We start from the raw sequence: 57,332 nt of genomic DNA on the forward strand, positions 1-57,332 counted from the left end.
ACTAATTTTTAATCGGCGCTTACGAATAAAACACATTCAACCTATAATAAGTTTTATTGAAAGCGCGGAGCATCGATAGAGGGTTTGTTCATGCAACGTAAACCATTGGATATCTGGGTCGGTTTTTTTGTTTTGCTGGGAGCGGCAGCCTTGATGTTTCTTGCCCTGAAAGCAGGTAACATGAGCTCGCTTTCCTTTGACAAAACGTACACTGTCTCTTCCCGATTCGATAACATCGGCGGACTGAAGCCACGCGCGCCAGTCAAAAGCGCCGGTGTTGTTGTCGGCCGGGTCGGCGATATCTCGTTTGACGATCAGGATTATCGTGCACTCGTGACACTTCAATTGCAGGAAAAATACAAATTTCCGAAAGACAGCAGTGCAAAAATTTTGACATCCGGCCTGTTGGGTGAGCAATACATCGGCATTGAACCCGGCGGTGATGAAACATATCTTGCATCAGGCGATCAAATCCAGATGACGCAATCCGCGATCGTTCTGGAAAACCTGATCAGCCAGTTTATTTACAGTAAGGCTACAGAATAAGGGTAACCTAAATGAGTTATTTGAAACGACTTGCCAAGCCCGCAGTTGCCATTATGGCTTCTGTCTGCATCATGACGGGTTGTGCCACCAAAAACCCGAACGACCCGTTTGAAAACTACAACCGGGTCATGTTCAACGTCAATGAAGCTTTCGACCATACGGCGTTCAAGCCTTTGGCCATGCTTTACGACACTGTCATGCCCGACTTTGCCCAGACAATAGTGACCAATTTCTTCGGCAACATCAACGACGTCTGGTATGCATTCAACAATCTGCTGCAGGGTCAGGGTGAAAAAGGGATGACCGATGTCGCCCGTGTGATGGTTAACTCCGTTTTCGGACTCGGCGGCGTCATTGACGTCGCATCGAATCTCAATATGCCGAAATATCGTGCCGATTTCGGCCAGACTCTCGGTGTATGGGGTATGGAAGCAGGTCCTTACGTTGTTTTGCCTCTCATTGGACCATCTACCTTGCGTGACACAATTGCACTCCCTGCCGAATGGTATGGCGATGCATGGAGCTATGTCGACAATGTCCGGCTTCGTAATGCCGGTCTTATCGTGAGAGCCGTCAATTACCGTGCCGCCTTGCTGGATGCGTCTTCTCTTGTCGACGATGCCGCTCTCGACAAATATGAATTCATGCGCGACGCATATCTCCAGCGTCGTTACAAGCAGGTTCATGGTGAAGCGGCCGATACCAGCGATGAATGGGTTGAATTGACTTCCGCCGATCCGGCTCTGAAATCCGATACTGACGCTGAACAAACCGAAGCGATTGTCAAACCGGTCGTAACGGAAAACAAGGCTGATTCTGCTATCGTCAAACCGCTTATATCCGAAAACATGACTGACTCTGCCATCGTCAAGCCAGTGGTGTCAGAAAACAAGGCTGAACAGGTCATTGTCAAACCGGTCATCAGCAAAAACGAAACGCTTATCGATGTATCACAGAATGAATCCGGCAAAACGGATTCAGTTATTTAAGTATTGTATTCATTATTATTTTTTATAACCCAAAATGAAAATCCTGAAAAACTGGTTTGTCCTCCTGATGGCTGTTTGCGTATTGGGCTTTTCCGCATCCGCCCATGCGATGGAAGCTCCTGATGCACTGATCAAACGTATCAGCAAGGAAGTCATCGATACGGCAAAAACCAATAAAGAACTCAAAAAAGGCAATCAAAAACAGATTTACGCTTTTGTTCAAAAGAAAATTTTCCCGTACGTCGATTTTCAACGTATGACCGCTCTGGCTGCAGGCCGGTACTGGCGTCAGGCTACTCCTGCCCAGAAAACCCAGCTGACCAATGAATTCCGCGATCTGCTGGTTCATACCTATTCGAATGCCATTACCAAAGTCGACAACCAGAGAGTTGAATTCAAACCTGTACGTATGGCACCTAACGCTACTGAAGTTGTCGTACAAACCCGTATCATCCAGCCTCGTGGTGGCGAACCTATTGAATTGAGCTATCGTTTGTCCAAAACGGCAAACGGCTGGAAAATCTATGACATCAACGTTCTGGGTGCATGGCTTGTCGAAACGTACAAGGGCACCTTCGCCAGCGAAATCAGCCGTAGCGGTATTGATGGCCTGATTCGTACCCTGGCCCAGAAAAACAAACAGCTTGCCGCTGGCAAAGCCGCTAATTGATACTAACTTTGTCTGGTCGTATTCATGTCTTTTACCGTTTCAACATTGAACTTTCTCAATGCCAAACAAATCCTTGAAGAAGGATTGAAAGCCATTGCGAATGGTGAACATGAATGCGACCTTTCAAAACTCGAACAGGTCGATTCTGCAAGCGTTGCGGTATTACTGGCCTGGCAAAAGACGGCAAGACAAAACAAGCTGCACCTCCGATTCATAAATACTCCTGAAAGCCTGATCAGTCTGGCATCCCTTTACGGAGTATCCGAGCTGTTGGCCCTGTCATAATCCCGGCGTCATTCAAGACTGCCTTTCGGTCAATCCTGAATATGTTTTTCAGACAGATACGTTCTTTCTCTTTTGATGTTTCCGTATGAGCGCTATCGATATCCGCCACATCAGTAAATGTTATCGTTCCTTGCAGGCATTGAAGGACGTTACATTTTCTATTGAAGAAGGAGAGTTCTTCGGTCTGCTCGGCCCGAACGGCGCCGGAAAAACAACCCTGATTTCCATCATGGCCGGTCTGGTGAAAGCCGACACGGGAAATGTCACCATATTGGGTCATGACGTGGTCATGGATTATCAGGCAGCACGAAAAAGCCTCGGAGTCGTCCCGCAGGAACTGGTTTTCGACCCGTTTTTTACCGTCAGGGAAACCTTGCGGCTGCAATCCGGTTATTTCGGGCTGAAAAACAATGACGACTGGATCGATGAAGTCATTTCCAATCTGGATTTGAGTGACAAGGCAGACACGAACATGAGGGCCCTGTCGGGGGGGATGAAACGTCGTGTTCTGGTAGCACAGGCGCTGGTACACAAACCACCGGTCATTGTTCTGGATGAACCGACGGCCGGAGTCGATGTCGAATTGCGCCAGACGCTGTGGCAATTCATAGGGCGTCTGAATCGTGAAGGGCATACCATTGTCCTGACGACACATTATCTTGAAGAAGCCCAGACATGGTGCGACAGGATCGCGATGATGAAAAGCGGCAAAGTGGTGGCTCTGGATACTACAGAAGCACTGCTGCATCGCATTTCAGAATCAAAACTGATATTCAAGCTGGATGATCATGAATTGCCGGACAGTCTGAAGACTTTTGTTTCGCAGTGCGATATATCGCCGGGCTCGAAAACGTGGACTTTGCGTATCAATCACTATTCAGACATTGAAGAAATTCTGTCCGAGCTCAGAAAACACGACATTGTCATTTCCGATCTGCAATTCAGGCAGGCTGATCTGGAAGACGTATTTTTGCAATTGATGGATACATCGGGAAACTGACGTGCTGGCTACCACTTTTCGAACCCTGTTTTACAAGGAAATTTTGCGTTTCTGGAAAGTCGCGACCCAGACCATTACTGCGCCTGTCCTGACCGCATTACTGTATCTGCTGATTTTCGGACATGCTCTTGAAGACTATGTGCAGGTTTATCCTGGAGTCGGTTATACGGCTTTTCTGGTTCCCGGTCTGGTCATGATGAGCCTGCTCCAGAATTCCTTTGCGAATTCGTCGTCTTCCCTGATCCAGTCGAAAATCAACGGCAGTCTGGTCTTCATACTGCTTTCGCCCATCTCGCACTGGGAACTGTATCTCGCCTATATGCTTGCCTCTATCGTGAGAGGACTTGTGGTCGGAATCGGCGTATTCGTGGTAACCATCTGGTTTGCACAACCCTCCTTTTATTCACCGCTCTGGATTGTCCTTTTCGCCCTTTTGGGCTCGGCCATATTGGGAACGATGGGTATTATTGCCGGTATCTGGGCGGACAAATATGAACAGCTGGCCACTTTCCAGAATTTCCTGATTATGCCTGCGACATTTCTTTCAGGTGTATTCTATTCCATTCACACGCTGCCCCCGGTCTGGCAAAGGATTTCCGAATTCAACCCGTTCTTTTATATGGTTGACGGTTTCAGATACGGCTTTTTCGGGCATTCGGACATCAATCCGCTGACAAGCCTGATCATTGTGAGTATATTTTTTGTATTTTTAGCGTTTTTAGCCGTGCATTTATTGCAAAAAGGATATAAATTGCGCTTTTAGCGTTTTTTGAATTGTATATCGGGTGTAACTGGTGTTATTCCACGCCGGAATGGACATCGAAAATCAAGAATCATTTAAATGGACAAATTAATCATTAACGGCGGCTATCGCCTCGAAGGCGAGATCGCGATCTCGGGCGCAAAAAACGCTGCCTTGCCTATTCTCTGCACCAGTCTTCTTACTTCTGACGATATCGAACTCACGAATGTCCCTGAGCTGAAAGACGTTCAGACCATGCTGAATCTTCTTGAACAGATGGGTGTCAGGATTCGAAAGGAAGACGACAAACTGATTCTGAACGGCAGTGCCGTCAACAATTTCTATGCGCCGTACGAAATGGTCAAGACCATGAGGGCGGCCATTCTGGTCTTATGTCCGCTGGTTGCCCGTTTCGGCGAAGCCAAGGTTTCGCTGCCCGGCGGTTGCGCCATCGGTTCCCGTCCGGTTGAACAGCACATCAAAGGTTTGCGCGCTCTGGGTGCGGAAGTGCAAATCGAGGGTGGTTATATTCTGGCCAGGGCGAAAAAGCTGAAAGGCACCCGTATCGTCACCGATATGATTACCGTGACCGGCACGGAAAACCTTCTGATGGCAGCCACTCTTGCCGAAGGCGAAACCATCATCAAGAATGCTGCACGCGAACCGGAAGTGACCGATCTGGCCCTTTTGCTGATCAAGATGGGCGCGAAAATCGAAGGCATCGGTACGGATCGCCTTGTCATTCATGGCGTCGACCGTTTGCACGGTGCAAAACATGAAGTCATTCCGGACAGGATCGAGACCGGAACCTTCCTTTGCGCCGTTGCCGCAACAGGCGGCGATGTCACATTGACGAAAACGCGCGATAATATACTCGAATCCGCTTTGAACAAGATTCGTGAAATGGGTGCAGAGATTGCGTCCGGCACCGACTGGATACATATTAAAATGAACCAGCGCCCCAAAGGCGTCAATTTCAGAACGACTGAATACCCGGGATTCCCGACGGATATGCAGGCCCAGTTCATGGCCGTCAACTGTCTTGCCGAGGATGCAAGCCATGTGATTGAAACGATTTTCGAAAACCGTTTCATGCACGTTCAGGAGTTGAACCGTCTCGGCGCGAGAATCAAGACGGAAGGCAATACCGCGTTCATCACCGGCGTGGGCAAGCTGGTCGGTGCACCGGTCATGGCAACGGATTTAAGGGCATCCGCCTCGCTCGTCATCGCCGGCTTAGCAGCACAGGGAGAAACGCACGTCAATCGTATCTATCATCTCGACCGTGGATACGATCAAATGGAAGTCAAGCTGACGGCAGTCGGCGCCAATATTAAAAGAGTCAAAGAATGAACCAGACCGAAGTGAAACCGCAGGAATTGATTCTTGCGTTGTCAAAGGGAAGAATTTTCGAGGAAACGATACCGCTTCTGAAAGAAGCCGGCATCACCGTTCTGGAAGATCCCGAAACGTCCAGAAAACTGATACTGCCGACGAACAAGCCACAGGTTCGCGTGATCATCGTCCGTGCAACCGACGTTCCGACTTATGTCCAGTACGGCGCGGCTGACTTCGGCGTCGCCGGCAAGGACGTATTGCAGGAAAACGGCAATACGGGCCTTTATCAGCCGATTGATTTACAGATCGCCAAATGCCGTCTGTCAGTTGCTGTCCGAAACGGCTTCGATTATGAAAACGCCATCCGGCAGGGCATGCGTTTAAGAGTCGCCAGCAAATATGTTCAGGCTGCAAGGGAACACTTCGCGAAAAAAGGCATCCACGTCGATATCATCAAGCTGTACGGTTCCATGGAACTGGCTCCACTGGTAGGCTTGTCCGACGTTATCGTCGATCTGGTCAGCACGGGCAACACCCTGAAAGCCAACAATTTGGTCGAAGTCGAACAGATTCAGGAAATCACGTCCCGCCTGATCGTCAATCAGGCGTCTCTTAAATTGAAACGTCAGATGTTACAGCCTATACTGGATGCATTCAAGGCTGCCTCAGCCGAACCTGAACCTGACCAACAAACTGTGTGAGTGCCCATATGACTGTTCAAATTCGCAAGTTATCGACTACTGACTCCGATTTCGCCAAACAGCTTTCCGGTGTTCTGGCATTCGAAGCCAGGGAAGACGAATCCATCAATACTGTTGTCGCCAACGTTTTGAATGACGTTAGGGAAAACGGCGACAAGGCTGTTCTGGAATATACGAAACGCTTTGACCGGCTCGCGCTGGGTTCGGGTGCCGAACTGGAAATTTCCAGAGAAGAATGTGAAGCGGCACTGGCTTCGCTGGCACCTGAACGTCGCAAGGCACTGGAAGTGGCTGCGGAACGGGTCCGGATCTATCACGAACACCAGAAGAAATCCTGCGGCAGTGACGGTTATTCGTTTACCGATGAAGACGGCACTTCTCTCGGCCAAAAAGTTACTCCGTTAGACAGCGTCGGCATTTATGTCCCTGGAGGAAAAGCGGCTTATCCTTCATCCGTGCTGATGAACGCCATTCCGGCACAAGTTGCCGGTGTGAAGGAAATCGTTATGGTCGTTCCGACTCCGGACGGCGCCAGAAACGAACTCGTTCTGGCAGCAGCGGCCCTGTCCGGTGTCACCCGGGTTTTCACGATCGGTGGTGCACAGGCTATCGGCGCACTGGCTTATGGAACCGAAACGATTCCATCCGTCGACAAGATCGTCGGGCCGGGCAACGCTTACGTTGCCGCTGCCAAACGCCGTGTTTTCGGGACGGTCGGTATCGACATGATTGCCGGGCCTTCCGAAATTCTGGTCATCTGCGATGGCAAAACGAATCCTGACTGGATAGCGATGGATCTGTTCTCACAGGCCGAGCACGATGAAATGGCGCAATCCATTCTCATTTGTCCTGATGCCGCTTATCTGGATCAGGTTAATGAAAGCATCCAGAAACTCCTGCCGAACATGATCCGCAAGGATATCATCACCACGTCGCTGTCCAAACGCGCTGCGATGATTCATGTCAAGAACATGGAAGAGGCCTGCGAAATCGCCAACAGCATCGCGCCAGAACATCTGGAAATTTCGGCTGAAAATCCCGAGAAGTGGGAAAAACTGATCCGTCATGCCGGTTCCATTTTCCTTGGACGTTTTACATCCGAAGCGCTTGGCGACTATTGTGCCGGGCCGAATCACGTCCTGCCGACTTCACGTACGGCCCGTTTCTCATCCCCATTGGGTGTTTATGATTTCCAGAAGCGTTCCAGCCTGATTTGTGTCAGCGAAAAAGGGGCGCAAACATTGGGTAAAATCGCCGTCGAACTGGCAACCGGCGAAGGACTGGAAGCACATGCAAAGAGTGCCGGATTCAGACTTAAAAATTAACGTCCATAAAGAAATTACCGAAAGCGAACGCTTTGATTATGTCTTTGATTGAAGAAATTATTCGCCCTGACGTCAGGGAAATGTCGGCTTATCCGGTTCCGGATTCAAACGGCTTTTTGAAACTCGACGCAATGGAAAACCCTTTCCCGTTGCCGGACAATCTGAAAGCCAGGCTGGGAAGTGTACTGGCTGAAGTCGCATTGAACCGTTATCCGGTGCCTTCCTATCGGAGCCTCAAGGCCAAAATACGCCAGCACATGGGTATTCCGGAGGGATATGACGTTGTGCTTGGCAATGGTTCCGACGAACTGATTTCGATCATTGCACTGGCTTGTGCACGAAAAGACAAACCGGCCAAAATTCTGGCTCCCGTTCCCAGTTTTGTCATGTATGCCTTGTCCGCCCAGATTGCCGGAATGGAATTCGTTGGGGTTCCGCTGAAAGCCGATCTGACACTGGATCTGGACGCCATGCTTGCCGCCATCAAAAAAGAACGTCCGGCCGTCGTGTATCTTGCCAATCCGCACAATCCGACAGGCACCCTGTTTACGGATGACGAAATCGTCAGCATCATCAGGGCAATGGAAAATATCGGTCTTGTCATCAGCGACGAAGCCTATCAGCCATTCGCCGAAGCCAGTTTCATGAACCGGTTGCCGGAATTCCCCAATCTGCTCGTGATGAGAACCGTATCAAAGCTGGGTCTGGCCGGTATCCGTCTGGGCTATATGTCGGCAAGACCGGAATTGCTGGCCGAATTCGACAAGGTGCGACCACCGTACAACGTCAATGTATTGACGGAAGCCACTGCCGAATTTGCCATGGACCATATCGACGTCTTCAACAAACAGGCGGAAGTCATCCGTTCGGAACGTGAAAAACTGGCACTTGCCCTGAAAAGGCTTCCGGGAATTGAAGTGTTTCCGTCCAGAGCCAACTTTTTAACGATTCGGCTACAAAATGCGGATCAAGTCTTCGAAAAATTGGTCTCACATAAGGTATTAATCAAAAATATCGGTAAAATGCATGCATTGCTTGCGAACTGTCTGCGCATTACCGTCAGTTCTCCAGAGGAGAACAAAGTATTTTTAGACAGGTTTAGTGCCTGTATCCAATAATCAACTGGGCCTCATTATGTCAGCATCCCGAACAGCAGAAATCGTCCGGAATACGAATGAAACGAAAATCAGGGTCGTTATCAATCTGGACGGCTCCGGCCGGCAAAAACTCGCGACCGGCATCCCATTTCTCGATCACATGCTGGACCAGATCGCCAGACATGGTCTGATCGACCTCGAAGTCGAGGCTGATGGCGATTTGCAGATCGACGCCCATCACACGGTTGAGGATATCGGTATCGCCATCGGACAGGCTTTGGCACAGGCCATCGGCAACAAGAGCGGTATCCGCCGTTACGGCCATGCTTACGTTCCGCTTGATGAATCCCTGTCCAGAGTCGTGATCGATTTCTCGGGACGCCCTTATCTGGAATTTCAAGTTCCATTTGTGCGTGCCACGTCCGGCACGTTCGATCTGGATCTGGTTCGTGAATTTTTTCAGGGACTCGTCAATCACGCAAAAATATCGCTGCATATCGACAATCTCCGTGGCGAAAACGCGCATCACCAGTGTGAAACCGTTTTCAAGGCATTCGGTCGCGCATTGCGTATGGCAGCCGAGCAGGACCCGAGAGCGGCCGGTACGATTCCGTCCACAAAAGGAACACTGTAACCGGCCCCCGGAATGTGCTCAACGCTTGAATTCTGATTATTTATCCATATGAAAAAAATAGTTGTTGTCGATTACGGTATGGGTAATCTCCGTTCGGTGGCCCAGGCACTCCGTGCCGTTGCGCCCGAAGCCGAGGTTCTCATATCCGGCGAGATAGCCGACCTGAAACAGGCGGAACGTATCGTGTTGCCCGGTCAGGGCGCGATGCCGGACTGCATGAAGTCACTGGAAGAATCCGGCCTGAAAGATGCGCTGATGGAAAGCGCTCGCAGCAAACCGATATTCGGCGTCTGCGTCGGTGAACAGATGCTTTTTGACTGGAGCGAGGAAGGCGATACCAAAGGACTGGGCCTGTTGCCCGGCAAGGTCATCCGTTTTCAGCTCGACAGCCAGCGTCAGGAAGATGGATCGCGCTACAAGGTACCCCAGATGGGATGGAATCAGGTTCGTCAAAATCAGCCTCACCCCTTATGGAACGGTATTGCCGACAAGAGTTTCTTTTATTTCGTCCACAGTTTTTACGCCGTTCCGGAACATGCCAGACATATGGTCGGCGAAACGGAATATGGCACGCCATTTTGTAGCGCCATCGCATGCGACAATATTTTCGCAACACAATTCCATCCGGAAAAAAGTGCAGATGTCGGTTTGCAACTGTACAAAAATTTCATACACTGGAATCCCTGACAATATTATCAACCCCTAACCTCAATTGATTTTCGTTTAATCATGTTGCTTATTCCCGCTATTGATTTGAAAGATGGTTCCTGCGTCCGCCTGAAACAGGGCGATATGGAACAGGCCACTGTATTTTCGGAAGATCCGGCTGAAATGGCATTGCACTGGCTTGAACAGGGCGCAAGACGGCTTCATTTGGTTGACCTGAACGGCGCTTTCGCAGGCAAGCCTGTCAATGAGTCTGCCGTCAAAAACATTCTTCAGGTAGTGCAGGATTTTGCGGAAGATAACGATCTGGACGAAATCCCCGTGCAGCTGGGTGGTGGCATTCGCGATCTCGACACCATTGAACGTTATCTTGACCACGGTCTGTCTTACATCATCATCGGAACGGCAGCCGTCAAGAATCCGGGGTTTTTGCAGGATGCCTGCAGCGTCTTTCCGGGTCAGATCATCGTCGGGCTGGATGCAAAAGACGGCAAGGTCGCCACGGACGGCTGGAGCAAACTCTCCAGACACGATGTGGTCGAACTGGCCAAAAAATATGAAAGTTTCGGTGTTGAATCCATCATTTATACCGATATCGGACGTGACGGCATGATGGGTGGCGTTAATGTCGAGGCGACCGTCAAACTGGCCCGTGCAGTAAAAGTGCCTGTCATCGCCTCTGGCGGCGTCCACAACATCAAGGACGTCGAAGCCCTTTGTGAAGTTCAGGGCGAAGGCATTGAAGGCGTGATATGCGGACGTTCCATTTACGAAGGCACCCTGAATCTGGAAGAAGCCCAAGCCAGAGCAGACGAATTGTCCGGGGACTGAATCGCCACTAACGGGATTACTGAATTTATGCTTACCAAAAGAATCATCCCCTGCCTCGATGTGACCGCGGGTCGGGTCGTCAAGGGCGTCAACTTTGTCGAACTGAAAGACGCAGGCGATCCCGTTGAAATCGCCCGCCGGTACAACGATCAGGGAGCGGATGAGCTGACCTTTCTGGACATCACCGCTTCAAGCGACCAGAGGGACCTGATTTTAAATATCATCGAAGACGTTTCCTCACAGGTTTTCATCCCGCTGACCGTCGGTGGCGGTGTTCGCACTGTTGAGGATGTGAGAAGATTGTTGAATGCCGGGGCGGACAAGGTCAGCATCAATACGTCGGCCGTAACCAATCCCCAGCTCGTCGCCGATGCCTCTTCACGCTATGGATCGCAATGCATTGTCGTTGCCATCGATGCCAAACAGGTCTCGCCGGGTCGCTGGGAAATCTTCACGCATGGCGGCCGTAACGCAACCGGTCTGGAAGTAATCGAATGGGCGAAAAAAATGGCACAGCTCGGGGCAGGCGAAATCCTGCTGACCAGCATGGACAAGGATGGAACCAAGAGCGGATTCGATCTTGAATTGACCCGGGCCGTTTCGGATGCCGTCAACATCCCCGTTATCGCTTCCGGTGGTGTCGGCAATTTGCAGCATCTGGCTGACGGCGTGCAGGAAGGGCACGCGGATGCCGTGCTGGCTGCCAGTATTTTCCATTATGGCGAATACACGGTTCAGCAAGCCAAAAAATTCATGTCAGAACGAAATATTCCGGTACGCTTATGAAAAACACAGACTGGCTCGATACCATTGAATGGAACGAACAGGGGCTGATTCCCGTCATCACTCAGGAAGCTTCTACGCGTGACGTATTGACGCTCGCCTGGATCAATCGCGAAGCGCTTGCAAAAACCGTCGAGTGTGGAGAGGCGGTGTACTGGAGCCGGTCGCGCCAGAAGCTCTGGCACAAGGGCGAGGAATCCGGACATATCCAGAAAATCGTCGATATCCGTCTCGATTGTGACAACGATGCACTGATTTATCTGGTTGAACAAAAAGGGCTGGCCTGTCATACCGGCAGGCATTCCTGCTTTTACCAGCAGCTGCAAAAATCAGACAAAGTCGAATGGAAAGCTGTCGATCCTGTATTGAAAGACCCATCGGAAATTTATAAATGAACGATATACTTGAACGGCTGACCGCCGTCATCGAATCCCGCAAATTATCCAATGGCGGTGATCCTGAAAAATCCTACGTCAGCAAGCTGTTCGCCAAAGGAGATGATGCCATCCTGAAAAAAGTCGGCGAGGAAGCGACCGAAACGGTTATGGCCGCCAAAGACGTCCGCAACAACATGCCCGCTTCAAAACTGGTTTATGAATGTGCCGACCTGTGGTTTCACAGTATGGTTATGCTGGCTCAATACGGTTTGACTGCCGATGACGTACTGAAGGAACTGGCAAGACGCGAAGGCCTCTCGGGAATTGAGGAAAAAGCGTCCCGCAAGCAATCCTGATACTGAAAACGAAAAACTTTTGAGGGGAAAAAGTCATGGATGACTGTATTTTCTGCAAGATCGTCGCTAACGACATACCATCGACCACTGTTTTTGAAAACGAGCGAATCAAGGTCTTCAAGGATATCCATCCCGCCGCTCCCGTCCATTTGCTGATCATCCCCAAAAAGCACATTCCGACTCTCTCGCATTGCGAGGACAGCGACGCCGCATTGCTTGGTGAAATGATGGCGCTGATTCCGAAACTGGCCAAAGAACAGGGAATTGCCGTGACAGGAGCAGAAGAGGGCTCGCCGGAAGGAGGGTTCCGCGTCGTCGTCAATACCGGCCCGGACGGCAAGCAGGATGTCTACCACATGCACATCCATTTGATGGGTGGTCCCCGTCCCTGGAAAATTCCCCACTAGACATCAAAAAGAAAGGCATCTTCACGATGCCTTTCTTTTATTCATCTTTATTCATCTGTTTCCTGCCGTTTTTTCAGTGGCCGTTTTCCAACTCCCACATTTATCTTGACTTCCTTGTTGTCCCTCAGAACGATCATGTCCGTCTGGCTTCCGGGTTGCAACTGGGCGATCAGGTTAAACATTTCAGCCATATTCGAAATCGGCTTGTCTGCAATCGAAATCAGGATATCGCCTGGTCGGATGCCTGACTTGTCAGCGGGACCGTTCTTCAATACTGCCGCGATAATCACGCCGTCCTTTTTGGGAAGTCCCAGATTGTCAGCCAGTTCAGGCGTGATATCCCGCGGTTCGACCCCGATCCATCCACGGACGACCTGTCCCTTGCTGATAATCGCATCCATGACCATTTTGACGGTTGAGACAGGAATGGCGAAACCAATACCCAGCGAACCACCGCTACGGGAATAAATGGCCGAATTGATACCCAGCAGATTGCCGCTGGTATCGATCAGTGCTCCCCCCGAATTACCGGGATTGATGGCGGCATCGGTCTGGATGAAGTTTTCATAAATGTTGATACCAAGCTGGCTTCGACCAAGGGCTGAAATGATCCCCATCGTCACGGTCTGGCCAACACCGAAAGGATTGCCGATTGCCAGAACCACATCACCCACCTTTGCCTTGTCGACGTCAGCGAAAGCAATGGCAGGCAGGTTGGGCATATCAATCTTGATGACGGCCAGATCCGTGTCCGGATCGGTACCGACCAGCTTGGCAGGCGCCTTTCTGCCATCTTCGAATGCCACCTCGATCTGGTCTGCCGTTTCAACGACGTGATTGTTGGTCATGATATAACCGTCATGGCTCACCACGACACCGGAACCAAGGCTCATCTGTTTTTCCGTATCGCCAAACCGCTCCCCGAAAAAGCGTCTCAGGAAAGGATCGTCCAGAAGCGGGCTCTGGGGTTGCCTGACTTCCTTGGTCGTGTAAATATTGACGACCGCAGGCATCGCGCGCGAAACCGCTTCACGATAGGATGATTGCGCAGGGACGACCTCGGAACTGGCTTTCAGATCAGGAGTCAATGCCTTGCGGTTCAGATCCAGCCAATCGGGTTTCAGTGTCGCCACAATAAACCAGAGGGCGAGACAAACTGTTATAGTTTGGGCAAACAACAGCCAGAGACGTCGCATAATGATGAATGAAAAAAAAGTTCAAAAAACGGTAGACAGAAACGAGGTCCTTAAATTTCTGGCCGATGAATTAAAAATTTCACTTATTCGTGATTATTGTCCAAATGGCATGCAAGTGGAAGGCCAGCCCGACATTTCTTCCATAGTCAGTGGCGTAACTGCAAGTTTGGCCCTGATTGAAGCGGCCATTGACCTGCATGCCGACACGCTTCTGGTGCATCACGGTTACTTCTGGCGAAATGAAAACGAATGTATCGTCGGTCCGAAACAAAAAAGGATCAGGTTGCTTCTGCAAAACAATATCAATTTGATAGCCTACCACCTTCCGCTCGATTGCCACCCCGAATTGGGCAATAATGTTCAACTCGCAAAGGTTCTGGACTTCAGGCCAACCGGACGGTTCGGGGAAAACGATCTCGGATGGCTCGGTCAAATGATGAATCCGGGCATCACCACTGTCGGCGAACTGGCGGACATGATTGAAAAACGCCTGAACAGGAAACCGCTTCTGGTCGGAAATCCGCAACAGAAACTGGAAACGATCGGATGGTGCACCGGCGCGGCACAGGACTTGCTGCCGGATGCCGCCATGAATAATGCGAGCGTATTTTTGAGCGGGGAAGTGTCCGAGAGAACCGTACACGAGGCGCGTGAATATGGCATTGCCTATCTGGCGTGTGGTCACCATGCCACGGAACGTTATGGCATCAATGCACTTGGAACCCTGCTGGCTGAACGCTTTGGCATTCACCATCAATTCGTTGAAATCGACAATCCGGTCTGATTGGGCAGTCAAAAAAACGCCAAGGCTTTAAATGCGTGTTTCACTTCTTTATAATACGCAGTTATTAGTCATTTTTGCGCACTGCCAATTTAGCCCTTTTTATCCGAAGATGTTTCCGGAACTGACGAACTCTTTATCCTAAAGGCTTCATTTGCACCCTTTAATGCATTCATTTACACGTTTTTTCTTCTGATTTAAAGGAACAACAACCATGATGGTTCTCTATTCAGGAACAACTTGTCCTTTCTCGCAACGTTGCCGGTTTGTCCTCTTCGAAAAGGGAATGGATTTTGAGATCAGGGATATCGACCTCTTCAACAAGCCAGAAGAAATATCGGCCATGAATCCATATGGACAAGTCCCCATTCTGGTTGAACGGGAACTCATCCTCTATGAATCCAATATCATCAACGAATATATTGATGAACGCTTTCCTCATCCGCAGCTGATGCCTGCCGACCCATTGATGCGTGCCAGAGCCCGCCTGATGCTTTTCAACTGTGAAAAAGAATTGTTCGTTCACGTCAACACGCTGGAAAACGACAAATCCGACAATGCGGCGGCCAATCATGAAAAAGCCCGTGTCCAGATCAGGGATTATCTGACAGCCCTGTCTCCATTGTTCCAGAAAAGCAAATATGTTCTCGGCGATGAATTTTCGATGCTGGATGTCGCGCTGGCACCCTTGCTCTGGCGTCTGGACTACTACGGCATCGAGTTGTCGAAAACCGCCGCTCCATTGATGAAATACGCTGAACGCGTTTTCTCCCGTCCAGCCTACATTGAAGCGTTGACTCCTCCGGAAAAAGTCATGCGGAGATAAGCTGTTCATACAAAAAAGGAGGGTACCATGGCAGAAATTTCGACCAAGCCATACATGCTTCGGGCAATCCATGAATGGTGCATGGACAGTGGTTTCACACCCTACATTGCGGTGCAGGTTACCCCTTCGGTCAAGGTTCCGATACAGTTTGTCCGTGATGGCCAGATTGTACTGAATGTCAGTTACGAAGCGACGAATGGCCTGAAAATGGATAATACCGCTGTCCAGTTCAGGGCCCGTTTCGGCGGAGTGCCTCAGGATATCTATATCCCTGTCGCCAATGTCATCGCCATTTACGCCAGTGAAAATGGACAGGGAATGGCTTTTGAAATGACACAAACGCAACCGGAATTCGAGACGCCCCCGGAAACGGATAAAGAACCAACAAAAAAACCGAAACAAGCTACCTTAACCAGAATTAAATAATGTAGAATAATCGTTTTTCAAGTGCCGGCTTAGCTCATCTGGTAGAGCACATGATTTGTAATCATGGGGTGGCGGGTTCAAGTCCTGCAGCCGGCACCACTTTTCTGCAGTCCCAGCGGTACCGATTTGATATTGAAACGAGATATTACTTGCTACCAGATCAGCTGTTCTTTTATATTTCCTGAGAAGTATCAGACAACTAGACCAATCATTTGAAGTTATAAGTGCCGTTTTATTTGTTGTGATAAAAAAATCATATTCCTATAGATTTTCTTATTGCTATATTATGTATTTTTAAAATCCGGTGTTATACTTCGGCGATTTCAGCTTCTGGAATTTTCACGTCGCTCATGCGATCAGGTTTGCCAGAAGTTCAGATGCTCGCGTTTACCTGGATTGACTGTTATTGAATTAAGCAAAACCGACGACCTGAACGCCGCCGGTTTTCAAATCGAGGCCACGCCCTGAAATATCAGGGGTTTACAGAGTATTAATCTTATCTGAACAAAGTGCCATGAATACTGATGTTTTGCAAAAACGCATTCGTTTGCCTGAATTAAGAGAAAAGGTGACAAGCCCGGAAGCCGCCGCTGAATATATCAAGGACGGCATGAAGGTGGGTATGAGCGGTTTTACGCTAGCCGGTTCTGTAAAAAGCGTACCCCATGCCATCGTCAAACGAGCTGCGACACATCCTCTAAAAATTTCGGTCGTCACAGGTGCATCACTGGGTAACGATGTTGACAGTGCCATGGCCAATGCCGGCATCATGTCCAAACGCGCACCGTTCCAGACTGATCGTACCTTGCGCAATGCCATCAACCGCGGTGAAGTCATGTATGTCGACAATCACCTGTCGGAAACCGGTGAACAGCTTCGCAAACAACAGGTTAAAAAAGTTGACGTTGCCATTCTCGAAGCCGTTTCCATTACAGAAAACGGCGAAATCATTCCAACTGCTTCCGTAGGCAACAATGAAATCTTTGCGGAAACAGCGGACAAGGTCATTATCGAGCTTAACCTCAGCTATCCTCTGGAAATGGAAGGTGCACACGACATATACTGTGCTACCCATTTTCCGACTGCCGTCCCTATCAATATCATGAAGCCAAGCGATCGGGCAGGCTCAATCGGCATTCGCATTCCACCTGAAAAAATCGCAGCCATCGTCATTACAGACGAAATGGATACACCATCCCAGAACTTGCCACCTGATGCTGAAACAGCGCAGATCGCAGGACATCTGATCGAATTTTTCAAGAATGAAATCAAACAGGGTCGCCTGACGGAAAGCCTGCGTCCATTGCAGGCTGGCATTGGCACTATCGCCAACGCTGTTATGTCCGGTCTGAAAACCGGGCCGTTCAAACATCTGACCATGTATTCGGAAGTCATGCAGGATTCGACTTTCGAGTTGATCGATGCAGGCATGATGGATTTTGCGGCAGCAACCGCCATTACCCTGTCAGACCAGAAAAGCCGGGAAGTATTCGGAAATTTCGCAAAATACAAAGACCATATCCTGCTTCGTCCACAACGGATTTCGAACCACCCCGAAGTCGTTCAGCGTCTTGGCCTGATCACCATCAATACCGCGCTTGAAGTCGACATTTACGGTCACGTCAATTCGACCCATGTCATGGGAACGCACATGATGAACGGTATCGGTGGTTCCGGTGACTTTACCCACAATGCCCATACTGCTATTTTCGTCACCAAATCAGTCGCCAAAGATGGTCTGATTTCCAGTATCGTGCCGATGGTACCGCATGTCGATCATACCGAACACGATGTGGACATTCTGGTTACCGAAGTCGGTCTCGCCGATTTGCGTGGACTGGCTCCACGTGAACGTGCCCAGGCAATTATCAATAATTGCGTACAGGGCGAGTACAAGACCATGCTGCAGGAATATGTAGCAGAAGCCAATCTGCGTGGCGGCCAGACACCCCACGTTCTGGAAAAAGCATTGTCATGGCACCAGCGTCTTTATGAAACCGGTTCCATGAAAGACGAAGTCAAGCTTACTCAAGTTGCCTAAGAGGGTCCGGGGTCATTCAGTTTGAAGAATGGCCCCGTGGCTTTTTTCTCCTGTCGCCTTGTTCGGGCGACTATTTCATTTCAACATTTCCGCTTTTTATGACTTTGCAGGTCTGACAATTCTGTCGGACATGAATGTCTTTTCGAATGTTTTAACGTCAACTGGCCTGGAATAGTAATATCCCTGACCAAAATTACAGTTGAACTCCTTTAGCAGCAGATGCTGCTTTTCCGTTTCGATCCCTTCTGCCAAAGACGCAACTCTATTCATTTCCCTGCAGATATTGATGGAATGTTTCAGTAAAATCCTCGATTTTTCATTATTTTCGATTTCATCGATCAATTGCTTGTCGATCTTGATCATGTCGAAATCGATTAGCGTCAGAATGGCAAAATCCGAATACTGGGAGCCAAAATCATCAAGTGACAAACTAAAACCAGCCGATTTAATCGATTTTGAGAGAGAGATCAATGTAGATGTCTCCATTTTGCTGATACTTTCGGTGACTTCTATGTCGATCAGACTATGAGGAATCTCGTATTTGTCGCAAACATTCACCAATTTTTCAACGATACCGTCTTCCATCAGGGTAATTCGGGAAAGATTGACTGAAATCGGTATGCATTCATATTCCCTGCTTTTCCATTCTGAAAGCAGCTTGCAGACATTTTCAAGGACATACAGGTCAATATGCCGGATAATGCTTTCTTCTTCAAAAAATGGAATGAACCGGGATGGCATAATCAGTTTTCCGGTTGCATCCTGTCTGCGAACCAATGCTTCCGCTGCGCAAACTTCCATTGTTTTCAAATTGACCTTGGGTTGCAGATGAATCAGGTATTCGCCTTCTTTTATGGCTGCCAGCAATTTGACCGTCATATCCGCACGATAGGAAAGGTTCCCATGTTTGGTGGAACTGTAATAGGACTGCTTGTTGATATACATGAGCCTGTCGGCATAGGAAATCAGGTCTCCCACATCGAAATCGTCCGATTTCCAGGTAGAACCGAAAGAAACATTACAGCTCTCTTCATCGTCAAACAGCCGGTGAAGCCTTCCAATGTCCCTGTCGAATGCCTCCCGAGCGATATCGAGTCCGAATGCAATAAATTCATCGCCACCGATCCGGAAAACATTGTCGTTAAAAACGGTATTGAGGATATCGGCCGTTTTCACGATCAACTGGTCGCCATAATCATGTCCGTACTTGTCATTGGCTTCTTTCAGGCCGTTTATATCGAGGAAAACGATGCCGACGGACTTCGGATGGCCCTCTTCCATTTTGTGAAGAAATTGGATGTATTTATTCCTGTTCCCAAGCCCCGTCAGGGCATCCGTATAACTGAGATGCTCAAGACGTTGCAAAATCTTTCTCTTCTTGACGTCGGTCTGGATAAAATACGTAATGGATTCCAGCAATGAAAAATCACTGGTATAGGCTTTTGGATTATCGATCCCCAAAAAGCCGATGATCTTTCCGTCATCGTACAGGGGAGTTGCCATCAGGCTATCGATATTCTGTGCTGCGAGCACGTCGTATTCGGGACCTCTCTTCTTGTCAGTGCCATCCAGAGACGATATATAGAAGTGACCGGTCGATTTGAATTGCCTGATCCAGTGGTCGATCAATTCAATAGGCACATTCTGGAGGTTATCCAACTGCGGCGTCACCGTGGACGAACACCACTCATACGTATTGTTGATGATGGCATTGCTGTAATCGAATTCAAAAATATAGGCCCGATCAGCACGATGAAATTCACCGATCGTTTGCAAAAGCTGATTGACGGCAACATCGATATTGGGTTCTGTCGATAAATCACGTATGCATTGAAGCAGAATTTCTTCAATCTGCAGTTTTCTTTCAATCGTCTTCGTCGCAAGCTGTTTATCCGTTATATCCGTACAAATTTCGATACGAACCGTACGGCCATTCCATAAGAGCAGCTTGTCTTTCAGAAGATAATAACGATCGACGACCGGATTCATGAATTCCCAGATATAAAAGGAATCCATATTCAGACGAGAATTCGTACAGAAGGGACAAGGATCACTCCGGTTCTGGAGAGCTTCGTAACATTTCTTGTTCCTGAAATCCGTGATTCCAAACAGTCGGGACCCCTTTTCATTCATGTAGAGCAAATCATAAGTATTGACATCGGCTACATAAATGAGATCCTCGATCTCATTCATGATCGTCAAGACCAATTCCTGGTTTAGCATAAGATCGAACCTCTCGAATCCGGGGCGTCTCCGACTATGGGGGAAAAAATGAATTTTCCTGCCAGTTTATACAAACAATTCCAATTACCTGAGAGCAACATAGATGATACATGACCCGCTTGTCTTTTTCACAAAACATCCACAAACTTTTTAATTACCATTTCTTGATACTTTCTTGATCCTCCCTCCAGCAGTCTTTTCATTTTCTTGATTCCCCCCCTCGTAGCATATGAACTGAAATCATCGCTTCATATTTTTATTTTTTACGTCGCCAAGGAAAGAAGAGGGATACATGAACGGATTGATTGTTCTTGCGGCCATTCTGGCCGTCCTGTTGTTCATTTACCTGATTGCCGTTCTGCTACGGCCGGAGGACTTTTCATGACATCTCAGGCCTGGATGCTGGTTGCATTCTTTACGCTTGCCCTGTTTGTTCTCGCCTGGCCAGTCGGCAAGGCGATCGATGTCGTCTTGAACGGCCGGTTCAGACTGGGCAATATTGTTGAAAAACCGTTTTACAGACTGATGGGGATTAACCCGCAGACTGAAACGGGTTGGGTTTCATATTGTATCGGGCTCGTGATTTTTAACCTGCTCGGACTTTTGCTGGTATTCGTCATCCAGAAATTCCAGTTTTATCTGCCTTTCAACCCACAGGAATTCTCCGGAGTTTCAACGGATTCATCGCTTAATACGGCCGTCAGTTTCGTCACCAATACCAACTGGCAGGGCTATAGTGGTGAATCGACGATGAGTTACTTCACCCAGATGATGGCTTTAACTGTCCAGAATTTTCTGTCGGCCGCCACCGGTATTGTTGTCGTGATCGTCATGATTCGCGGATTCGTCAGAAAATCTGTCAGAACAATCGGCAACGTCTGGGTTGATTTGACGAGAACGACACTCTGGATTCTGTTACCTCTCTCCATCATTTTTTCCGTTTTGTTTGCCGGACAGGGCGTCATACAAAACTTGTCACCCTACACGACTGTACAGACAGTAGAAACCCAAAACTGGCAGGAACCAGTCAAATCGGCGGATGGAGAAACGGTTCTGGATACAAACGGAGCCCCGAAACTGGAAACTGTTCATTCGCAAACACAGACTCTGCCTATGGGCCCGGCGGCATCGCAGCTTTCCATCAAATTGCTGGGAACCAACGGTGGCGGTTTTTTCAACGCCAATTCCGCACATCCATTCGAGAACCCGACCCCGTTATCAAACTTTTTGCAAATGATCTGCATTTTCCTGATACCGGCTGCCTTATGCCTCACATTCGGACGAATGGCAGGTGACATGCGACAGGGAATTGCCATCATGGTGGCGATGTACCTGATCTTCATAGTATTCGCCATAGCCGCCATTTATTTTGAACAAATGGGCAATCCCGTCCTGTCGCACCTTGGAATCGACCAGATACCGGGCATTGCACAGGCAGGCGGAAACATGGAAGGCAAGGAAATCCGGCTCGGCATTGTCGGAACAGGCCTTTTCACTGCTGTCACGACAGGCGCTTCCTGTGGCGCGATCAACGGCATGATGGATTCCCTGACCCCACTTGGAGGAGCCGTTCCCCTTGTCCTCATGCAACTGGGTGAAGTGGTATTCGGAGGCGTCGGTACCGGACTTTACAACATGCTTGTATTCGCCATTATGGCAGTCTTCATTGCAGGCCTCATGATCGGCAGAACACCGGAATATCTTGGCAAGAAAATCGAGTCATTCGATATGAAAATGGCCTGCATCTCCATTCTGGTTACCCCGCTTGTCGTACTGCTGGGAACGGCGGTGGCAACCATGACAAGTGCCGGAGTAGCGGGCGTCCTTAATCCGGGACCACATGGATTCACTGAAATCCTGTACGCCTTTAGTTCCGCTGCCAATAACAACGGCAGTGCATTTGCAGGTTTGTCTGCCAACGCGCCTTTCTACAATTACATGCTGGCAGCCGCCATGTGGCTGGGCCGGTTCGGTGGAATCATCCCTGTTCTGGCTATCGCAGGCTCCATGGCTGCCAAAAAGAAAGTGGCCGTCACCAGCGGCACGCTTCCGACACATGGCCCGCTGTTCATCACTTTGCTGATCATGACGGTACTGCTGATCGGTTTATTGAATTACGTTCCATCGCTGGCTCTGGGCCCGGTTGTCGAACATCTGATGTTATGGGCTCATTAAGGAGTGAAAATCATGACTCGCAAAACTTTGGCTTTATTTGATTCAGCTCTTTTATGGCCGGCAATTGCCGAGGCTTTCAAAAAACTGGATCCACGCGTCCAGTTACGCAACCCGGTCATGTTCGTCGTTTACATCGGCAGCATTTTCACTGTCGTGCTGACTTGTCTTCAATTCAACTTTTTGACGCTGGGTATTTCCCTGTGGCTATGGTTCACCGTTCTATTTGCCAACTTTGCCGAAGCGCTGGCGGAAGGCCGCAGCAAGGCTCAGGCAGCCAGCTTGCGCAGCCTGAAAAAGACAATCTGGGCAAAACATATACTGGGGATTTTTACACCCGGTGCTGCCTTGAATGCGGTGCCATACCAGCTCGTTGAATCCGGCAATCTGCGAAAAAACGATCTGGTTCTTGTTCCGGCAGGAGATTTCATTCCTGCCGACGGTGAAATCGTGGATGGATCGGCCTCAGTCGATGAAAGTGCCATCACCGGCGAATCGGCTCCTGTCATCCGGGAATCGGGCGGCGACTTTTCAGCTGTGACGGGCGGCACGAAAGTATTGTCCGATTGCATCGTTGTCAGAGTCACGGTCAATCCCGGCGAAACCTTCGTCGACCGGATGATCGCCATGGTCGAAAACGCAAAACGCCAGAAAACGCCGAATGAAATCGCCCTGACGATTCTTCTGGTTGCCCTGACGATTGTGTTTCTGGGCGTTGTCGTCACACTGCTGCCTTTTTCGGAATTTTCCGTGCTTCAATCCGGCATGGGACATCCTGTCAGTCTCATCGTGCTGGTTGCATTGCTGGTCTGCCTGATTCCAACGACAATTGCCGGGCTGCTTTCGGCGATCGGTGTCGCGGGCATGAGCCGCCTGATGCAAGCAAACGTGATTGCCACCTCAGGACGTGCCGTGGAAGCGGCAGGGGATGTCGATGTCCTCTTGCTGGATAAAACCGGGACGATCACTCTCGGCAGTCGACAAGCCAGCTGTTTCATTCCTGCTTCAGGCGTAAGCGAAATCGAACTGGCCGATGCAGCCCGTCTGGCATCGCTTGCCGATGAAACACCGGAAGGCCGAAGCATCGTCGCACTGGCCAAAGAAAAATACCGGTTGATCGATAAAAAGGAAGTGGATCAGGGAACTGAATTCATTCCGTTTTCAGCGCAGACAAGAATGAGCGGCGTCGATCTTGCCGATGGCCGGAAAATCAGAAAAGGGGCCTCTGACGCAATCAAAAAATATACAGAAGCGCTTGGTAACCCGTTTCCCCATTCGCTCCAGTCGATTGTCGATGAAGTCGCCCTTTCAGGGAGCACCCCGCTGGTCGTTACCGAAAACGGCAAGCCTCTGGGTGTCGTCGAGTTGAAAGACGTCGTCAAGACCGGAATCAGGGAAAGGTTTGCCGAATTGCGTCAAATGGGCATCAAAACCGTCATGATCACCGGTGACAACCGCCTGACCGCAGCGGCTATCGCGGCAGAAGCCGGGGTTGACGACTTTCTGGCTGAAGCCACACCTGAAACCAAACTGCAACTGATACGCGATTATCAGGCTGAAGGGCGTCTGGTCGCCATGACAGGCGATGGCACGAATGACGCGCCTGCGCTGGCACAGGCGGATGTGGCCGTTGCCATGAATTCAGGTACTCAGGCCGCCAAGGAAGCGGGCAATATGGTCGATCTGGACAGCAACCCGACCAAACTGATTGAAATTGTCGAAACCGGCAAGCAAATGCTGATTACCCGCGGCTCGCTGACCACATTCAGCATTGCGAACGATATCGCCAAGTATTTCGCCATCGTTCCCGCTGCTTTCGTGGCAACGTACCCCCAGCTGGAAGCCTTGAATCTGATGAGGCTGTCAAGCCCGGCTTCCGCCATTTTGAGCGCCGTCATTTTCAACGCGATCATCATTATCTTTTTGATTCCGCTTGCACTTAAAGGCGTCAAATACCGCCCGGCAGGCGCTGCTGCGCTGTTACGCCGCAATCTGCTGGTTTACGGACTGGGCGGGATCATCACCCCGTTTATCGGCATCAAACTGATCGATTTGTTCCTTTCCTTTGCCCATCTGGTATGAAGACAGGAGATACTATTATGGAAAACATGGCTTTTAAAACATTCTCTTTCTTGATGAAAACGCTTTATCCCGCTGTGATTCTGATCACCATGCTGACCCTTGTAACCGGACTGCTCTATCCTTCCCTGATAACTGGCATCGCCCAATCCGTTTTTCCGGAAAAAGCGAACGGAAGCCTGATCATGAAAAACGGGCAGGCCGTCGGTTCACGTCTGATCGGACAGAACTTTACCGAACCGGAATATTTCTGGGGAAGACCTTCCGCTACGGCAACACATCCATACAATGCCGAGGCGTCCGGCGGTTCCAATCTGGGTCCTGCCAATCCGGAACTCGCGAACAACGTAAAAAAACGCATTGCGAAACTGAAAGCAGCCGATCCAGACAACGGAGATCCGATTCCTGTCGATCTGGTCACCAGTTCCGCCAGTGGGCTCGACCCGCATATCAGCAAGGCAGCAGCCGATTATCAGGTCAAACGGATTGCACGACTCCGCAATATCCCGGAAATAAAAGTCCAGAATCTGGTCGAAAATCATGCAAAAGGAATCCAGATGGGATTTCTGGGTGAACCGATGGTCAATGTGCTTGAATTAAATCTTGCGCTTGACGATATGGATACTGGTAATATTTCCGTAGCGGGCATTCCAGGTAATGGAAAGTGAGAAACGGTGATATTACTTAACAGGGGTATGACTGGCTTATGAGCGATCAACGTCCCGATCCCGACCTGCTTTTGAAGCAGGTCAATGCGGATGAAGCGCAATCGAAAAAAGGGCGCCTGAAAATATTTTTCGGCGCTTCGGCGGGCGTTGGCAAAACCTATGCCATGCTTTCCGCCGCTCATGAGGCATTGAAACAGAATGTGCCGCTTGTCATCGGCATTGTCGAAACACATGGCCGCTCGGAAACGGCCATGTTAACCGAAGGCCTGCCACACCAGCCACTGAAAAAAATCCAGTACCGTGACCGTGAACTGGAAGAATTCGATATCGATCAGGCACTGGAATTCGGTAAAACCCATCCGAACGCCCTTATTCTTCTGGATGAACTGGCGCATACCAATGTACCCGGTTCGCGCCATCCGAAACGCTGGCAGGATGTCGAAGAGCTACTCGTAGCGGGCATTGATGTCTGGACAACGATGAATGTCCAGCATCTCGAAAGCTTAAACGACATCGTCACCCGTATTACCGGCATTCCCATACGTGAAACAGTCCCCGACCGGATTTTCGACCATGCAGAAGAAGTCATCGTCGTCGATCTGCCGCCTGACGAACTGATTCTGAGGCTGAAGCAGGGCAAAATGTATTTGCCTGAACAGGCAAAACTGGCTTCCAGGAATTTTTTCAGAAAAGGCAATCTCCTCGCCCTGCGTGAATTGACCTTGCGACGGACAGCCGACCGCATCGACGGGGAGATGCAGGCATATCGCCTGAAAAACGCGAGCACGACGGTGTGGCCGAACCGTGAATCGCTTCTGGCCTGTGTCAAACCTGACCAGTCCGGCGAGAAAGTCATTCGCAATTGCGCCCGGCTGGCAGCCCAGCTTGGCGTTCCCTGGCATGCCATCTTCGTAGAAGTCCCGTCGGAGTCGAGTGACGACAGCACCCTTTATGATCGGGCAGCGCGTGTTCTCAAACTGGCGGCGAATCTCGGGGCAACGATAGCGACCCAATCGGCAACGGACGTGGCTTCAGCCCTGATCCGATACGCAAGAGACCATAATCTGTCCAGACTCGTTCTGGGACGAAGCAAGAAACGCTGGTTTTTTCCATGGAAAAAAACGATTGCACAGAAAATCGGGCAGACAGCGGACGATCTCGATATCCTGCAGGTTTCGGTATCGGAATCATCATTGTTCACCATTCCAAAACCGCATTTCAGTTTCGAACCCGACAAGATCGAGTGGAAAAATTATCTGGCCACTTTCCTGATCTGTTCACTGACGACATTATGTGCTGTGCCCCTGATCGGCTTGCTGGACCTGATCAACATCGTCATGCTGTTTCTTCTGGCGGTAGCCGGGATCGCCTTGCGATACGGAAGAGGGCCGGCGATTTTGGCGGCTTTCATCAATGTGCTCTTTTTCGATTTTTTCTTTGTCCCCCCGCGCATTTCGATTGCAGTCAGTGACGCCCAGTTCATCATCACCTTCATCGTCATGCTGTTCGTCGCTCTCGTTATCGGACAATTGACGGCCAACCTGAAAATGCAGGGCAATGCGGCAACCGAGCGTGAACGACGGGTACGCAGCCTGTATGAAATGTCCCGTGACCTTTCCGGCGTTTTAATGATCGAACAGATCGCCGAAATCGCGGCACGCTTTCTCCACACGGAATTCGGTGCAAAAAGCGCCCTCTTCATCGTCGATGAGAAGGATCATCTGAAAAAAATGGACAAGGCGACCGCCAGCCCGAATATGGCACTTGTGCAATGGGCATTCGAGCATGGTACGACGGCAGGTCTCGGCACCGACACTTTGCCGGCCAGTCCCTGTCTGGTAATTCCCCTGAAAGCGACCATGCGATTGCGAGGCATTCTGGCCGTCGAACCGGATGAAGGCACTTTTCTGGGACCGGAACAGAGAAGATTGCTTGATATTTGCGCATCATTGCTCGCCATCTCCATCGAACGCATTCACTATCTGGACGTTGCACAGAAAACCGTCGTCCAGATGGAATCGGAAAAACTGCGCAATTCCCTGCTTTCAGCCATCTCCCATGACCTCCGCACGCCTCTGGCCGCTCTTGTGGGTCTGGCTGACACGCTGAAACTGACCAGTCCCGATGCAAAGGCAAGTGAAAAAGAGATTATCGATTCCATACATCACTCTGCCATGCGAATGAACGACCTTGTCAACAATTTGCTCGACATGGCCCGTCTCGAATCCGGGACGGTACAATTGAACCGGCAATGGCAACCTCTGGAAGAAGTCATCGGGAGCGCCCTCTCATCATGCTCATCCTTGTTGAAAGAACGCCCGATAAACGTACAACTGGATGACAGTCTTCCACTGGTGAATATTGACGCCGTGCTGATTGAACGCGTACTCGCCAATATCCTTGAAAATGCAAGCAAATATACACCTGCTCATTCATCCATTGAAATCAATGGATTCCGGCAAGACGGGAACATCATCATTACCATTGATGATCATGGCCCGGGGCTTCCGCCGGGAAGAGAAAACACCATTTTCGAAAAATTCGAAAGAGGCAGCAAGGAAAACGCAACGCCCGGAGTCGGCCTTGGACTCGCCATTTCCAAAGCTGTCATGAAAGCTCACGGCGGTTCCATTGAAGGCGAAAGCCGATACAACGGGGGTGCCCGTTTTACATTGAGGCTGCCGTTTTCCTCTCCCCCGGATATTTCCGGCAATCTTCTGGATTAATGAAGAATGGACAACAAGCTCCGGATCCTGACTATCGAAGATGAATCCAACATCCGCCGGTTCGTCAAGCTTGCCCTTGAAACGGAAGGATATGAAGTATTTGAGGCAGATGGGCTCAAGCGTGGCCTGATAGAAGCAGGAACACGCCGCCCCGATCTGGTCGTCCTCGACCTGGGATTACCGGATGGCGATGGGCTCGATTTCATAACCGATTTGCGAAACTGGTCTGACATTCCTGTCATTGTCCTGTCGGCAAGGAACAGCGAGCACGACAAAATTTCGGCGCTTGATGCAGGAGCGGATGACTATCTGGAAAAACCGTTCGGAGCAGGGGAACTGCTCGCCCGTGTGCGCGCCCAGTTACGGCGCCAGCAACGTTCTGGCAACGACCCGACTATCCGGTTTGCCGATGTTTGTATCGATCCTGTTCGCCGTCTCGTCGAAAAAAATGGCGAACCGGTTCACCTGACTCCCATTGAGTACCGGATACTGACCTTTCTGGCTTCACAACCGGACAGGGTCGTCACCCACCAGCAATTGCTGAAAGCGGTATGGGGGCCAGGCCATACCGAAGACATGCACTATATACGCGTGCATATGGCCAACTTGCGGAAAAAAGTGGAGAAAAATGCCTCGATGCCAAAACATCTGGTGACGGAAGCGGGAATCGGTTACCGTTTTGTCCCCGATTCGAAGTAGTGGGGCAAACCTGATGTACATACAGGAATGCCGGCTGTTTTACAGGTTCTGAAGCAAAACCACAAAAATCATGATCGGTGCGATGATTCGCAGGAACCATTTCAGCAAGGGCAGCCACCAGGGATGTTTGCCTTTGCTGGCCAGTCTCTCCGAAACCAGAGTCCACGATTTCCATCCCACCAGCACGGCAACCATAATGCCTCCAAAAGGCATGATCAGATTGGAACTGACGTAGTCGAGAATGTCGAAAAAGTTCTTGCCAAAAAACTTGTAGTCATTCCAGACCCCCAATGACAGAGAAGCCGCAATCCCCAAAACGAACATCAAGATGGACATGACGATCGTCGTGGGAGTTCGTCGACAGTTAAACTCATCGATGAAAAAGCTCACCACCACTTCCATCAGCGAAACGGACGAGGTAAGCGCGGCGACAAACAGCAGGAAAAAGAAAAGAACACCGAAGAACTGACCTCCGCCCATCTGTGAGAACACGGCAGGCATCGTAATAAACGTCAGGCCGGGACCGGCAGACGGATCGAAACCGAATACGAAAACGGCAGGGAATACCATCAGCCCCGACAGAAAACAGATCAGCGTCGTCAGCGTAATGACGCTTCCGGCAGAATGGGGAACATAAGTATCGTCCGAGGCATAGGAACCATAGGTAATCATGCAACCCATACCCAGAGACATGGAGAAAAAGGCAAGCCCCATCGCTTCAATGACCATCCTGGCATTGACCTTGGAAAAATCAGGGTTCAAAAAGGTAAGGACGCCATCGATGGCTCCGGGCAAGGTAATTGCCCTGCCGATCAGGACAAGAATCAGCAGAAACAACATGATCATCAGGTATTTGCTGACCTGTTCAATGCCTTTCTGGACACCTGCCAGAATAACGCCAGCGGTTACCCCCATGAACAGGGCATGGTACCAGAGAGGTTCCACCGGATCGGCGATAAACGTGCTGAAAATACCGGATAAGACCTTGGGATCGGCAGTCAGGATGGCACCATCGACCGACTTGACGATATAGGCAATCGTCCAGCCACCCACGACGCTGTAAAAAGACAGGATCAGAAAACCGCACAGAACACCGATATAACCCACAAGAGACCATGTGCGGCCGCCAAGCTTCCTGTATGCGCCTACCGGACTCTTTTTGGTCACGGAACCGACAAGCATTTCGGCAATCATCAACGAAATGCCAAGTGTAAAAACCAGCAACAGAAAAATAAGAAGGAAAGCGCCGCCACCATTTTGGGCGGTAATGTAAGGGAATTTCCAGATCGCCCCCAAACCAATGGCTGAGCCAGCGGCTGCAAGCACGAAACCAAGACGTGAGCCCCATTCTGCACGCGCCATAAAAATATCCCTTACCAGTAAAAGTCAGTTATTTTGAAAAATATCGAAAAACACAATCAGGACAAGACTGTATTGAACAGTTTTTTTCAAGTGTCCGAAAGTGCATTTCCTTAAAATAATCGTGCATTATACTTTAGTACGATTTTTTCTTGCTTGCCTAAAGCAACTGCGCCTATACTCGTCAGTTACTGGCAACATTTATCCAAATTCAACATCACCCGTTTTACAGAGGAACATTAAAGTATGACGACTATCAAAGCAGCTGTTCATGGCCTTGGAAATATCGGTCGGCACGTCATTGACTGCCTGACCTGCGCGCCTGATTTTGAATGTCTCGGTGTCATTCGCAGGGAATCGTCTCTCGGCACACAGACACTGGAACGCAGAAATATCCCCGATTATGCATCCATCGACAAACTGATCGCGGAAAAAGGCAAGCCTGACGTCGTCATCCTGTGTGGTCCATCCCGTTCAGTCCCGGAAGATGCAAAATTCTATCTTTCCAGAGGTATCCGAACCGTGGACAGTTTCGATATTCATACCGATATTGCCGAACTGGTAGAGAAACTGGACGTAGTTGCAAAAGAAAACAATAGCGCCTGCATTACAGCTGCAGGCTGGGACCCGGGTACCGATTCGGTCTTCCGCACGCTGTTTGAAGCAATGGCGCCAACCGGCACGACATTTACCAATTTCGGTCGTGGCCGTTCTATGGGACATTCAGTCGCCGCACGCGCCATCAAGGGTGTCGCCGACGCGACTTCCATCACTATTCCAATCGGTGGCGGACGCCATGCCAGACTTGTTTATGTTCTGGCGGAAAAGGGCGCTTCTTTTGAACAGATCAAAAAAGATCTCGCAAGCGACCCTTATTTCAGTCACGACCCACTGGATGTCCGCGAAGTGAAAACGCCGGAAGAAATGGAAGCTGTCGCCGACAATTCTCATGGGGTATTGATGGAAAGAATCGGAGCGTCAGGACGCACGTCCAACCAGAACCTCACCTTCACAATGAAGATTGACAATCCGGCATTGACCTCACAGGTACTGGTCTCGTGCGCACGCGCTGTTACCCGTATGGGCGCAGGGTGCCATACATTGATCGATGTACCGCCTGTCATGTTGCTCGCAGGTGAGCGGATGCAGCACATCGCAAGACTGGTTTAAGCCAGTCTTTCTATGGAACGGGTCAGCCGAAGGACTCGTCATGTCCGAGTGATCTGTCCCGTTCCAGTCTTTGAAACATTTCGGAAAAAGAATCCTCTTCATCCAGATACGTTTCCTCAAGAGGCTCGAACTCTATATCGGAGCCCAATAATTCATACCGATCCAAATCAGATAAGCCGGACCTTTTTGGACGTCTGTTTTTCGTTGCCATATTCGTCTCCAGAAGACATCAAAACACCAGGGTTTCGAATATAGTGTGCGGCGAGCAAAGCAAAACGATTTGATGGCCGTCAAAAAACCGGAATGAATTTGTCCGGGTTTTATTATCCAGACTCATGGTATGGACGGCTTATGTGTCTCATCATGATTCATCGTTTAAGGCATGATGTACTATACACAGACAGAATTTGGCATCCCCCTAACCGACATGTCAGAAAGTGTTTTATGAATCAGTCCGATTTGCACGGAAAAGTGTTCCTCTTTTTCTTATTGATAGTGACACTGGCTTTTTTCTCGATATTGCTTCCTTTTTATGGAGGAATATTCTGGGGATTCGTTCTTGCCATTCTTTTCATGCCGCTAAATGATTTTTTTCTGCGCAAAATGCCTGCAAAAAAAAATCTGGCAGCACTCCTGACACTGGCCATTTGCCTGCTGATCGTCATTATTCCCCTGATCGTCGTAGCCGGCTCACTCGTTGAAGAAAGTTCAGTGCTTTACCAGAAAATACTGAATCAGAAGATTGATTCGGATGCGTCTTTTCATCACTTTATCAGCCAGCTTCCCGACTGGGCTGTCGACGTGCTGAATCATTTCGGTATTTCCACATTTGCAGAACTGCAAAAAGAAGCAACCCGGCTCATTCTTGTGACCGGCCAGTATCTCGGCAGCCGGGTTTTCATCATCGGCCAGAACGTGCTCGATTTCACTGTCGGCTTCTTTGTCATGCTCTATCTTCTTTTCTTTTTGCTAAGGGATGGACATGATCTGGCCGATAAAATCAGAAGCAAGATTCCCCTCGCCGATAATCAGAAAACCAGACTTCTGACAAAATTCATGGGGGTCATACGGGCGACCGTCAAGGGAAATCTGGTCGTCGCCCTGGTTCAGGGCGGGCTCGGTGGACTGATATTCTGGTTCCTCGGAATAGAAGCGGCTCTGTTATGGGGCGCCATCATGTCGGTCCTGTCCCTGCTTCCAGCCGGTTCCGGTGTCGTATGGGCTCCTGTCGCCATTTATTTTCTGTTGACCGGTTCCATCCTGAAAGGCGTCATTTTATTGGCTTTCGGCATTCTCGTTATAGGCCTTATCGACAATTTTCTGCGTCCATTACTGGTCGGCAAGGATACCCAGATGCCTGACTATCTCGTGCTCATATCGACCATTGGAGGGATGGCCCTGTTCGGCCTGAACGGCTTTATTATCGGGCCGATGATTGCAGCACTCTTCTTAACGGCATGGGATTTGTTTTCGGCACTGACCCTTTTCAAACCAGCCCAAAGTCCCGATTCCGAAAAAGGAAAAGATAACAGGGACGATTCGCAATAGCCACTGGCAGGCAATTTTAAACCATGCCTGACCACCGGCTTGTCTGATCGTCTGCCATGTCGAACAAGTCAAGTACCCGTCTGAGAGTCTGGTCGACCATTTCATCTATGGAAAGAGGATGGCAGTAAAAAGCCGGCAGGGGCGGGTAAATGATTCCGCCCATTTCCGTCACCGCTTCCATATTCCGGATGTGAGCCAGATTCAGTGGCGTTTCCCTCACCATCAAGACCAGCCTGCGCCTTTCCTTCAAAACGACATCCGCCGCACGCGTGATCAGATTGTCGCAATATCCATGCGCGATCGCGGACAAGGTTTTCATCGAACAGGGCGCCACAATCATGCCTGCATTTTTAAAAGAACCGCTGGCTACGGCAGCGCCCACCTCATTCACGTCGTAGCAATGGTCTGCAAGCAGGGAAAGTTCCCTGGCTTTCATCCCCTGTTCATGTTCCAGAGTCAATTCTCCTGCACCGGAAATGATGAGATGTGTTTCAACACTGTCGATATTTTTCAGCAGTCGCAAAAGCCGGACACCATAAATGGCACCACTGGCTCCGGTAATGCCAACAATCAGTCGTTTCGGTTGTGCAATCATAATCCGTCCAAATACAGGCTATCCATTTTTATGATGATAACGTCATAAACACCATACCGGCATCAAATTCTTTTTCCCAGTTTTGCAAATGCTTCTGCCATGGCATTGTTCCCGTTCTGATTATCCGGCCTTTCCCTTTTTCTGGCTGCCGTGCCGGAACTCCGGCCTGCACCAGTTTGAGGCAGACGTTCCACTTTCTCCGCCAGATTCATCGTCAGGGCGATACGGCGACGCTGGAGATCGACTTCCACGACCTTGACCCTGACGACCTGACCGGTACTCACGACTTGATGAGGGTCTTTCACAAACTTGTCTGACAAGGCCGAGATATGGACAAGGCCATCCTGATGGACGCCGATATCGACAAAAGCGCCAAATGCCGTCACGTTTGTGACAACCCCTTCCAGAATCATATCCGGACGCAAATCCTTTATATCTTCAACGCCCTCCCTGAAGTGAGCGCTCACAAATTCCGGTCTCGGGTCTCTTCCCGGCTTTTCCAGTTCTTTCAGGATATCGACGATCGTCGGAATGCCGAAACGGTCGCTGACATACTTTTCGGGCTTGACTGTTTTGAGCAAACTTTCATTGCCAATCACATTTTTGATATCGGTACGGCTATCCTGCAATATCTTTTCGACCAGTTCATAGGATTCGGGATGAACCGCCGAGGCATCCAGTGGATTGTCGCCATCCGGAATTCTCAAAAAGCCGGCAGCCAGTTCGAAAGTCTTGTCGCCCAGACGTGGAATGGCGCGCAAATCGGCACGGCTGGCAAAACGTCCGTGTTTGTTTCTGAACTGGACGATATTTTCCGCGACGGTTTCAGTCAATCCGGAAACCCGGGTCAAAAGCGGAACGGACGCCGTATTGACATCGACACCCACGGCATTCACGCAATCCTCAACGGTTGCATCCAGCGACCTTGCCAGTTTTGTTTGTGCAACGTCGTGCTGGTACTGGCCCACACCGATCGATTTCGGATCGATCTTGACCAATTCCGCCAAAGGGTCCTGCAAGCGGCGGGCGATCGACACGGCACCACGCAAGGATACATCCATATCAGGCAATTCATGCGACGCGTATTCCGAAGCGGAATAAACGGAAGCACCCGCTTCGGAAACGACGATCTTGTCGATTTTCCTGCCGTTGACCATTTTGAGGAGATCCCCTGCCAACCGGTCTGTTTCACGTGAAGCAGTCCCGTTTCCGATAGCGATCAATTCGATACCGTATTTCTGTACCAGACTGTAAAGCGTTTTAAGCGAACCGTCCCAATCGTTTCTGGGCTGGTGCGGATAGATGGTTGCCGTATCCAGAACCTTTCCTGTCCTGTCGACAACGGCAACCTTCACGCCTGTACGAATGCCGGGATCAAGCCCCAGTGTCACTTTAGGCCCTGCGGGCGCAGCCAGTAACAGGGCTTTCAGATTTCTGGCAAAAACCGAAATGGCCTCTGCCTCTGCATTCTCCCTCAAACCGGTCATCAATTCGGTTTCAAGATGGGTGGACAGACGCACACGCCATGCCCACCGGACACACTCCAGCAACCATTTATCGGCTGACCGGTTCCGGTTCTGGATATTGAAAGCCGCCGCTATTCTCGCTTCGCAGGCATTGAACGGATCGTCCCATCTCGGACGCTGTTCTTCAGAATCGAGCCTGATTTTCAAATTCAGGATTTCTTCACGTCGCCCCCTGAGCAAAGCAAGCAATCGGTGGGAAGCGATCGTTTTGATCGTTTCCTGATAATCGAAATAATCCGAAAAACGGATGCCTTCCTGTTCTTTTCCTTCAGTTACTTTCGATTCGATGACACCATGTTCCTGAAGATAGGTTCTCAAGGCATTGATCAGGGAAGCCTCTTCCGAGAATTTTTCGATCAGAATCTGGCGTGCGCCATCCAGTGCCGCCTTCACGTCGGCAACCCCCGGATTGTCTCCATCCTCCGTACTGAAAGCGGCTCGCAGGTATTTCGCTGCTTCGGTTTCAGGATCAAGCTCAGGGTTTTCCAGCAAATCATTGGCAAGTATGTCCAGTCCGGCTTCCGCTGCCATTTTCGCCTTGGTTCGGCGTTTTGGCCGATAAGGCAAATAAATGTCCTCAAGTTGCGACTTGTCTTCTGCACCAGAAATCGCCTCAAGCAGAAGAGGAGTCATTTTTCCCTGATTTTCAATCGATTCGATAATGGCTGCACGACGCTGCTCGAGTTCGCGGAGATACACGAGGCGCTCCTGCAACTGGCGCAGTTGCACATCGTCCAGGCCACCTGTCGCTTCCTTGCGATAGCGTGCGATAAAAGGCACTGTCGCCCCCTCGTCCATCAGGGCGATAGCCGCCTGAACCTGATGGACTGACACGGCCAGCTCACCGGCCAGACGTTGTTCAATTGATGCAAGCATAGCTGTTCTACACACAAAATAAAAACCGTGATGATACTCACTTCTGCCGGATTCGCCATACGCCAACACAAATTGGTATCTTTTTATTCCGGAAAAACAGGCCTAAATCAATTGTTTTTACCGGATTACCCTTTAAATTAAAAAGCTGTCCTGTTGAAATGGATCAGTTTCTTAACTAAAAAGGCTTCTTTTTTTTTATTTATAGAAGATAATGTACCTCTTTGGCAGAAGGTAAATGCGATTTTTGAGTGGCAATTGGTATGATGAATTTCACGCTGAAAGACATTAAAAAACAGTTTGGGGAAAAGACGTATTCTCTCGGAATCGAATACGTTCAGAAAAAACGCGTCCAGCAGATACAGCGTTCCGGGAACCTGATCCGTTCACAAGTCAAGGATGCTTCCGGCCAGACATACCAGCAAAATACTTTTATCAAATCCACGACTGAAGGCATTCAATTCCAGGGAACCTGTTCGTGCCCGTTAATACTGAATTGCCATCATGTGGCAGCCGTGCTGATGACGATTGTCCAGAAGAACAATATCGTCGGTAAAAATAAAAATGCCTCGACAGAAACGCCACTGTCGAACTGGGTACAAAAACTGTACTCCACGGTTTACCCGGCATCTCCCGATGCATCCGCCAAAACGGAAACACCGGAACCATCGCAGTATCGACTGCTTTTCATCCTGTCACCGGACCAGTCCGACAAGCGTTTGTTTCTTTCCATCTGCAAAGTTCGTTACAAACCGACAGGCGGCATTTCGGCGATTACATCCATTACCGATATCGACAGCCTGCTGACAGAACGGCCCAATTATTTTACAAAAGACGATGAAGAACCGATCCGGCTTTTCATCGCCATGCGAGCCGGATCGAACCTGCCAGTCCCCGGCACAATCGAGCCAAAGGGCAGTATTGGCGCCCGGCTGTTGAAAATACTCGTTACCCAAAAACAGCTTTACTGGACAAACGCCTTGTCCGATATCGCAAAAGGACTGGTTTTCCCACTGAAGGGCGCCTCTGCACGAGAAGCGAAACTCGACTGGGTTGAATCGGGTTCTTCAATGAAATTAAGATGGCAGTTTGTGCCTTCGGCAGACAAGACCCGAAAATCTTCCCCGACAATCGACTACATCCTGCCAACCGAGCCTGCCTGGTACATGGAAAACCTGAGTTGCGGTGAATTGATCCTGCCATCCGATTTTCCTGTTTTTTCGATCAGCGAGATTCAGGATCTGATCGCCCAGTCTCCGGCCATATCGGTTAAGGACAAAAAAACAGTCGCACGACTTCTGGCAGAAAAAGGCATTGAAGACATCGTGCCCCAGCCGGAACAGCTCAAGGAAAACGTACTGGAAAACATCACTCCACAGCCGATTCTTTATCTAGGCAGCAAACCTCATTTTTACAGTGAAACGGAAGCTCCCGTCTGGTTCGATTATGCCCAGCTGAAATTCGATTATGACGGACAGATTGTATTTCTCGACTCCTCCCTGCCGATCATCAGGCAAATCAGTGAAAATGAAATCGAGCGCATCATCCGGGACACTGAAGATGAAACAGCAACATTCAAACTGCTGAAGTCCTTCGGCTTCCATTCTGAAAATGGTTCATCCACTCCGCTGGCGAATATTCCAGGTGCCATCAGCATGGACTCGTCAACAGACTGGCTGCATTTCACACAGGATGAAATGCCGGTACTGGAGGAAAACGGCTGGAAAATCGAAAAATCGACCGATTACCGTTACGATTTGCAAAACATCGAAAAGTGGTACGCCAGCATTACGGAAAACGATGAGGATCTCGACAGGGACTGGTTCAATCTGGAACTGGGTATTGTCGTCAATCACAAGCATTTTTCAGTATTTCCATTGCTGCTTCCCCTCATTCAGAAGTATCCGGATACGTTCGATTATAAAAAACTGGATGAGCAGCCGGATACCGACTCGGTACTGGCGACATTGCCCAACAACAACAGGGTTGCTCTTCCCTGGAAAATGATCCGCCCGATCCTGCGTATTCTGGGTGAGCTTTATTATCTGGAGCAGTCGAAACCGGCCATTTCACTCCATCGTCTGGATTCAGCCCGTCTCGCCGAACTGGACAAGAATTTGCCTCTCCAGTGGATCAATGGTGCTGCATTGCTGGAAATGGGGAAAAAACTGCTCGCTTTCAACGGCGTCAAAATCGTCGCCCCGCCAAAAACATTGAAAGCGACCTTGCGCGATTATCAGACCGAAGGCCTTTCGTGGATGCAATTTTTGCGCGAGTATCATCTGGCCGGCATTCTGGCCGACGACATGGGTCTTGGAAAAACGCTTCAGACTCTCTCCCACATCCTTCTGGAAAAAGAAGCCGGGCGCCTGACAAAACCGGCACTGATCGTCGCCCCGACCAGTCTGATGAGTAACTGGCAGGATGAAGCCAGACGGTTCACACCTGAGCTGAAAGTCCTTCTGCTTCAGGGAAAAGAAAGGGCGAAATATTTTGCCGAGATCAAAAACGCCGATATCGTCCTGACAACGTATGCCTTGTTACCAAGAGACGAAGAAATTCTCCTGAGGCATGAATTTCACCTGCTGATTCTGGATGAATCGCAGTACATCAAGAATATCCGCTCAAAAGCGACACAGATCGCTTCCGTGTTGAAAGCGCACCATAAACTGTGCCTGACCGGAACACCTCTGGAAAATCACCTGGGAGAACTGTGGTCCCAGTTCCATTTCCTGCTGCCCGGACTTTTGGGGAATGAAAAAACGTTCAATAGCGAATTCAGGCATTCCATTGAAAGAAATGGCGATCAGGGAAAGCAGGAATTGCTGAACCGGCGCATCAAACCGTTCCTGTTGAGGAGAACGAAAGACAAGGTCGCCCGCGAATTGCCGATGAAAACGGAAATGGTCAGATATGTCGAACTGACGAATGCGCAACGGCAGACCTATGAATCCGTGCGCGAGCTGATGGATAAAAAGGTTCAGGAAGAAATCGCCAAACTGGGTATCGCGCACTGCCAGATTATTATCCTCGAAGCCCTGCTGAAATTGCGGCAGGTTTGCTGCGACCCCCGTCTTTTGAGGGGATCGGCCAAGAAAGCCAATACTTCTTCAGCCAAACTGAATGAATTGATGGAAATGCTGGACGAACTCCTTCTTGAAAAAAGGCATATTCTCGTTTTCTCCCAGTTCACAAGTATGCTGAGTCTCATCGAAACCGAATTGAAAAACCGAAGCATTCCTTATGAAATTCTGACAGGAGACACGACAGACCGCGCTTCCGCCATACGCAACTTCCAGGATGGAAAAGTATCTGTTTTTCTGATCAGCCTGAAAGCGGGCGGTGTAGGCCTTAACCTGACTGCAGCCGATACCGTCATTCACTACGACCCCTGGTGGAATCCGGCAGTGGAAAATCAGGCAACCGACCGGGCATGGCGCATCGGGCAGGACAAACCGGTTTTCGTTTACAAACTGATCGCAAAAGGCACGCTGGAAGAAAAGATCCAGGAGCTTCAGCAGCGAAAAGCGGATCTTGCGACGGCCATGCTGTCGTCCGGACAGGCGCAGCATGTACAGATCACACCGGAAGACCTTCAATCGATTTTCCGTCCACTGGAAGAAGTCGATATTTCCGAAGAATAGACAAAGAAAAACGCCTTGCCATTCTGGAATGGCAAGGCGTTCTTTTCTCTTGACGCAAATTACTTCTTCTTGCGTTTTGCGGCAGCAGTAACGACTGGCGCACTTCCGTTTTCCAGCAGGCTTCTCAGCATCCATGCATTTTTTTCATGAATCTGCAAACGCTGGGTCAACAGATCCAGTGTCGGCTGGTCATTGGCCTTGTCGGCAATTTCCAGAACTTCACGGGCTGTACGGGTGACTGTCTGCGAACCGATAATGACATCACGGATCATGTCTTCCGCAGCAGGAACACCTTCCGTTTCCTTGATGGAAGAGAGTTTCGCAAAATCTTTCATCGTGCCCGGAGCAGGGAAACCGAGCGAGCGGATACGTTCTGCGATCTCATCCAGCGCATTCCACAATTCGGTATATTGATCCATGAACATGACGTGCAAGGTCTGGAACATGGGACCGGTGACGTTCCAGTGGTAGTTATGGGTTTTCAGATACAGGAAAAAACTGTCAGCCAGCATACGGGACAAACCGTTACTGATGGCTTCTCTGTCTTTGTCACTGATTCCGATTTCAATTCCAGGGATATTCATTATCTTTCTCCTTCGTTATCAGATTGATTTCCGGGAAATCACATTTTTCGGGACTGAATATATCAGCGTGACAAGTCGCTTTGTTTCGGAAAGCAGCAATATCATTTTGATTTTGAAATATTGTAACGTTATTTCTGAAATTGTTCTGTCCGGCAACTTTTTTCCGACCATTGGAAATGGACTTTCATGACTTCTCAACCGACGGCAAGAAAACAATAATAAACCATTGTTATCAATGATTTAAACGAATTCAGCATCACAACAGATCGATTATTCTATACCAGAGCCAAACTCCGCAAAAAATAATTTTCAAAAAAAATTTCATTTTTCTTTTCAATTAGCCAGTGAATTTACGAAAATTTACCGATTTTCACCTTATACTTATTCTTGATACTTAAATATATTTGTTTTTCCATCTTAAAGGCCATATAAAACCAGCCTGTTTGGTGACGACTTGTTTAAAAGGGAAAGAACATGAAAATTGCGATCATAGGAGCCGGAGCGATAGGAGGCTACGTAGGAGTGAAACTGGCGTTAGCGGGAGAAGACGTCACCTTCATCGTGAGGGGAGCCAACCTCGAGGCCATCAAGAACAACGGCATGAAGCTGATAATGGAAGATGGAACCGAGCACGTCGCAAAAAACGTCAAAGCCACGAACAGCTACGATGAAGCGGGTCCGCAAGACATGGTCATTCTGGCCTTGAAAGCCCATCAGGTAGACGCGGTAGCGGAAGACGTGCCCAAACTGTTCGGGCCGGACACCGTCGTCGTCACCATGCAAAACGGCATTCCGTTCTGGTACTTCCACAAACACGGAGGTCCACACGAAGGCAAGCGCGTCCAGAGCGTCGATCCGACAGGACTCATCAGCGCCAAAATTCCGGCAGACCGCATATTGGGTTGCGTCGTCTACCCGGCTTCCGCATTGATCGCTCCTGGCGTCGTCCAGCACATCGAGGGAGACCGTTTCCCGATCGGCGAACTCGACGGAAGCATCACCGAGCGGGCCCAGAAAGTGTCCGAAGCCTTCATCAACGCCGGCTTCAAATCGCCGATTCTGGAAAACATCCGTTCGGAAATCTGGTTAAAGCTGTGGGGCAACCTCACCTTCAACCCCATCAGCTCCCTGTCGCACTCCACATTGGTCGACATCTGCCAATTCCCGTTATCGAGAGAGCTGGCAGGAGACATGATGATAGAAGCCCAGAGAATCGCCAACAAACTCGGCATCGAATTCCGTGTTCCACTGGAAAAGAGAATCCGTGGAGCTGAAAAAGTCGGCAAACACAAAACCTCCATGCTGCAAGACGTAGAAGCGGGAAGAGCGCCGGAAATCGACGCCCTCGTTGGATCCGTTGTTGAACTGGGACGCATCACCAACACAGCCACCCCGCACATCAACACCGTCTATGCGTTGGTCAAACTGCTGGCCAAAACCATGGAAGAAGAAAACGGCAAAGTCAAACTGGAATCCTGTTGAATCGGCGATAAAAAAAAACGACACAAACCCCTGTCCTGTCCCAACAAACAGGACAGGACAACCAGAAAGCATCCCAAGAGACCCAAAATGGGGGAAAATAATGCCCTAGGACATTAATTCTCGTTAGGCCCCAAAAAGAAACCTGACAAACCCTTTATTTCCTATAGAGACATAAAATCATGGCAGCAAAAAAAATCAGCTCATTCCATCCACCACAACGCGTCCTGATGGGCCCGGGCCCCTCCAACATCAACCCGCGCGTATTGGCCGCAATGAGCCTCCCCGTCATCGGATACATGGATCCGGCCTTCGTCGACATGATGGCCGAACTCAAAACCCTGTTACGTTATGCCTTCCAGACAGACAACCAGCTGACCTACCCGATCTCCGGGCCCGGTTCCGTTGGCATGGAAAGCTGCTTCGTCAACATGGTCGCTCCTGGCGACAAAGTCGTCGTCTGCAGAAACGGCGTCTTTGGCGGTCGCATGATCGAAAACGTCGAACGCTGCAAAGGCACCCCGATCATCGTCGAAGGCACGTGGGGAGAACCCGTTGACCCGAACGCTGTGGAAGACGCATTGAAGAAAAACCCCGACGCCAGAATCGTCGCGTTCGTTCATGCCGAAACCTCCACCGGTTGCGTTTCCGACGCCAAAACCCTGGCAGAGGTCGCTCACAAACACGACTGTCTGACCATCGTCGACGCCGTCACCTCCCTGGCAGGCTGTCCGTTGAAAGTCAAGGAATGGGATCTGGACGCCGTCTACTCCGCCAGCCAGAAATGTCTGTCGTGCACTCCGGGCCTGTCCCCGGTCACCTACTCCGACCGCGTCATCGACTATGTTACGGGAAGAAAAGACAAGGTCCAGAGCTGGTTCATGGATTTGAATCTCATCCTGAACTACTGGGGTCACACCGTTCGTACCTATCACCATACTGCACCGATCAACGGCCTGTTCGCCCTGCACGAAGCCCTGTTGCTGCTGAAAGAAGAAGGCATCGAAAACACCTGGGCAAGACACCAGAGACACTATCAGGCCCTGAAAGCCGGCTTTGAAGCCATGGGTCTGAAATTTCTGGTCAAGGAAGAAAAAGACAGGTTGCCGCAGATCAGTACCATCATGGTACCGGAAGGGATTGACGAAGCGGAAGTCAGATCGAAATTGTTGTCTGAATTCAACGTTGAAATCGGTGCCGGATTGGGACCGTTGGCAGGCAAGGTCTGGCGTTTCGGTCTGATGGGATATACGGCGAACTCGGCCAATGTGATGTTGTGTCTGTCGGCTCTGGGTTCGATTCTCTCGAAGATGGGGTATCCGGTCAAGGTCGGTGAGGCTGAGGCTGCCGCTCATCAGTCTTATGCCAATCAGCATACGTCCATGGCTCAGAAGGCTCGCTCCCGCTCCTGATTCCTCTCTTCTATCCCTTTATTCATACGCCCGCTTAACGCGGGCGTTTGTGTCTGAAAGCGAGCTCCAGTAATATACGTACCTCGCATCACTTTTATTAAGCAGTGCGATACGTCGTTATACCTGTTCTGCCGGATCGTCATTAAGGAATAATCAATGCCGACCGGAGCGACTCTGATAGACTCGTCAAAACACAACCGGACAAGTCATCGAATTGATGTAAAGGATAAACCGTGCTGTACAGTATTCTGAAAATGATCATTGATGCCGCCACAACCATATTGGGTGGCGCTTTTCTGCTGAGATTTTTGATTCAGGTCGTCCGGGCCAGACCCCCGATGCGAATTGCCAATCTGATTTTCCAGTTGACCGACTGGGCAATCAAGCCTTTGCGCAAGGCTATTCCCGGTAAAGGCGGCTATGACTGGGCATCCATCGTTGCAGCCGTTTTGATGGCGGTAATTTCAGCCCTGTTCGACACCTGGCTGATCAATTATTTTGCCGTAAAAGTCATCGTTTTCCTGACAGCCCTGTCCCTTTTGCACTGGATTATCTATGGTTTCATGGGTCTGCTCGTAATCGAAGCCGTGTTCAGCTGGGTCAATCCTTTTGCGCCGGTCGCGTCGTTCGTCCGTGAACTGAATGCACCTTTGCTGAATCCGATCCGGCGATTCATTCCGACGCTGGGCGGTTTCGACTTTTCAACCCTGATCGCTTTTTTCCTGCTTCAAATCATTTCGCGAGTCGTCACCAACCTTATCCTGTCCAATCTGATATGACGAAGGAATGGTTATCCAGAACTAACGCAGGATACCGGATTGCCGTACAGGTCAGCCCGAATGCGAAAAAAACGGAAATTGTTTCGTCTGACGGTGAAGCCTTGCGCATCAGATTACAGGCACCACCTGTTGACGGCAAAGCCAATGAAGCGCTGGTTCAATTCATTGCGAAAAAACTTCGAACCCCAAAGAGGAACGTTAGCATAACGCACGGTCTTTCCGCAAAACACAAACTGCTTGAAATCGGTTTGCCCGACATCCCGGAAGAAGAGCTCGAAAAACAACTGCTTTCTTCCTGAACGTTTATTCAATCCAGAAATCAGGCAAGGCATTTCCTGTTTCAGATGTACTGGTTTCTCCCAGCATTTTTTTATAAAGCTGCCAATCGAAAAACGGGCCCGGATCGGTCTTTCTGACCGGAGCGATATGCTGATGACCAGTAATGGTTTTCAGGGAATAACGCCGACGCAACGCATCCGTCAGGGACACAAGCGTCTCATACTGCTCGGGCTCGAATGAAACAAAATCCGTCCCTTCCAGTTCGACTCCGACAGAAAAATCATTACATCCTTCCCGCCCCTTGAAAGATGAAACACCGGCATGCCATGCACGTTTATCGGCCGATACGAACTGGAACAGGCTGCCATCACGTCGTATGAAAAAATGGGAAGACACTTTCAGTGCGCGTAACTGGTCAAAGAAGGGATGCGCATTACAATCCAGTCGATTAAGAAACAGATCGGCGATACAATGGCCACCAAACTGTCCGGGAGGCAAGCTGATATTGTGTATAACCAGCAGATCGATTCCCTGATTGTCGGGACGATCGTTCTGGTTGGGCGAAGCCAGACGTGTCGCTTGCAGGCACCAGCCTTCTTTGTCGATATCCATGGGCAGTAGTAACTCGAGTGAAAGTATTTTCAATTAAAAACCATTATTGCCTTTCTTTCAAATGCTTTTGGAAACAGAACGCCTTGTCCTGCGCAAAATCACCCGAAAAGATTTTCCCGATCTTTGCAAAATGCTTCAGGACGCTGATGTCATGTGGGCATACGAACATGCCTTTACCGATCTTGAAGTGACTGTCTGGCTGGAACGACAACTGGAACGCTACCGGGAAAACGGTTTCGGCCTGATGGCCGTCATATTGAAAGCGACAAATGAACTGATCGGGCAAACGGGCATCACTCTGCAGGACTGGAATGGCCGTCATGTTCCTGAGATAGGCTACATCTTCAACAAGGCACACTGGCATATGGGTTATGCAATCGAAGCCGCTTCAGCCTGTAAACAATATGCCTTTGAGACACTCGGGTTCAATGAAGTGTATTCCATCATACGGGACAATAATATCCCGTCCCAAAAAGTGGCCACCAGAAACGGCATGGAAAAGATCGGCGAGACAATCAAGTTTTACTATAACGTATACATGCCTCACACCATTTACCGGATCACCCGGGACGAATACCGGAACAGCAATCAGGATTTCCTGGATGAGAAATAAGCGGCACTGTGTTCCCGGCAACAGAAAATTTTTCCGGAATGTTCCAATGCTTCCGAATCCGGGATATAAATTCCACATTCTTCACAACAGACCATCTGTTCCACTTCACCCCGCCTCTGAATATGGGGACGTGGAGGAGGGGAGGCATTCCGGAATGGATTTTCACCGTGCTGAAAATTCTGTCTGATGATGAAAATACGGGAACTGCGCCGCAATTTGGCAATAATTGCAGCGATGACCAAAGCGATAATCAGTAACCACATCCATCCCATTTCCAGTCTCCCGTACAAAGTCGCCTGTCCAGTAAAGCGGCTTTAACATCATTTACGACAATGATTAATTTTCTCTTCGTCTTTATAATGAAAACGAAACAATATTGAGTCTATCACATTGACGTTCTCAATCATGACCGACATTACAAACCATTTACAAACTATTACCAAAAACATTGAGGCAGCCGCCAGCAAAGCCAATCGTGGTCCCCATACGGTTCATTTGCTCGCCGTTTCCAAAACCCGGCCGCCAGAAGATATTCTTGAAGCAGCCGAAGCGGGGCAACTCGCTTTCGGTGAAAACTATGAACAGGAAGCCGTCTCCAAAATCGAGTCTATCCGCCAATCCCGGCCGGATCTGAAACTGGAATGGCATTTTATCGGCCCCATCCAGAGCAACAAGACCCGTTCCATTGCCGAGCACTTCGACTGGGTGCATTCAGTGGATCGGGAAAAAATCGCACGACGCCTTTCCGAACAACGACCGGAAAATCTTCCGCCGCTGAATGTCTGCCTTCAGGTCAATATCAGCAAGGAAAAAACCAAAAGCGGCGTATTGCCCGAAGAAGTGTCCGTTTTGGCAAAAGCGGTTTCGGCAATGCCGAATCTGCGATTGCGTGGTCTGATGGCTATCCCGGAACCGGAAAGCGATCCGGTGAAACAGCGCGAGCCTTTTTCTGCAATGAAAACCCTGTTCGACCAGCTGGTTCAGTCAGGATACGATCTGGATACCTTGTCCATGGGCATGTCGGACGATATGGAAACCGCCATACAGGAAGGCGCGACAACCGTGCGTATCGGCACAGCCATCTTTGGCAAACGGAGTTATCCGGACAAACAGTGAACGGACAAATTTTTTAAGCCAGCCGGAAATTATTTTTTTCGTCTGGCAAGAAACCCCAGCACGAATGACAGAACCGGTTTGAACCGGCGCCATGTTTTGAACAGGACTGTTGCCGATACAGCCCATGAAATGATGCGGCGTGGGCGCAACGCCAGCAATGTCAGAATAACAGGTGCGACAACAAGAGGATTTTTCTTGATCTTGTTAAAGCCGCTCAGGAACCCGAGACCTTTCGACACAATATCCGGCATCTGAAACAGTGAAAGCGCCTCGACCGCCAGTTTCTCGCGCAAAAGAGCGCTCTGAACCAGTAGTTCCGCCTTTCGTTTCGTCATTTTGTTGGATGAGTCAGCCATCGGGTATAGATTTATTTATGCTCAGGATGTCAGACGATCGATATCTTTTGCTATTTCCTGACATGTCAGGGCCAGCATCTTCGGTTTTCTGGCAAAGCTTCTCTTCACTCCGATAGCGATTCCCAGCGTGACCAGTCCGAAAAAGACAATCAGCCCGATCATGGCAGGTATCCGGTAGGATTCCCAGCAAAGGACGATGATCAGGATAACGGCAAGCAATATCGTCAGCGCAAGGCAAAAGAGACCCGCGAGCGATAACAAAAGATAAGCGAGAAGACGAGTCCATTCCTCTTCCACTTCTATTGAAATCAGCTCGAAACGTGTCTTCAGGATGGCAAGTACCGTACCCGCCACCCTGACAAAAGAATCGCCCAATGCCATAAGCTATCCGTAAACTTTATTTTTTACGAGCAATCAGGATGCCGACGAGAACACCGACGGCGGCAACGATACCGGCTGCTTTCCAGGGATTTTCCTTGACATATTCCGCTGTACAGACTGCCGCATCTTTTGCTTTTGTAACAACGATGTCTTCCAGTTCGCCCAAAGCGAATTTGGCGTCGACGAGCGTCGATTCCAGTTTCTTCTTGGCATTCTGGTAGGTTTCGCTTCCCTGATGCGTACTGTTTTCCAGTACTTTTTCAGCGTCGTTGATGATCGATTTCAGGCTTCCCATCAGTTTGTTACCGGATTGTCCTGCATTTTCCAGAATTTCCATATTCTTTCCTCCCTTTTAACTTATGTAAAAAGTGTATTTCGACAATGAATAATTTAACAGACAAGCACGACAATTGCCAAAAACTTTATGCGTTTTTCATAGGATAAACCTTAACGTAACGCATAGTCCAGTGCAATGCCGAGGAATATAAACGCACCCAGCCAGTTATTGTGACGAAAAGCGAAAAAACAAGCGTTTCTGTCACGATTTCTGATCAGTCTGTAATGATAAGCTGCACACAAGACAGCCAGTGACCAGCCCATGACAAACCATTTTCCCAAACCGGTGAAAATTCCTGCAAACAACACGATGATGAGCATCATGAAATAGCAGGCCATCACCGCCAGCACATCATAACGGCCGAAGGTAATGGCCGACGTGAAAATCCCGATTTTCAAATCGTCGTCACGGTCCACCATAGCGTATTCAGTATCGTATGCCAGCGCCCAGAAGATATTAGCCAATAACAAAAACCATGCGATCCAGGGCACATTATTTTGTACCGCTGCAAACGCCATCGGAATGCCGAACCCGAAGGCGATACCGAGATAAGCCTGAGGCAAGGCAAAAAAGCGCTTGAACAGTGGATAAGTGGCCGCCACGACAAGGGCAATGACGGACAAACCGACAGTCAGCCAATTCAGGGACAACACCAGCAAAAAGGACAAAAACGCCAATGAGCAGGCGACCCAGACAGCTTCGAGCGGCCTCAGTTTTCCGGACGTGAGCGGTCGATCGGCGGTTCTTTTGACATGCCTGTCAAAGTCCCTGTCGGCAAAATCGTTGATAGCACACCCGGCCGAACGCATCAAGACCGTCCCGAGAACAAAAACGAGGACCAGATACCAGTCGGGCTTGCCATCAGAAGCGATCCACAGGGCACATAAAGTCGGCCATAACAGCAAAAGGGAACCGATCGGCTTGTCGAGACGCACAAGTCGCAAATACAGCATAAACCGGTTTTCCATTACATCAGATTGTGTGGTCATTCCAAGGCAAAACAATTGAATTGATAAATTAAAACCCGATCAGACGTTCAGGTATTCTTCCCTGTAATCCAGCCATCGCGCAAGATGTTTTGACATAATCGTATCGCTGTCCGGCAATTTGCCGTTTAACAGGTCTTCGGCAAGCGACGCCGCTTTTCCGATCAGGTCAACATCTTTTTCCAGATCGGCAAAACGCAGCATGGCCTGTCCGGACTGGCGGGCGCCCAGAAATTCTCCGGGCCCCCGGATTTCCAGATCGCGCTGGGATATGACAAACCCGTCATTCGTTTCCCGCATCGTCATCAGCCTTTTCTTCGCCGTGTCTCCCAGAGGTTTCTGATACATCAAAAGACAAACACTGTCGATGCTTCCCCGACCGACACGTCCCCGTAACTGGTGAAGCTGCGACAAACCGAAGCGTTCCGCATGCTCGATAATCATCAGGGACGCGTTCGGGACATCCACGCCGACTTCAATAACCGTGGTTGCAACAAGCACATGAATCCGCTTTTCCAGAAAATCCGTCATGACCGCCTGCTTTTCCGCCGCTTTCATGCGCCCGTGTATCAACCCGACAGACAATTCATTCAGTGCTTCCGTCAGAATCGCATGCGTTTCGACCGCTGTCTGCAACTGCAAGGCTTCTGACTCTTCGATCAGCGGGCAAACCCAGTAAACCTGCCGTCCGCCCAGTGTCGCCGCATGAATCCGTTCGATGACCTCATCACGACGTTTTTGATCGATCAGTCGCGTCACAACCGGTTTTCTGCCCGGAGGAAGCTTTGCAATAACGGAAACGTCCAGATCGGCATAAAAAGTCATCGCCAGCGTTCTGGGAATCGGGGTGGCACTCATCATCAGCTGGTGCGGAATGATTGACTCGGCATTTCCTCCCTTGTTTCTCAACACAAGCCGTTGGCCGACGCCGAAACGATGCTGCTCGTCGATAATAGCCAGCCCCAGATTGGCGAAACGGACGCTCTCCTGAATCAGGGCATGTGTTCCGACAATGAATTGCGCCTCTCCGGACCCGATCAGGGACAATACCTCTTCCTTTGCCTTCTTTTTCATGCTGCCGTTCAGCCAGACAACAGAAATACCCAAAGGCGCCATCCATTCATTCAATCGCTGAAAATGCTGCTCGGCCAGAATTTCAGTCGGAGCCATCATCGCTACCTGAAAACCATTATCGATGGCTTGACAGGCAGCAATGGCGGCCACCACCGTCTTGCCACTGCCGACGTCGCCCTGAAGCAATCGCTGCATCGGCCAGGCCTTCACAAGGTCTTCGCGGATTTCGGCAACTACTTTCTCCTGTTCGTCCGTCAGGGTAAAAGGCAAACTCCGGATGAATGCTTTTGTCAGTGAACCCGGCGCTTTCAGGACATTCGATTTTTGACGGCGCCGCGCGATCTGGGCGCGCCTCATCGACAGTTGCTGCGCCAGAAGTTCGTCAAACTTCATGCGTTCCCAGGCCGGATGAGTACGGTCAAGCAAGGCATTTTCATCCGCATTGGCCGGGGGATTGTGCAAATAACGAATGGACTTTTCAAACCCGGGTAAATCCAGTTTGTTCAAAAGCGCATCAGGCAATGTATCCGAAAGATCGATTCTCTCCAGCGCCTCATTGATCGCCTTGCGCAAAAAATTCTGGGAAACTCCTTCGCTCGTGGGATAAACAGGGGTCAATGCATCGGGAAGAGGCGTGTTTTCATCGACGATTTTATAGACCGGATGAACCATTTCCATGCCGTTGAACCCCTGCCTCAGCTCACCGCGCGCCCGAACCCGCTTCCCGAGCGCCAGCTGCTTTTGCTGGCTGGCGTAAAAATGCAGAAAACGCAAAACAAGCTGGTTTGCACCATCTGAAAGGAAAACGACGAGTTGCCGCCGTGGCCGGTACTGGATTTCGGATAAAGTGATGACTCCCTCGGTCTGTATATGGCCGATCCGGCGGAACATGGCCTCGGCAAGACTGGTCAATTTCGTCTCATCCTCATAACGGGACGGCAAATGCAGCACCAGCTCCATATCCGTGTGGATACCGAGACGTTCCAGCTTGCCTGTATTCGTTTTATTCAAATCGTCTGTCCGGAGAGATGGTTAATTTATCCAATTTTCACAAGACCGTATTTCAAAATCCGTATGAGAATAGTTTAATCCGTTATCATAGGCCTTGATTTTATATTGACCCCGAACGGATTCAAAAATTTTATCCATTTATGAAACTGACACGGAAAAGCGGCATACTTCTTCATCCTACCTCATTACCGGGCCCATACGGTTGCGGAGATCTGGGAACCGAGGCTTATAACTTCGTCAACTGGCTGGTATCCGCACGTCAGTCTTTATGGCAAATGTTGCCGTTGGGCGATATCGGTGCTGGTAACTCCCCCTATATGAGCCCTTCTGCATTCGGCGGAAACGTCCTGCTGATCAGCCTTGAAAAATGCCGGGATGCAGGATGGCTGAAAAGTGAAGAACTGATTCCGGATTCCGCTTTCGAAACGGCTCGTGTCAATTATCCGGCCGTTTCGCGATACAGGATTGAACGCCTGAAACTGGCGTCAAAGCGATTTTTTGACTCGACAGAAAAAAATCCGCTGAAATCCTTTCTCGATTTTTGCCAAACAGCGGCTTTCTGGCTCGATAATTACGCTCTTTTCAAATCCATCACTGACATTTACAAGACTGAAGAATCCGGCTGGCAAACATGGCCAAAGCCTCTCGCGCAACGCGACAAAAAGGCCCTGTCAGAGTTTTCCGACAATCATGCCGAAGAAATACGCTTCTGGAAATTCTGCCAATGGTGCTTTCACGAACAATGGACGGATTTACACGCTTATTGCCATTCAAGAGATATCGATATTATTGGCGACGTGCCTATTTTCGTTTCATTGAACAGTGCTGATGTCTGGGCCAATCCGGAACTGTTTGAACTGGATGAAACCGGTTTTCCGACTGCCGTTGCCGGTGTTCCTCCTGACAAATTCAGCGATACCGGCCAGCATTGGGGCAATCCCCTCTATCGCTGGAAAATGCATGCCAATACCGGTTATGACTGGTGGGCCCGTCGCATGAAATACATGCTGCAACTGTACGACACTGTCCGGATCGACCATTTCCGCGGTTTTCAGGCTTACTGGGCCATTGCTGCCGATGCAAAAAAACCGTCAGAAGGCCAATGGATGCCGGGGCCGGGGGATTCTTTTTTCGATGCCCTGAAAAAAGAACTCGGTTCGCTCGGTTTCATAGCGGAAGACCTCGGCGTCATCACACCGGCAGTCAATGAACTGAGAAAGAAGTACGAATTGCCCGGGATGCGTATTCTGCAATTTGCATTCGACCATAACCCCGACAACCCCTATCTCCCTCACAATTACAAACCGGATACCGTCGTCTATACTGGTACGCACGATAACGATACGACCCGTGGCTGGTGGAGCTCGCTTTCCGAATGGGACAGGGACTTTACGCGCCGTTACCTGAGTATTAACGGCGAGTGGATCCAATGGGACATGATCCGTTCAGCCTGGTCGTCAACAGCGGCGTTTTCATTGACGCCTTATCAGGATGTCCTTGGCCTTGGTTCAGAGGCAAGGATGAATACTCCGGGTAACAGCACCGGCGCGTGGGGCTGGCGTTTTTCGTGGGATCAGGTTGAAGGCTGGTATTCCGATTTCCTTGCCCAAATGACAGAAATATACGGACGCACTTATTCTCGCCATTAAACACGGATATACTGTCGATTTCCTGAAAACTATTTGTTTTTTATTCATTTAGGCTATTGAAGTAAAGAATGGCCTGTTTTGGCATGTATACACTTTCCGATTTCGATTTTGATTTACCAGAGGAATTGATCGCCCAATTCCCTTTACCTGAACGCAGCGCTTCACGCCTGTTGCTTGTTGACGAAAAAAAGATCGCCGATTCCCGTTTTTACCACCTGATCGACCATCTGTCCGAAGGCGACCTGCTTGTTTTCAACAATACCAAAGTCTTGAAAGCCCGCTTTTTCGGTTCCAAGGCTTCCGGCGGTAAAATCGAAATCCTGATCGAACGTATTCTCGATAACCGGAATGCATTGGCCAAAATCAGGGCTTCCAAATCCCCGAAAGCCGGCAGCATCATCCGTATCGACGATGAAATCGACGTGTCCGTTACGGGTAGGGATGGAGAATTCTTTATCCTGCAATTTCCTTCCGATATCTTCAAGATACTGGAGGAACACGGCCATCTTCCCTTGCCTCCCTATATTGAAAGGGCGGCCGACTCATTCGATGAAAAACGATATCAGACTGTTTTTGCCAGGGAATTGGGAGCGGTCGCCGCACCGACTGCCGGCTTGCATTTCGATGACGAATTGATGGAAAAACTCCGGCAAAAAGGCATCAGTTTCGCCTATCTGACGCTTCATGTCGGCGCAGGCACGTTCCAGCCCGTCCGCAGTGAAAACCTGTCAGAACACCAGATGCATACCGAGTGGTACACCATTCCCGAAGAAACCGTCGAAGCCGTCAAAACCGCGCAGCAGGGCAAACACAAGGTCGTCGGCGTCGGCACGACCAGCCTTCGTGCGCTGGAATCCGCTTCTCAAACCGGTAAACTGAAAGCCGGCAGTAACGAAACGTCGCTTTTCATCACTCCGGGTTATCAGTTCCAGACAGTCGATCACCTGATCACGAATTTCCATTTGCCGAAATCGACCCTGCTTATGCTGGTTTCCGCTTTTGCAGGATACAACCTGATCAAAAAAGCGTATGCGCATGCCATTGCCGAAAAATACCGTTTCTTCAGCTATGGTGACGCCATGTTGCTGAAATGCATTTCCCATAAAAACGGCTGAGCCGATTATTGACCATTTCAACCGGGAATCAGACACATGCTTGATTTTGAACTTATCAACACCTCGTCAAATGCCAGAAGAGGGCGTTTGAAACTGGCACACGGCACCGTTGAGACCCCGATTTTCATGCCAGTCGGAACGTATGGTTCCGTCAAGGCCATGTCGCCGGAAAATCTGGACGATATCGAGGCACAAATCATCCTCGGCAATACCTTCCACCTCTGGCTTCGTCCCGGACTCGACGTCATCGGGCAGTTTGGCGGCCTCCATGATTTCATCGGCTGGGACAAACCGATATTGACCGACTCAGGTGGATTTCAGGTATTTTCGCTCGGCGCGATGCGCAAAATCAGCGAAGAGGGCGTCAAATTCGCGTCCCCCATCAATGGCAGCAAGCTTTTTCTGTCGCCCGAAATATCCATGCAGATCCAGCATGTGCTGAATTCGGACATCGTCATGCAATTCGACGAATGCACACCGTATCTGATCAATGACAGACCGGCGACCAAAGACGAAGCTGCCCAATCGATGCGCCTGTCTTTACGCTGGGGACAACGTTCAAAAGACGAATTCGACCGGAATGAAAACAAAAATGCCCTCTTTGGCATCGTACAAGGCGGTATGTTCACCGATTTGCGTGACGAATCTCTGGCCGGCTTGTCACAGATGGGATTCAACGGCATTGCCATCGGCGGTCTTTCCGTGGGTGAACCAAAGGAAGAGATGAACCGTATCCTGTCCCATATCGGGCCGCGCCTGCCTGCACACATGCCCCATTATCTGATGGGCGTCGGCACTCCTGAAGATCTGGTTGCCGGGGTTGCCAATGGCATCGACATGTTCGACTGCGTCATGCCAACCCGGAATGCCCGCAACGGATGGCTTTTCACACGCTTTGGCGATATCCGAATCCGCAACGCCCGATATAAGGACGACGGCAAACCACTGGATGAAACCTGCCAGTGTTACGCCTGTCGTCATTTTTCCCGTGCCTACATTCATCATTTGAACCGTGTCGGCGAAATTCTCGGGGCGCAACTCAGTACGATCCATAATCTTCACTATTACCTGCAGCTTATGAATGACATGCGTAAAGCCATTGAAAACGACCGGTTCAACGAATTTACCGCACAGTTTCATGCGGAACGACAAAGAGGCATATAAGCGATCTCTTTAATATTGACGGGTTGTCATTGCCCTGTTTTATTGAAATGACATCATTTCGCTTTCAATATTCAATGGATTTGGCCAAAAAAAACGTTATATTTTCCTGCAAACCGCATAAATGCATGAAAACACAGCGCATAGTGCTAGAATCCTGTGTTAAACAAAAATCCAAACTGGAGATGTTATGTTCATTACCAACGCATACGCCCAAACCGCTGCATCCGGTTTCAGCTTCGATAGCATGGGAAGTTTTCTTCCACTCGTACTGATGTTTGCCGTCCTGTACTTCCTGATGATTCGCCCCCAGCAGAAAAAACAGAAAGAACAGCGCGAAATGATCAGTGCCTTGACGGTTGGCGACGAAGTGTTGACTTCCGGCGGGATCGTCGGAAAAATCACGAAAGTTTCCGACAACTTTCTGACATTGCAGATCGCAGAAGGCACGGAAATCCTCATTCAGAGAGCATCCATTGTTTCAATGCTCCCGAACGGCACCATCGAAACGCTGTAACAGACCCAGAATATTGCGACTGGATTGCCAGTTCAGAATGAACCGGCATTTTCAAACCCTGAATCATTATGAATCGTTACCCACTCTGGAAATACCTCGTCATTGCCGTAGCTATCGTTTTCGGCATTATTTACACACTTCCGAACTTTTTCGGTGAATCACCTGCCGTCCAGATCAGCAGTGTCCGGTCGACCGTCAAAATCGATACTCCCATGATGGGGCAGGTCGAAAGCATATTGAAAGACAACAATATCGAGACTGACGGCATCTTCTTCGACAACAGCGGCATGCATTCGACCATCAAGGTCCGTTTTACCAACACCGAAGTCCAGTTCAGGGCAAAAGAAGTGCTCGAAAGCAAACTGAATGCCGATCCGGCTGACCCGACCTACAGTATCGCTTTCAATCTCTTGCCGAATACGCCGCAATGGCTCCAGAGCCTGCATGCCTTGCCGATGTATCTCGGTCTTGACCTTCGTGGCGGTGTTCATTTCCTGATGCAGGTTGACGTTGATGCGGCTTTGAATTCCAGAATCGCGGGTATGCAGACTTCAGCACGCAATCTCTTGCGTGAAAAGAACATCCGTTATTCCGGCCTGATCCGTGTCCGCGATACGATCGAAATGCAGTTTACCGATGCCCAGACTCGCCAGCAGGCTGAAAAAATCTTCAAGGGCCAGATGTCCGATGTCACGCTGCGTGAAGATGGCGGCAACAAACTGATCCTTTCCTTAAGCCCTGAAGCCGTCAAACAGGTCAAGGAAAACAGTGTCAAACAGAATATCGCCACCCTGTCCAAACGGGTCAACGAACTCGGCGTTAACGAACCGGTCATCCAGCAACAGGGGGCAGACCGTATCGTTGTCCAGTTGCCGGGCGTTCAGGACGTTTCGCGCGCCAAAGACATTATCGGCCGTACCGCCACACTCGAAGTCCGCATGGTGGATGAATCGGTTACCCGCGGCACCGAGGAATCCGTTGCCGTACCGCTGGGTTCTGAACTCTTCCGCCTCGGCAAGGGTGCACCAGTCGTCCTGTATAAAGACCCGGTCATTACCGGCGATTACATTTCCAATGCCTCCGCAAGCTTCGACCAGTACCAGCAACCAGCCGTCAGTATCGACCTGAACGGCGATGGCGGTCGCAAGATGCGTCAGGCAACACGCGGCAAAATCGGCAAGCTGATGGCCATCGTCCTGTTTGAAAAAGGCAAGGGCGAAGTCCTGACTGTCGCCTCCATCCGTGACGAACTGGGTTCCAAATTCCAGATCACCGGCATGAACACACCTGAAGCGGCGACCGATCTGGCCCTGCTCTTGCGCGCCGGTTCACTGGCCGCCCCGATGCAGATTATCGAGGAACGGACGATCGGACCTCAACTCGGCGCAGAAAACATCACGAAAGGTTTCCTGTCCACCCTGTACGGGTTTGCCGTCGTTTCCATCTTCATGATTCTGTACTACATGGTTTTCGGTCTCTTCAGCGTCATTGCCCTGTCGGTGAATCTTCTGCTGCTGATCGCCATTCTGTCTCTCATGCAGATTACGCTGACACTGCCGGGTATTGCCGCTATTGCGCTGGCTCTCGGTATGGCGATCGACTCGAACGTCCTGATCAATGAACGTATCCGTGAAGAACTCCGGATGGACCATTCCCCGCAAACGGCTATTTCAAACGGGTTCGCACATGCATGGGCAACCATTCTCGATTCGAACGTGACGACTTTGATCGCCGGCCTGGCACTATTGATATTCGGTTCCGGACCGATTCGCGGCTTCGCGGTCGTTCACGTCATCGGTATTCTGACGTCGCTTTTCTCTGCCGTCTTCGTTTCCAGAGGCATCGCCAATCTCTGGTATGGACGAAGAAAGAAACTCACGTCACTTTCGATCGGTCAGGTATGGAGAGGCCATACCCCGTCGGATTACACAAAAAATTAATTTATATACGGATAATTAACAGGACCGATTATGGAATTCTTTAGAATCAAAAAAGATATTCCCTTCATGCGCCATGCGCTGATATTCAATATCATTTCACTGATCACTTTTCTGGCTGCCGTCTTTTTCCTGTGGCACAAGGGATTGCATCTTTCCGTCGAGTTTACCGGCGGTACAGTCATGGAAGTCAATTACCAGAAAGCCGCTGATCTGGAAGGCATTCGTGGCACGATCAGGGAACTGGGATTCGGTGACGATTTTCAGGTTCAGAATTTCGGTCGTGCACAGGATGTCATGATCAACCTGCCCCTGCAGAAAGATGTGACCTCCGCAGAACAAAGCGCCAGGGTAATGGCTGCGCTGACCCAGCAGAATCCTGATGTCCATTTGCAACGGGTCGAATTCGTCGGGCCGCAGGTCGGGGATGAACTGACCCATAACGGATTGATGGCACTGGGAATGGTGGTCATCGGCATCATCATTTATCTGGCATTCCGGTTCGAGTGGAAATACGCCATATCGGCGATTATCGCGAACCTTCACGATATCGTGATCATTCTCGGGTTCTTTGCATTCTTCCAGTGGGAATTTTCGCTTTCAGTTCTGGCGGCCGTACTGGCGATTCTGGGGTA

At 49.8% G+C, this 57,332-nt stretch carries 57 protein-coding genes and 1 tRNA gene (2 of these 58 running past the window's edge); 44 read left to right on the forward strand and 14 right to left on the reverse strand.

What is annotated here, in order from left to right; translation table 11 throughout:
- The 18 genes from mlaE to BRW83_RS00985 form a co-directional block, all read left to right on the forward strand.
- Nucleotides 1-5 carry the 3' portion of a lipid asymmetry maintenance ABC transporter permease subunit MlaE gene (gene mlaE, locus BRW83_RS00900; RefSeq protein WP_005882405.1) on the forward strand. The gene continues 772 nt to the left of window position 1, outside the view, so the window shows 5 of its 777 coding nt (coding positions 773-777); its start codon lies beyond the left edge, outside the window; its stop codon occupies nucleotides 3-5.
- An 85-nt stretch (nucleotides 6-90) separates the two neighbouring features.
- Nucleotides 91-546, forward strand: coding sequence for an outer membrane lipid asymmetry maintenance protein MlaD (mlaD, locus tag BRW83_RS00905; RefSeq protein ID WP_005882403.1), 456 nt, complete (start codon nucleotides 91-93; stop codon nucleotides 544-546).
- Nucleotides 547-557: 11 nt separating this feature from the next.
- Complete coding sequence (locus tag BRW83_RS00910) at nucleotides 558-1,535, forward strand: MlaA family lipoprotein (RefSeq protein ID WP_005882401.1); 978 nt, start codon at nucleotides 558-560, stop codon at nucleotides 1,533-1,535.
- A gap of 34 nt (nucleotides 1,536-1,569) precedes the next feature.
- Nucleotides 1,570-2,205: an MlaC/ttg2D family ABC transporter substrate-binding protein gene (locus BRW83_RS00915; RefSeq protein WP_005882399.1), complete on the forward strand. Its 636-nt coding sequence runs from the start codon at nucleotides 1,570-1,572 to the stop codon at nucleotides 2,203-2,205.
- Nucleotides 2,206-2,229: 24 nt separating this feature from the next.
- Nucleotides 2,230-2,490, forward strand: a complete 261-nt coding sequence (locus BRW83_RS00920; protein WP_005882397.1) for an STAS domain-containing protein — start codon at nucleotides 2,230-2,232, stop codon at nucleotides 2,488-2,490.
- A gap of 85 nt (nucleotides 2,491-2,575) precedes the next feature.
- The gene (locus tag BRW83_RS00925) at nucleotides 2,576-3,490 is read left to right on the forward strand and encodes an ABC transporter ATP-binding protein (RefSeq protein WP_005882395.1); all 915 of its coding nucleotides are present in this window, start codon (nucleotides 2,576-2,578) and stop codon (nucleotides 3,488-3,490) included.
- A 1-nt stretch (nucleotide 3,491) separates the two neighbouring features.
- A complete protein-coding gene (locus BRW83_RS00930) occupies nucleotides 3,492-4,253 on the forward strand; it encodes an ABC transporter permease (RefSeq protein ID WP_005882393.1) in 762 nt (253 codons plus the stop codon).
- A 78-nt stretch (nucleotides 4,254-4,331) separates the two neighbouring features.
- Nucleotides 4,332-5,585, forward strand: a complete 1,254-nt coding sequence (gene murA / locus BRW83_RS00935; RefSeq protein ID WP_005882391.1) for a UDP-N-acetylglucosamine 1-carboxyvinyltransferase — start codon at nucleotides 4,332-4,334, stop codon at nucleotides 5,583-5,585.
- Nucleotides 5,582-6,271 carry an ATP phosphoribosyltransferase gene (gene hisG, locus BRW83_RS00940; RefSeq protein ID WP_005882389.1) on the forward strand — a complete coding sequence of 230 codons (690 nt, stop codon included), beginning with the start codon at nucleotides 5,582-5,584 and terminating at the stop codon, nucleotides 6,269-6,271. Before murA ends, hisG begins: the two co-directional genes overlap by 4 nt.
- Before the next feature lie 8 nt (nucleotides 6,272-6,279).
- Nucleotides 6,280-7,596: a histidinol dehydrogenase gene (hisD, locus tag BRW83_RS00945; RefSeq protein WP_036603310.1), complete on the forward strand. Its 1,317-nt coding sequence runs from the start codon at nucleotides 6,280-6,282 to the stop codon at nucleotides 7,594-7,596.
- Nucleotides 7,597-7,634: 38 nt separating this feature from the next.
- Nucleotides 7,635-8,714, forward strand: coding sequence for a histidinol-phosphate transaminase (gene hisC / locus BRW83_RS00950; RefSeq protein ID WP_005882385.1), 1,080 nt, complete (start codon nucleotides 7,635-7,637; stop codon nucleotides 8,712-8,714).
- Between the two features lie 16 nt (nucleotides 8,715-8,730).
- Nucleotides 8,731-9,327 carry an imidazoleglycerol-phosphate dehydratase HisB gene (hisB, locus tag BRW83_RS00955; protein ID WP_036603307.1) on the forward strand — a complete coding sequence of 199 codons (597 nt, stop codon included), beginning with the start codon at nucleotides 8,731-8,733 and terminating at the stop codon, nucleotides 9,325-9,327.
- A 48-nt stretch (nucleotides 9,328-9,375) separates the two neighbouring features.
- Nucleotides 9,376-10,014 (forward strand): imidazole glycerol phosphate synthase subunit HisH, encoded by a 639-nt coding sequence (gene hisH / locus BRW83_RS00960; protein WP_005882381.1) that lies wholly within the window; start codon nucleotides 9,376-9,378, stop codon nucleotides 10,012-10,014.
- A gap of 42 nt (nucleotides 10,015-10,056) precedes the next feature.
- On the forward strand, nucleotides 10,057-10,824 hold the full coding sequence (hisA, locus tag BRW83_RS00965; protein ID WP_005882378.1) for a 1-(5-phosphoribosyl)-5-[(5-phosphoribosylamino)methylideneamino]imidazole-4-carboxamide isomerase: 768 nt from the start codon (nucleotides 10,057-10,059) through the stop codon (nucleotides 10,822-10,824).
- Between the two features lie 27 nt (nucleotides 10,825-10,851).
- The gene (hisF, locus tag BRW83_RS00970; protein ID WP_005882376.1) at nucleotides 10,852-11,610 is read left to right on the forward strand and encodes an imidazole glycerol phosphate synthase subunit HisF; all 759 of its coding nucleotides are present in this window, start codon (nucleotides 10,852-10,854) and stop codon (nucleotides 11,608-11,610) included.
- Entirely contained in the window at nucleotides 11,607-12,002 is a 396-nt protein-coding gene (gene hisI, locus BRW83_RS00975; protein ID WP_005882373.1) for a phosphoribosyl-AMP cyclohydrolase, read from the forward strand. Before hisF ends, hisI begins: the two co-directional genes overlap by 4 nt.
- A complete protein-coding gene (locus BRW83_RS00980) occupies nucleotides 11,999-12,340 on the forward strand; it encodes a phosphoribosyl-ATP diphosphatase (RefSeq protein ID WP_005882371.1) in 342 nt (113 codons plus the stop codon). Before hisI ends, BRW83_RS00980 begins: the two co-directional genes overlap by 4 nt.
- Nucleotides 12,341-12,375: 35 nt before the next feature.
- Nucleotides 12,376-12,747, forward strand: coding sequence for a histidine triad nucleotide-binding protein (locus BRW83_RS00985; protein ID WP_005882370.1), 372 nt, complete (start codon nucleotides 12,376-12,378; stop codon nucleotides 12,745-12,747).
- 47 nt (nucleotides 12,748-12,794) lie between these two features.
- On the opposite strand, the gene BRW83_RS00990 is transcribed toward BRW83_RS00985, so the two are convergent.
- Entirely contained in the window at nucleotides 12,795-13,943 is a 1,149-nt protein-coding gene (locus tag BRW83_RS00990; RefSeq protein ID WP_005882368.1) for a Do family serine endopeptidase, read from the reverse strand.
- 4 nt (nucleotides 13,944-13,947) lie between these two features.
- Here BRW83_RS00990 and BRW83_RS00995 point away from each other — a divergent pair, with 4 nt between their 5' ends.
- The 5 genes from BRW83_RS00995 (at nucleotide 13,948) to BRW83_RS01015 (ending at nucleotide 18,017) form a co-directional block, all read left to right on the forward strand.
- Nucleotides 13,948-14,727, forward strand: coding sequence for a Nif3-like dinuclear metal center hexameric protein (locus BRW83_RS00995; RefSeq protein WP_005882366.1), 780 nt, complete (start codon nucleotides 13,948-13,950; stop codon nucleotides 14,725-14,727).
- 211 nt (nucleotides 14,728-14,938) lie between these two features.
- Nucleotides 14,939-15,550, forward strand: a complete 612-nt coding sequence (locus BRW83_RS01000) for a glutathione S-transferase N-terminal domain-containing protein (RefSeq protein WP_005882364.1) — start codon at nucleotides 14,939-14,941, stop codon at nucleotides 15,548-15,550.
- 27 nt (nucleotides 15,551-15,577) lie between these two features.
- On the forward strand, nucleotides 15,578-15,976 hold the full coding sequence (locus BRW83_RS01005; protein WP_005882361.1) for a ClpXP protease specificity-enhancing factor: 399 nt from the start codon (nucleotides 15,578-15,580) through the stop codon (nucleotides 15,974-15,976).
- Nucleotides 15,977-15,999: 23 nt separating this feature from the next.
- Nucleotides 16,000-16,075: transfer RNA gene (locus BRW83_RS01010), tRNA-Thr, on the forward strand.
- 415 nt (nucleotides 16,076-16,490) lie between these two features.
- On the forward strand, nucleotides 16,491-18,017 hold the full coding sequence (locus BRW83_RS01015; RefSeq protein WP_005882359.1) for a succinate CoA transferase: 1,527 nt from the start codon (nucleotides 16,491-16,493) through the stop codon (nucleotides 18,015-18,017).
- Between the two features lie 96 nt (nucleotides 18,018-18,113).
- On the opposite strand, the gene BRW83_RS01020 is transcribed toward BRW83_RS01015, so the two are convergent.
- The gene (locus BRW83_RS01020) at nucleotides 18,114-20,210 is read right to left on the reverse strand and encodes a sensor domain-containing phosphodiesterase (protein ID WP_231284558.1); all 2,097 of its coding nucleotides are present in this window, start codon (nucleotides 20,208-20,210) and stop codon (nucleotides 18,114-18,116) included.
- 322 nt (nucleotides 20,211-20,532) lie between these two features.
- On the opposite strand from BRW83_RS01020, the gene kdpF reads away from it, so the two are divergent.
- The 6 genes from kdpF to BRW83_RS01050 are packed head-to-tail and all read left to right on the forward strand — an operon-like array spanning nucleotide 20,533 to nucleotide 28,584.
- Entirely contained in the window at nucleotides 20,533-20,625 is a 93-nt protein-coding gene (kdpF, locus tag BRW83_RS01025) for a K(+)-transporting ATPase subunit F (protein ID WP_036603304.1), read from the forward strand.
- A complete protein-coding gene (kdpA, locus tag BRW83_RS01030; protein WP_005882354.1) occupies nucleotides 20,622-22,415 on the forward strand; it encodes a potassium-transporting ATPase subunit KdpA in 1,794 nt (597 codons plus the stop codon). Before kdpF ends, kdpA begins: the two co-directional genes overlap by 4 nt.
- Before the next feature lie 12 nt (nucleotides 22,416-22,427).
- On the forward strand, nucleotides 22,428-24,494 hold the full coding sequence (gene kdpB / locus BRW83_RS01035; protein WP_036603303.1) for a potassium-transporting ATPase subunit KdpB: 2,067 nt from the start codon (nucleotides 22,428-22,430) through the stop codon (nucleotides 24,492-24,494).
- Nucleotides 24,495-24,520: 26 nt separating this feature from the next.
- Nucleotides 24,521-25,159, forward strand: coding sequence for a potassium-transporting ATPase subunit KdpC (kdpC, locus tag BRW83_RS01040; protein WP_269208317.1), 639 nt, complete (start codon nucleotides 24,521-24,523; stop codon nucleotides 25,157-25,159).
- 38 nt (nucleotides 25,160-25,197) lie between these two features.
- Nucleotides 25,198-27,885: a sensor histidine kinase gene (locus tag BRW83_RS01045; RefSeq protein ID WP_005882347.1), complete on the forward strand. Its 2,688-nt coding sequence runs from the start codon at nucleotides 25,198-25,200 to the stop codon at nucleotides 27,883-27,885.
- Nucleotides 27,886-27,891: 6 nt separating this feature from the next.
- Nucleotides 27,892-28,584 (forward strand): response regulator, encoded by a 693-nt coding sequence (locus BRW83_RS01050; RefSeq protein WP_005882345.1) that lies wholly within the window; start codon nucleotides 27,892-27,894, stop codon nucleotides 28,582-28,584.
- Nucleotides 28,585-28,623: 39 nt separating this feature from the next.
- Here the strand turns inward: BRW83_RS01050 and BRW83_RS01055 are convergent, their stop codons facing one another.
- Nucleotides 28,624-29,946, reverse strand: a complete 1,323-nt coding sequence (locus BRW83_RS01055) for a sodium-dependent transporter (RefSeq protein WP_005882344.1) — start codon at nucleotides 29,944-29,946, stop codon at nucleotides 28,624-28,626.
- Nucleotides 29,947-30,189: 243 nt separating this feature from the next.
- On the opposite strand from BRW83_RS01055, the gene BRW83_RS01060 reads away from it, so the two are divergent.
- Complete coding sequence (locus BRW83_RS01060) at nucleotides 30,190-31,113, forward strand: diaminopimelate dehydrogenase (protein ID WP_005882342.1); 924 nt, start codon at nucleotides 30,190-30,192, stop codon at nucleotides 31,111-31,113.
- Nucleotides 31,114-31,135: 22 nt separating this feature from the next.
- On the opposite strand, the gene BRW83_RS11935 is transcribed toward BRW83_RS01060, so the two are convergent.
- Entirely contained in the window at nucleotides 31,136-31,324 is a 189-nt protein-coding gene (locus BRW83_RS11935; protein ID WP_005882340.1) for a hypothetical protein, read from the reverse strand.
- A gap of 233 nt (nucleotides 31,325-31,557) precedes the next feature.
- Here BRW83_RS11935 and BRW83_RS01070 point away from each other — a divergent pair, with 233 nt between their 5' ends.
- A complete protein-coding gene (locus tag BRW83_RS01070; RefSeq protein ID WP_005882338.1) occupies nucleotides 31,558-32,661 on the forward strand; it encodes an AI-2E family transporter in 1,104 nt (367 codons plus the stop codon).
- Nucleotides 32,662-32,677: 16 nt separating this feature from the next.
- Here BRW83_RS01070 and BRW83_RS01075 read toward each other — a convergent pair whose 3' ends face one another.
- Both BRW83_RS01075 and BRW83_RS01080 read right to left on the reverse strand, forming a co-directional pair.
- Nucleotides 32,678-33,256: a UbiX family flavin prenyltransferase gene (locus tag BRW83_RS01075; RefSeq protein ID WP_005882336.1), complete on the reverse strand. Its 579-nt coding sequence runs from the start codon at nucleotides 33,254-33,256 to the stop codon at nucleotides 32,678-32,680.
- Nucleotides 33,257-33,318: 62 nt separating this feature from the next.
- Entirely contained in the window at nucleotides 33,319-35,658 is a 2,340-nt protein-coding gene (locus BRW83_RS01080; RefSeq protein ID WP_036603301.1) for a Tex family protein, read from the reverse strand.
- Between the two features lie 263 nt (nucleotides 35,659-35,921).
- On the opposite strand from BRW83_RS01080, the gene BRW83_RS01085 reads away from it, so the two are divergent.
- Nucleotides 35,922-39,299 carry a DEAD/DEAH box helicase gene (locus BRW83_RS01085; protein WP_005882332.1) on the forward strand — a complete coding sequence of 1,126 codons (3,378 nt, stop codon included), beginning with the start codon at nucleotides 35,922-35,924 and terminating at the stop codon, nucleotides 39,297-39,299.
- Nucleotides 39,300-39,358: 59 nt separating this feature from the next.
- On the opposite strand, the gene BRW83_RS01090 is transcribed toward BRW83_RS01085, so the two are convergent.
- Entirely contained in the window at nucleotides 39,359-39,883 is a 525-nt protein-coding gene (locus BRW83_RS01090; protein ID WP_005882329.1) for a Dps family protein, read from the reverse strand.
- 474 nt (nucleotides 39,884-40,357) lie between these two features.
- Between BRW83_RS01090 and BRW83_RS01095 the strand changes: the two genes are divergently transcribed.
- The 4 genes from BRW83_RS01095 (at nucleotide 40,358) to BRW83_RS01110 (ending at nucleotide 43,852) form a co-directional block, all read left to right on the forward strand.
- Nucleotides 40,358-41,365, forward strand: coding sequence for a 2-dehydropantoate 2-reductase (locus tag BRW83_RS01095; RefSeq protein ID WP_005882784.1), 1,008 nt, complete (start codon nucleotides 40,358-40,360; stop codon nucleotides 41,363-41,365).
- Nucleotides 41,366-41,544: 179 nt separating this feature from the next.
- Nucleotides 41,545-42,774 (forward strand): pyridoxal-phosphate-dependent aminotransferase family protein, encoded by a 1,230-nt coding sequence (locus BRW83_RS01100; RefSeq protein WP_005882785.1) that lies wholly within the window; start codon nucleotides 41,545-41,547, stop codon nucleotides 42,772-42,774.
- Between the two features lie 233 nt (nucleotides 42,775-43,007).
- Nucleotides 43,008-43,553 (forward strand): YggT family protein, encoded by a 546-nt coding sequence (locus BRW83_RS01105; protein WP_005882327.1) that lies wholly within the window; start codon nucleotides 43,008-43,010, stop codon nucleotides 43,551-43,553.
- The gene (locus BRW83_RS01110) at nucleotides 43,550-43,852 is read left to right on the forward strand and encodes a DUF167 domain-containing protein (protein WP_005882325.1); all 303 of its coding nucleotides are present in this window, start codon (nucleotides 43,550-43,552) and stop codon (nucleotides 43,850-43,852) included. Before BRW83_RS01105 ends, BRW83_RS01110 begins: the two co-directional genes overlap by 4 nt.
- Nucleotides 43,853-43,856: 4 nt before the next feature.
- On the opposite strand, the gene ampD is transcribed toward BRW83_RS01110, so the two are convergent.
- The gene (ampD, locus tag BRW83_RS01115) at nucleotides 43,857-44,444 is read right to left on the reverse strand and encodes a 1,6-anhydro-N-acetylmuramyl-L-alanine amidase AmpD (protein WP_005882323.1); all 588 of its coding nucleotides are present in this window, start codon (nucleotides 44,442-44,444) and stop codon (nucleotides 43,857-43,859) included.
- Nucleotides 44,445-44,505: 61 nt separating this feature from the next.
- Between ampD and BRW83_RS01120 the strand changes: the two genes are divergently transcribed.
- The gene (locus tag BRW83_RS01120) at nucleotides 44,506-45,057 is read left to right on the forward strand and encodes a GNAT family N-acetyltransferase (protein ID WP_005882322.1); all 552 of its coding nucleotides are present in this window, start codon (nucleotides 44,506-44,508) and stop codon (nucleotides 45,055-45,057) included.
- Here BRW83_RS01120 and BRW83_RS01125 read toward each other — a convergent pair.
- Nucleotides 45,033-45,320: a PP0621 family protein gene (locus tag BRW83_RS01125; RefSeq protein WP_036603298.1), complete on the reverse strand. Its 288-nt coding sequence runs from the start codon at nucleotides 45,318-45,320 to the stop codon at nucleotides 45,033-45,035. The genes BRW83_RS01120 and BRW83_RS01125 overlap by 25 nt on opposite strands.
- A gap of 142 nt (nucleotides 45,321-45,462) precedes the next feature.
- Here BRW83_RS01125 and BRW83_RS01130 point away from each other — a divergent pair, with 142 nt between their 5' ends.
- Complete coding sequence (locus BRW83_RS01130; RefSeq protein WP_005882320.1) at nucleotides 45,463-46,173, forward strand: YggS family pyridoxal phosphate-dependent enzyme; 711 nt, start codon at nucleotides 45,463-45,465, stop codon at nucleotides 46,171-46,173.
- A 29-nt stretch (nucleotides 46,174-46,202) separates the two neighbouring features.
- Here BRW83_RS01130 and BRW83_RS01135 read toward each other — a convergent pair whose 3' ends face one another.
- The 5 genes from BRW83_RS01135 to recG all read right to left on the reverse strand — a co-directional run bounded on the left by BRW83_RS01135 (nucleotide 46,203) and on the right by recG (nucleotide 50,318).
- Nucleotides 46,203-46,508, reverse strand: a complete 306-nt coding sequence (locus BRW83_RS01135) for a YqjK family protein (RefSeq protein ID WP_231284522.1) — start codon at nucleotides 46,506-46,508, stop codon at nucleotides 46,203-46,205.
- 42 nt (nucleotides 46,509-46,550) lie between these two features.
- Nucleotides 46,551-46,910, reverse strand: a complete 360-nt coding sequence (locus tag BRW83_RS01140; protein WP_005882317.1) for a phage holin family protein — start codon at nucleotides 46,908-46,910, stop codon at nucleotides 46,551-46,553.
- 16 nt (nucleotides 46,911-46,926) lie between these two features.
- Complete coding sequence (locus tag BRW83_RS01145) at nucleotides 46,927-47,247, reverse strand: ElaB/YgaM/YqjD family protein (RefSeq protein WP_005882316.1); 321 nt, start codon at nucleotides 47,245-47,247, stop codon at nucleotides 46,927-46,929.
- A gap of 110 nt (nucleotides 47,248-47,357) precedes the next feature.
- Nucleotides 47,358-48,215, reverse strand: a complete 858-nt coding sequence (ubiA, locus tag BRW83_RS01150; protein WP_005882315.1) for a 4-hydroxybenzoate octaprenyltransferase — start codon at nucleotides 48,213-48,215, stop codon at nucleotides 47,358-47,360.
- 60 nt (nucleotides 48,216-48,275) lie between these two features.
- Nucleotides 48,276-50,318, reverse strand: a complete 2,043-nt coding sequence (recG, locus tag BRW83_RS01155) for an ATP-dependent DNA helicase RecG (RefSeq protein ID WP_005882314.1) — start codon at nucleotides 50,316-50,318, stop codon at nucleotides 48,276-48,278.
- 104 nt (nucleotides 50,319-50,422) lie between these two features.
- Here recG and malQ point away from each other — a divergent pair, with 104 nt between their 5' ends.
- The 6 genes from malQ to secF form a co-directional block, all read left to right on the forward strand.
- A complete protein-coding gene (gene malQ / locus BRW83_RS01160; RefSeq protein WP_315897820.1) occupies nucleotides 50,423-51,967 on the forward strand; it encodes a 4-alpha-glucanotransferase in 1,545 nt (514 codons plus the stop codon).
- An 83-nt stretch (nucleotides 51,968-52,050) separates the two neighbouring features.
- Nucleotides 52,051-53,082 carry a tRNA preQ1(34) S-adenosylmethionine ribosyltransferase-isomerase QueA gene (queA, locus tag BRW83_RS01165; protein WP_036604103.1) on the forward strand — a complete coding sequence of 344 codons (1,032 nt, stop codon included), beginning with the start codon at nucleotides 52,051-52,053 and terminating at the stop codon, nucleotides 53,080-53,082.
- Between the two features lie 36 nt (nucleotides 53,083-53,118).
- A complete protein-coding gene (gene tgt / locus BRW83_RS01170; RefSeq protein WP_005882310.1) occupies nucleotides 53,119-54,246 on the forward strand; it encodes a tRNA guanosine(34) transglycosylase Tgt in 1,128 nt (375 codons plus the stop codon).
- Nucleotides 54,247-54,433: 187 nt separating this feature from the next.
- Nucleotides 54,434-54,760, forward strand: coding sequence for a preprotein translocase subunit YajC (gene yajC, locus BRW83_RS01175; protein WP_005882307.1), 327 nt, complete (start codon nucleotides 54,434-54,436; stop codon nucleotides 54,758-54,760).
- A 68-nt stretch (nucleotides 54,761-54,828) separates the two neighbouring features.
- Entirely contained in the window at nucleotides 54,829-56,700 is a 1,872-nt protein-coding gene (gene secD / locus BRW83_RS01180; RefSeq protein WP_005882305.1) for a protein translocase subunit SecD, read from the forward strand.
- Between the two features lie 30 nt (nucleotides 56,701-56,730).
- Nucleotides 56,731-57,332, forward strand: the 5' portion of a protein-coding gene (secF, locus tag BRW83_RS01185; protein WP_005882303.1) for a protein translocase subunit SecF. The gene runs 340 nt beyond the window's last position; only the first 602 of its 942 coding nucleotides appear in the window; it begins with the start codon at nucleotides 56,731-56,733; its stop codon lies beyond the right edge, outside the window.

This window comes from Oxalobacter formigenes (assembly GCF_002127965.1).
Taxonomy (GTDB): domain Bacteria; phylum Pseudomonadota; class Gammaproteobacteria; order Burkholderiales; family Burkholderiaceae_D; genus Oxalobacter; species Oxalobacter formigenes.

Excerpts from the sequence above, each read along its gene's own strand:
- BRW83_RS01005 (WP_005882361.1), top strand. The coding sequence starts at position 15,578 with ATGGCAGAAATTTCGACCAAGCCATACATGCTTCGGGCAATCCATGAA.
- secD (WP_005882305.1), top strand. The coding sequence starts at position 54,829 with ATGAATCGTTACCCACTCTGGAAATACCTCGTCATTGCCGTAGCTATC.
- BRW83_RS01130 (WP_005882320.1), top strand. The coding sequence starts at position 45,463 with ATGACCGACATTACAAACCATTTACAAACTATTACCAAAAACATTGAG.
- hisC (WP_005882385.1), top strand. The coding sequence starts at position 7,635 with ATGTCTTTGATTGAAGAAATTATTCGCCCTGACGTCAGGGAAATGTCG.
- BRW83_RS01100 (WP_005882785.1), top strand. The coding sequence starts at position 41,545 with ATGGCAGCAAAAAAAATCAGCTCATTCCATCCACCACAACGCGTCCTG.
- kdpC (WP_269208317.1), top strand. The coding sequence starts at position 24,521 with ATGGCTTTTAAAACATTCTCTTTCTTGATGAAAACGCTTTATCCCGCT.
- BRW83_RS01055 (WP_005882344.1), bottom strand. The coding sequence starts at position 29,946 with ATGGCGCGTGCAGAATGGGGCTCACGTCTTGGTTTCGTGCTTGCAGCC.
- BRW83_RS11935 (WP_005882340.1), bottom strand. The coding sequence starts at position 31,324 with ATGGCAACGAAAAACAGACGTCCAAAAAGGTCCGGCTTATCTGATTTG.
- BRW83_RS00990 (WP_005882368.1), bottom strand. The coding sequence starts at position 13,943 with ATGCGACGTCTCTGGCTGTTGTTTGCCCAAACTATAACAGTTTGTCTC.
- BRW83_RS01095 (WP_005882784.1), top strand. The coding sequence starts at position 40,358 with ATGAAAATTGCGATCATAGGAGCCGGAGCGATAGGAGGCTACGTAGGA.
- BRW83_RS01090 (WP_005882329.1), bottom strand. The coding sequence starts at position 39,883 with ATGAATATCCCTGGAATTGAAATCGGAATCAGTGACAAAGACAGAGAA.
- BRW83_RS00980 (WP_005882371.1), top strand. The coding sequence starts at position 11,999 with ATGAACGATATACTTGAACGGCTGACCGCCGTCATCGAATCCCGCAAA.
- BRW83_RS01085 (WP_005882332.1), top strand. The coding sequence starts at position 35,922 with ATGAATTTCACGCTGAAAGACATTAAAAAACAGTTTGGGGAAAAGACG.
- BRW83_RS01135 (WP_231284522.1), bottom strand. The coding sequence starts at position 46,508 with ATGACGAAACGAAAGGCGGAACTACTGGTTCAGAGCGCTCTTTTGCGC.
- yajC (WP_005882307.1), top strand. The coding sequence starts at position 54,434 with ATGTTCATTACCAACGCATACGCCCAAACCGCTGCATCCGGTTTCAGC.
- hisH (WP_005882381.1), top strand. The coding sequence starts at position 9,376 with ATGAAAAAAATAGTTGTTGTCGATTACGGTATGGGTAATCTCCGTTCG.
- BRW83_RS01140 (WP_005882317.1), bottom strand. The coding sequence starts at position 46,910 with ATGGCATTGGGCGATTCTTTTGTCAGGGTGGCGGGTACGGTACTTGCC.
- BRW83_RS01110 (WP_005882325.1), top strand. The coding sequence starts at position 43,550 with ATGACGAAGGAATGGTTATCCAGAACTAACGCAGGATACCGGATTGCC.
- hisD (WP_036603310.1), top strand. The coding sequence starts at position 6,280 with ATGACTGTTCAAATTCGCAAGTTATCGACTACTGACTCCGATTTCGCC.
- BRW83_RS01080 (WP_036603301.1), bottom strand. The coding sequence starts at position 35,658 with ATGCTTGCATCAATTGAACAACGTCTGGCCGGTGAGCTGGCCGTGTCA.
- BRW83_RS01000 (WP_005882364.1), top strand. The coding sequence starts at position 14,939 with ATGATGGTTCTCTATTCAGGAACAACTTGTCCTTTCTCGCAACGTTGC.
- BRW83_RS01120 (WP_005882322.1), top strand. The coding sequence starts at position 44,506 with ATGCTTTTGGAAACAGAACGCCTTGTCCTGCGCAAAATCACCCGAAAA.
- BRW83_RS01125 (WP_036603298.1), bottom strand. The coding sequence starts at position 45,320 with ATGTGGTTACTGATTATCGCTTTGGTCATCGCTGCAATTATTGCCAAA.
- BRW83_RS00985 (WP_005882370.1), top strand. The coding sequence starts at position 12,376 with ATGGATGACTGTATTTTCTGCAAGATCGTCGCTAACGACATACCATCG.
- queA (WP_036604103.1), top strand. The coding sequence starts at position 52,051 with ATGTATACACTTTCCGATTTCGATTTTGATTTACCAGAGGAATTGATC.
- hisI (WP_005882373.1), top strand. The coding sequence starts at position 11,607 with ATGAAAAACACAGACTGGCTCGATACCATTGAATGGAACGAACAGGGG.
- murA (WP_005882391.1), top strand. The coding sequence starts at position 4,332 with ATGGACAAATTAATCATTAACGGCGGCTATCGCCTCGAAGGCGAGATC.
- hisF (WP_005882376.1), top strand. The coding sequence starts at position 10,852 with ATGCTTACCAAAAGAATCATCCCCTGCCTCGATGTGACCGCGGGTCGG.
- tgt (WP_005882310.1), top strand. The coding sequence starts at position 53,119 with ATGCTTGATTTTGAACTTATCAACACCTCGTCAAATGCCAGAAGAGGG.
- BRW83_RS01070 (WP_005882338.1), top strand. The coding sequence starts at position 31,558 with ATGAATCAGTCCGATTTGCACGGAAAAGTGTTCCTCTTTTTCTTATTG.
- BRW83_RS01145 (WP_005882316.1), bottom strand. The coding sequence starts at position 47,247 with ATGGAAATTCTGGAAAATGCAGGACAATCCGGTAACAAACTGATGGGA.
- ampD (WP_005882323.1), bottom strand. The coding sequence starts at position 44,444 with ATGGATATCGACAAAGAAGGCTGGTGCCTGCAAGCGACACGTCTGGCT.
- hisA (WP_005882378.1), top strand. The coding sequence starts at position 10,057 with ATGTTGCTTATTCCCGCTATTGATTTGAAAGATGGTTCCTGCGTCCGC.
- BRW83_RS01045 (WP_005882347.1), top strand. The coding sequence starts at position 25,198 with ATGAGCGATCAACGTCCCGATCCCGACCTGCTTTTGAAGCAGGTCAAT.
- BRW83_RS00910 (WP_005882401.1), top strand. The coding sequence starts at position 558 with ATGAGTTATTTGAAACGACTTGCCAAGCCCGCAGTTGCCATTATGGCT.
- hisB (WP_036603307.1), top strand. The coding sequence starts at position 8,731 with ATGTCAGCATCCCGAACAGCAGAAATCGTCCGGAATACGAATGAAACG.
- BRW83_RS00925 (WP_005882395.1), top strand. The coding sequence starts at position 2,576 with ATGAGCGCTATCGATATCCGCCACATCAGTAAATGTTATCGTTCCTTG.
- kdpA (WP_005882354.1), top strand. The coding sequence starts at position 20,622 with ATGACATCTCAGGCCTGGATGCTGGTTGCATTCTTTACGCTTGCCCTG.
- hisG (WP_005882389.1), top strand. The coding sequence starts at position 5,582 with ATGAACCAGACCGAAGTGAAACCGCAGGAATTGATTCTTGCGTTGTCA.
- BRW83_RS01050 (WP_005882345.1), top strand. The coding sequence starts at position 27,892 with ATGGACAACAAGCTCCGGATCCTGACTATCGAAGATGAATCCAACATC.
- ubiA (WP_005882315.1), bottom strand. The coding sequence starts at position 48,215 with ATGGAAAACCGGTTTATGCTGTATTTGCGACTTGTGCGTCTCGACAAG.
- BRW83_RS01015 (WP_005882359.1), top strand. The coding sequence starts at position 16,491 with ATGAATACTGATGTTTTGCAAAAACGCATTCGTTTGCCTGAATTAAGA.
- mlaD (WP_005882403.1), top strand. The coding sequence starts at position 91 with ATGCAACGTAAACCATTGGATATCTGGGTCGGTTTTTTTGTTTTGCTG.
- BRW83_RS00915 (WP_005882399.1), top strand. The coding sequence starts at position 1,570 with ATGAAAATCCTGAAAAACTGGTTTGTCCTCCTGATGGCTGTTTGCGTA.
- kdpF (WP_036603304.1), top strand. The coding sequence starts at position 20,533 with ATGAACGGATTGATTGTTCTTGCGGCCATTCTGGCCGTCCTGTTGTTC.
- BRW83_RS00995 (WP_005882366.1), top strand. The coding sequence starts at position 13,948 with ATGAATGAAAAAAAAGTTCAAAAAACGGTAGACAGAAACGAGGTCCTT.
- BRW83_RS01020 (WP_231284558.1), bottom strand. The coding sequence starts at position 20,210 with ATGAATGAGATCGAGGATCTCATTTATGTAGCCGATGTCAATACTTAT.
- BRW83_RS00920 (WP_005882397.1), top strand. The coding sequence starts at position 2,230 with ATGTCTTTTACCGTTTCAACATTGAACTTTCTCAATGCCAAACAAATC.
- BRW83_RS01075 (WP_005882336.1), bottom strand. The coding sequence starts at position 33,256 with ATGATTGCACAACCGAAACGACTGATTGTTGGCATTACCGGAGCCAGT.
- kdpB (WP_036603303.1), top strand. The coding sequence starts at position 22,428 with ATGACTCGCAAAACTTTGGCTTTATTTGATTCAGCTCTTTTATGGCCG.
- BRW83_RS01060 (WP_005882342.1), top strand. The coding sequence starts at position 30,190 with ATGACGACTATCAAAGCAGCTGTTCATGGCCTTGGAAATATCGGTCGG.